Origin of the sequence: Nocardia higoensis (assembly GCF_015477835.1) — a bacterium.
Lineage (GTDB): Bacteria > Actinomycetota > Actinomycetes > Mycobacteriales > Mycobacteriaceae > Nocardia > Nocardia higoensis_A.
Genome location: NZ_JADLQN010000007.1, coordinates 1 through 54,854, shown reverse-complemented (window position 1 = coordinate 54,854; position 54,854 = coordinate 1). Strand labels below are relative to the sequence as shown.

The 54,854-nt window shown below is 69.2% G+C and carries 57 protein-coding genes and 1 pseudogene; 32 read left to right on the top strand and 26 right to left on the bottom strand.

The features are described 5' to 3' along the window. The first annotated feature begins 32 nt into the window (after positions 1 to 32). Together IU449_RS25475 and IU449_RS25470 are read left to right on the top strand one after the other, a co-directional pair. Entirely contained in the window at positions 33 to 566 is a 534-nt protein-coding gene (locus tag IU449_RS25475) for a hypothetical protein (protein WP_195004699.1), read from the top strand. Between the two features lie 43 nt (positions 567 to 609). Next, complete coding sequence (locus tag IU449_RS25470; protein WP_195004698.1) at positions 610 to 1,638, top strand: hypothetical protein; 1,029 nt, start codon at positions 610 to 612, stop codon at positions 1,636 to 1,638. A gap of 21 nt (positions 1,639 to 1,659) precedes the next feature. Here the strand turns inward: IU449_RS25470 and IU449_RS25465 are convergent, their stop codons facing one another. Continuing rightward, entirely contained in the window at positions 1,660 to 2,148 is a 489-nt protein-coding gene (locus tag IU449_RS25465) for a nitroreductase/quinone reductase family protein (RefSeq protein WP_195004697.1), read from the bottom strand. A 139-nt stretch (positions 2,149 to 2,287) separates the two neighbouring features. Between IU449_RS25465 and ppc the strand changes: the two genes are divergently transcribed. Together ppc and IU449_RS25455 are read left to right on the top strand one after the other, a co-directional pair. Continuing rightward, on the top strand, positions 2,288 to 5,155 hold the full coding sequence (gene ppc, locus IU449_RS25460; RefSeq protein ID WP_195004696.1) for a phosphoenolpyruvate carboxylase: 2,868 nt from the start codon (positions 2,288 to 2,290) through the stop codon (positions 5,153 to 5,155). Positions 5,156 to 5,158: 3 nt separating this feature from the next. Next, positions 5,159 to 6,430, top strand: a complete 1,272-nt coding sequence (locus tag IU449_RS25455; RefSeq protein WP_195004695.1) for an amino acid deaminase — start codon at positions 5,159 to 5,161, stop codon at positions 6,428 to 6,430. A gap of 246 nt (positions 6,431 to 6,676) precedes the next feature. Here the strand turns inward: IU449_RS25455 and IU449_RS25450 are convergent, their stop codons facing one another. Next, on the bottom strand, positions 6,677 to 7,222 hold the full coding sequence (locus IU449_RS25450; RefSeq protein WP_195004694.1) for a TetR/AcrR family transcriptional regulator: 546 nt from the start codon (positions 7,220 to 7,222) through the stop codon (positions 6,677 to 6,679). 111 nt (positions 7,223 to 7,333) lie between these two features. Here IU449_RS25450 and IU449_RS25445 point away from each other — a divergent pair, with 111 nt between their 5' ends. From IU449_RS25445 to IU449_RS25435, 3 genes are all read left to right on the top strand, one after another. After that, positions 7,334 to 8,434 carry an FAD-dependent monooxygenase gene (locus IU449_RS25445; protein ID WP_195004693.1) on the top strand — a complete coding sequence of 367 codons (1,101 nt, stop codon included), beginning with the start codon at positions 7,334 to 7,336 and terminating at the stop codon, positions 8,432 to 8,434. Positions 8,435 to 8,516: 82 nt separating this feature from the next. Beyond that, complete coding sequence (locus tag IU449_RS25440; protein WP_195004692.1) at positions 8,517 to 8,660, top strand: hypothetical protein; 144 nt, start codon at positions 8,517 to 8,519, stop codon at positions 8,658 to 8,660. Positions 8,661 to 8,684: 24 nt separating this feature from the next. Further along, complete coding sequence (locus IU449_RS25435) at positions 8,685 to 8,858, top strand: hypothetical protein (protein WP_195004691.1); 174 nt, start codon at positions 8,685 to 8,687, stop codon at positions 8,856 to 8,858. A gap of 148 nt (positions 8,859 to 9,006) precedes the next feature. Here the strand turns inward: IU449_RS25435 and IU449_RS25430 are convergent, their stop codons facing one another. Continuing rightward, positions 9,007 to 9,648, bottom strand: coding sequence for a dihydrofolate reductase family protein (locus IU449_RS25430; RefSeq protein WP_195004749.1), 642 nt, complete (start codon positions 9,646 to 9,648; stop codon positions 9,007 to 9,009). 140 nt (positions 9,649 to 9,788) lie between these two features. Here IU449_RS25430 and IU449_RS25425 point away from each other — a divergent pair, with 140 nt between their 5' ends. Further along, positions 9,789 to 10,442 carry a HEAT repeat domain-containing protein gene (locus IU449_RS25425; RefSeq protein ID WP_195004690.1) on the top strand — a complete coding sequence of 218 codons (654 nt, stop codon included), beginning with the start codon at positions 9,789 to 9,791 and terminating at the stop codon, positions 10,440 to 10,442. Positions 10,443 to 10,454: 12 nt separating this feature from the next. After that, complete coding sequence (locus IU449_RS25420; protein ID WP_195004689.1) at positions 10,455 to 11,513, top strand: MerR family transcriptional regulator; 1,059 nt, start codon at positions 10,455 to 10,457, stop codon at positions 11,511 to 11,513. Between the two features lie 23 nt (positions 11,514 to 11,536). Here the strand turns inward: IU449_RS25420 and IU449_RS25415 are convergent, their stop codons facing one another. Together IU449_RS25415 and IU449_RS25410 are read right to left on the bottom strand one after the other, a co-directional pair. Then, positions 11,537 to 12,508 (bottom strand): helix-turn-helix transcriptional regulator, encoded by a 972-nt coding sequence (locus IU449_RS25415; RefSeq protein WP_195004688.1) that lies wholly within the window; start codon positions 12,506 to 12,508, stop codon positions 11,537 to 11,539. A gap of 300 nt (positions 12,509 to 12,808) precedes the next feature. Then, positions 12,809 to 13,135 (bottom strand): annotated as a pseudogene (locus IU449_RS25410) (transglycosylase family protein); the annotation flags it as partial. A 999-nt stretch (positions 13,136 to 14,134) separates the two neighbouring features. Between IU449_RS25410 and argC the strand changes: the two are divergent. From argC to IU449_RS25365, 9 genes are all read left to right on the top strand, one after another. Next, positions 14,135 to 15,187 (top strand): N-acetyl-gamma-glutamyl-phosphate reductase, encoded by a 1,053-nt coding sequence (argC, locus tag IU449_RS25405; protein ID WP_195004686.1) that lies wholly within the window; start codon positions 14,135 to 14,137, stop codon positions 15,185 to 15,187. Next, positions 15,184 to 16,401, top strand: coding sequence for a bifunctional glutamate N-acetyltransferase/amino-acid acetyltransferase ArgJ (argJ, locus tag IU449_RS25400; RefSeq protein WP_195004685.1), 1,218 nt, complete (start codon positions 15,184 to 15,186; stop codon positions 16,399 to 16,401). The genes argC and argJ overlap by 4 nt, the downstream gene beginning before the upstream one ends. Further along, positions 16,398 to 17,303 (top strand): acetylglutamate kinase, encoded by a 906-nt coding sequence (argB, locus tag IU449_RS25395; protein WP_195004684.1) that lies wholly within the window; start codon positions 16,398 to 16,400, stop codon positions 17,301 to 17,303. Before argJ ends, argB begins: the two co-directional genes overlap by 4 nt. Continuing rightward, positions 17,300 to 18,523, top strand: a complete 1,224-nt coding sequence (locus tag IU449_RS25390) for an acetylornithine transaminase (protein WP_195004683.1) — start codon at positions 17,300 to 17,302, stop codon at positions 18,521 to 18,523. Before argB ends, IU449_RS25390 begins: the two co-directional genes overlap by 4 nt. Next, positions 18,523 to 19,524 carry an ornithine carbamoyltransferase gene (gene argF / locus IU449_RS25385; RefSeq protein ID WP_228805717.1) on the top strand — a complete coding sequence of 334 codons (1,002 nt, stop codon included), beginning with the start codon at positions 18,523 to 18,525 and terminating at the stop codon, positions 19,522 to 19,524. Before IU449_RS25390 ends, argF begins: the two co-directional genes overlap by 1 nt. Then, the gene (locus tag IU449_RS25380; RefSeq protein WP_195004682.1) at positions 19,521 to 20,057 is read left to right on the top strand and encodes an arginine repressor; all 537 of its coding nucleotides are present in this window, start codon (positions 19,521 to 19,523) and stop codon (positions 20,055 to 20,057) included. Before argF ends, IU449_RS25380 begins: the two co-directional genes overlap by 4 nt. 194 nt (positions 20,058 to 20,251) lie before the next feature. Beyond that, positions 20,252 to 20,740 carry a hypothetical protein gene (locus IU449_RS25375; RefSeq protein WP_195004681.1) on the top strand — a complete coding sequence of 163 codons (489 nt, stop codon included), beginning with the start codon at positions 20,252 to 20,254 and terminating at the stop codon, positions 20,738 to 20,740. Between the two features lie 87 nt (positions 20,741 to 20,827). Then, a complete protein-coding gene (locus tag IU449_RS25370) occupies positions 20,828 to 21,484 on the top strand; it encodes a DUF305 domain-containing protein (RefSeq protein ID WP_195004680.1) in 657 nt (218 codons plus the stop codon). A 187-nt stretch (positions 21,485 to 21,671) separates the two neighbouring features. Then, positions 21,672 to 22,484, top strand: coding sequence for a GntR family transcriptional regulator (locus IU449_RS25365; protein WP_195004679.1), 813 nt, complete (start codon positions 21,672 to 21,674; stop codon positions 22,482 to 22,484). 120 nt (positions 22,485 to 22,604) lie between these two features. Here IU449_RS25365 and IU449_RS25360 read toward each other — a convergent pair whose 3' ends face one another. Genes IU449_RS25360 through IU449_RS25315 form a run of 10 tightly spaced genes read right to left on the bottom strand, consistent with a single transcriptional unit; the run spans position 22,605 to position 28,169 of the window. Next, on the bottom strand, positions 22,605 to 22,913 hold the full coding sequence (locus IU449_RS25360; RefSeq protein WP_195004678.1) for a gas vesicle protein K: 309 nt from the start codon (positions 22,911 to 22,913) through the stop codon (positions 22,605 to 22,607). Continuing rightward, entirely contained in the window at positions 22,906 to 23,145 is a 240-nt protein-coding gene (locus tag IU449_RS25355) for a gas vesicle protein (protein WP_195004677.1), read from the bottom strand. Before IU449_RS25355 ends, IU449_RS25360 begins: the two co-directional genes overlap by 8 nt. Further along, positions 23,142 to 23,927 (bottom strand): GvpL/GvpF family gas vesicle protein, encoded by a 786-nt coding sequence (locus tag IU449_RS25350; protein WP_195004676.1) that lies wholly within the window; start codon positions 23,925 to 23,927, stop codon positions 23,142 to 23,144. Before IU449_RS25350 ends, IU449_RS25355 begins: the two co-directional genes overlap by 4 nt. Continuing rightward, positions 23,924 to 24,313: a gas vesicle protein gene (locus tag IU449_RS25345; RefSeq protein ID WP_195004675.1), complete on the bottom strand. Its 390-nt coding sequence runs from the start codon at positions 24,311 to 24,313 to the stop codon at positions 23,924 to 23,926. Before IU449_RS25345 ends, IU449_RS25350 begins: the two co-directional genes overlap by 4 nt. Continuing rightward, entirely contained in the window at positions 24,310 to 24,642 is a 333-nt protein-coding gene (gene gvpO, locus IU449_RS25340) for a gas vesicle protein GvpO (RefSeq protein WP_195004674.1), read from the bottom strand. Before gvpO ends, IU449_RS25345 begins: the two co-directional genes overlap by 4 nt. A 5-nt stretch (positions 24,643 to 24,647) precedes the next feature. Then, a complete protein-coding gene (locus tag IU449_RS25335) occupies positions 24,648 to 24,905 on the bottom strand; it encodes a gas vesicle protein GvpG (protein ID WP_195004673.1) in 258 nt (85 codons plus the stop codon). Positions 24,906 to 24,908: 3 nt separating this feature from the next. Beyond that, on the bottom strand, positions 24,909 to 25,679 hold the full coding sequence (locus IU449_RS25330; protein WP_195004672.1) for a GvpL/GvpF family gas vesicle protein: 771 nt from the start codon (positions 25,677 to 25,679) through the stop codon (positions 24,909 to 24,911). After that, positions 25,679 to 26,077, bottom strand: coding sequence for a gas vesicle protein GvpJ (gene gvpJ, locus IU449_RS25325; protein ID WP_195004671.1), 399 nt, complete (start codon positions 26,075 to 26,077; stop codon positions 25,679 to 25,681). The genes IU449_RS25330 and gvpJ overlap by 1 nt, the downstream gene beginning before the upstream one ends. Further along, positions 26,074 to 27,375 (bottom strand): SRPBCC family protein, encoded by a 1,302-nt coding sequence (locus IU449_RS25320; RefSeq protein ID WP_195004670.1) that lies wholly within the window; start codon positions 27,373 to 27,375, stop codon positions 26,074 to 26,076. Before IU449_RS25320 ends, gvpJ begins: the two co-directional genes overlap by 4 nt. Positions 27,376 to 27,380: 5 nt before the next feature. Beyond that, a complete protein-coding gene (locus IU449_RS25315; protein WP_324188435.1) occupies positions 27,381 to 28,169 on the bottom strand; it encodes a hypothetical protein in 789 nt (262 codons plus the stop codon). Between the two features lie 529 nt (positions 28,170 to 28,698). On the opposite strand from IU449_RS25315, the gene IU449_RS25310 reads away from it, so the two are divergent. The 3 genes from IU449_RS25310 to IU449_RS25300 all read left to right on the top strand — a co-directional run bounded on the left by IU449_RS25310 (position 28,699) and on the right by IU449_RS25300 (position 31,532). Next, positions 28,699 to 30,192 (top strand): phytoene desaturase family protein, encoded by a 1,494-nt coding sequence (locus IU449_RS25310; protein WP_195004669.1) that lies wholly within the window; start codon positions 28,699 to 28,701, stop codon positions 30,190 to 30,192. A 237-nt stretch (positions 30,193 to 30,429) separates the two neighbouring features. After that, positions 30,430 to 31,047: a disulfide bond formation protein DsbA gene (locus IU449_RS25305; protein ID WP_195004668.1), complete on the top strand. Its 618-nt coding sequence runs from the start codon at positions 30,430 to 30,432 to the stop codon at positions 31,045 to 31,047. 311 nt (positions 31,048 to 31,358) lie between these two features. Continuing rightward, on the top strand, positions 31,359 to 31,532 hold the full coding sequence (locus tag IU449_RS25300) for a hypothetical protein (RefSeq protein ID WP_195004667.1): 174 nt from the start codon (positions 31,359 to 31,361) through the stop codon (positions 31,530 to 31,532). Between the two features lie 236 nt (positions 31,533 to 31,768). On the opposite strand, the gene IU449_RS25295 is transcribed toward IU449_RS25300, so the two are convergent. After that, positions 31,769 to 31,924, bottom strand: a complete 156-nt coding sequence (locus IU449_RS25295; protein ID WP_195004666.1) for a hypothetical protein — start codon at positions 31,922 to 31,924, stop codon at positions 31,769 to 31,771. Positions 31,925 to 31,966: 42 nt separating this feature from the next. Next, on the bottom strand, positions 31,967 to 32,125 hold the full coding sequence (locus tag IU449_RS25290; RefSeq protein WP_195004665.1) for a hypothetical protein: 159 nt from the start codon (positions 32,123 to 32,125) through the stop codon (positions 31,967 to 31,969). A gap of 323 nt (positions 32,126 to 32,448) precedes the next feature. Between IU449_RS25290 and IU449_RS25285 the strand changes: the two genes are divergently transcribed. From IU449_RS25285 to IU449_RS25270, 4 genes are all read left to right on the top strand, one after another. After that, the gene (locus IU449_RS25285) at positions 32,449 to 33,651 is read left to right on the top strand and encodes an argininosuccinate synthase (RefSeq protein WP_195004664.1); all 1,203 of its coding nucleotides are present in this window, start codon (positions 32,449 to 32,451) and stop codon (positions 33,649 to 33,651) included. 397 nt (positions 33,652 to 34,048) lie between these two features. Further along, positions 34,049 to 35,470 (top strand): argininosuccinate lyase, encoded by a 1,422-nt coding sequence (gene argH, locus IU449_RS25280; protein ID WP_195004663.1) that lies wholly within the window; start codon positions 34,049 to 34,051, stop codon positions 35,468 to 35,470. A gap of 861 nt (positions 35,471 to 36,331) precedes the next feature. Beyond that, on the top strand, positions 36,332 to 36,703 hold the full coding sequence (locus tag IU449_RS25275) for a hypothetical protein (protein ID WP_195004662.1): 372 nt from the start codon (positions 36,332 to 36,334) through the stop codon (positions 36,701 to 36,703). Between the two features lie 213 nt (positions 36,704 to 36,916). After that, positions 36,917 to 37,291: a VOC family protein gene (locus IU449_RS25270; RefSeq protein ID WP_195004661.1), complete on the top strand. Its 375-nt coding sequence runs from the start codon at positions 36,917 to 36,919 to the stop codon at positions 37,289 to 37,291. 84 nt (positions 37,292 to 37,375) lie between these two features. On the opposite strand, the gene IU449_RS25265 is transcribed toward IU449_RS25270, so the two are convergent. After that, complete coding sequence (locus tag IU449_RS25265) at positions 37,376 to 38,032, bottom strand: hypothetical protein (protein WP_195004660.1); 657 nt, start codon at positions 38,030 to 38,032, stop codon at positions 37,376 to 37,378. A 97-nt stretch (positions 38,033 to 38,129) separates the two neighbouring features. On the opposite strand from IU449_RS25265, the gene IU449_RS25260 reads away from it, so the two are divergent. After that, the gene (locus IU449_RS25260; protein ID WP_195004659.1) at positions 38,130 to 38,453 is read left to right on the top strand and encodes a DMT family transporter; all 324 of its coding nucleotides are present in this window, start codon (positions 38,130 to 38,132) and stop codon (positions 38,451 to 38,453) included. A 10-nt stretch (positions 38,454 to 38,463) separates the two neighbouring features. Here the strand turns inward: IU449_RS25260 and IU449_RS25255 are convergent, their stop codons facing one another. From IU449_RS25255 to idi, 3 genes are all read right to left on the bottom strand, one after another. Then, positions 38,464 to 39,675: a serine hydrolase domain-containing protein gene (locus IU449_RS25255; protein ID WP_195004747.1), complete on the bottom strand. Its 1,212-nt coding sequence runs from the start codon at positions 39,673 to 39,675 to the stop codon at positions 38,464 to 38,466. 131 nt (positions 39,676 to 39,806) lie between these two features. Beyond that, positions 39,807 to 40,157 (bottom strand): hypothetical protein, encoded by a 351-nt coding sequence (locus tag IU449_RS25250; RefSeq protein ID WP_195004658.1) that lies wholly within the window; start codon positions 40,155 to 40,157, stop codon positions 39,807 to 39,809. 253 nt (positions 40,158 to 40,410) lie between these two features. Continuing rightward, positions 40,411 to 40,989 carry an isopentenyl-diphosphate Delta-isomerase gene (gene idi, locus IU449_RS25245; RefSeq protein ID WP_195004657.1) on the bottom strand — a complete coding sequence of 193 codons (579 nt, stop codon included), beginning with the start codon at positions 40,987 to 40,989 and terminating at the stop codon, positions 40,411 to 40,413. A 191-nt stretch (positions 40,990 to 41,180) separates the two neighbouring features. Between idi and IU449_RS25240 the strand changes: the two genes are divergently transcribed. Next, positions 41,181 to 44,102 carry an AMP-binding protein gene (locus IU449_RS25240; protein ID WP_228805727.1) on the top strand — a complete coding sequence of 974 codons (2,922 nt, stop codon included), beginning with the start codon at positions 41,181 to 41,183 and terminating at the stop codon, positions 44,100 to 44,102. 6 nt (positions 44,103 to 44,108) lie between these two features. On the opposite strand, the gene rffA is transcribed toward IU449_RS25240, so the two are convergent. Together rffA and IU449_RS25230 are read right to left on the bottom strand one after the other, a co-directional pair. Next, positions 44,109 to 45,248: a dTDP-4-amino-4,6-dideoxygalactose transaminase gene (rffA, locus tag IU449_RS25235; protein WP_195004655.1), complete on the bottom strand. Its 1,140-nt coding sequence runs from the start codon at positions 45,246 to 45,248 to the stop codon at positions 44,109 to 44,111. After that, positions 45,238 to 46,389, bottom strand: coding sequence for a glycosyltransferase family 2 protein (locus tag IU449_RS25230; protein ID WP_195004654.1), 1,152 nt, complete (start codon positions 46,387 to 46,389; stop codon positions 45,238 to 45,240). The genes rffA and IU449_RS25230 overlap by 11 nt, the downstream gene beginning before the upstream one ends. A 390-nt stretch (positions 46,390 to 46,779) precedes the next feature. Here IU449_RS25230 and IU449_RS25225 point away from each other — a divergent pair, with 390 nt between their 5' ends. The 3 genes from IU449_RS25225 to IU449_RS25215 all read left to right on the top strand — a co-directional run bounded on the left by IU449_RS25225 (position 46,780) and on the right by IU449_RS25215 (position 49,908). Beyond that, positions 46,780 to 49,017: a hypothetical protein gene (locus tag IU449_RS25225; protein WP_228805725.1), complete on the top strand. Its 2,238-nt coding sequence runs from the start codon at positions 46,780 to 46,782 to the stop codon at positions 49,015 to 49,017. A 137-nt stretch (positions 49,018 to 49,154) separates the two neighbouring features. Beyond that, positions 49,155 to 49,667, top strand: coding sequence for a GtrA family protein (locus IU449_RS25220; protein WP_195004653.1), 513 nt, complete (start codon positions 49,155 to 49,157; stop codon positions 49,665 to 49,667). A 10-nt stretch (positions 49,668 to 49,677) separates the two neighbouring features. Continuing rightward, positions 49,678 to 49,908 carry a Trm112 family protein gene (locus IU449_RS25215; protein WP_195004652.1) on the top strand — a complete coding sequence of 77 codons (231 nt, stop codon included), beginning with the start codon at positions 49,678 to 49,680 and terminating at the stop codon, positions 49,906 to 49,908. A gap of 13 nt (positions 49,909 to 49,921) precedes the next feature. Here IU449_RS25215 and IU449_RS25210 read toward each other — a convergent pair whose 3' ends face one another. The 3 genes from IU449_RS25210 to IU449_RS25200 are packed head-to-tail and all read right to left on the bottom strand — an operon-like array spanning position 49,922 to position 52,061. After that, the gene (locus tag IU449_RS25210; protein ID WP_195004651.1) at positions 49,922 to 50,551 is read right to left on the bottom strand and encodes a TetR family transcriptional regulator; all 630 of its coding nucleotides are present in this window, start codon (positions 50,549 to 50,551) and stop codon (positions 49,922 to 49,924) included. After that, on the bottom strand, positions 50,548 to 51,306 hold the full coding sequence (locus IU449_RS25205) for an ABC transporter permease (RefSeq protein ID WP_195004650.1): 759 nt from the start codon (positions 51,304 to 51,306) through the stop codon (positions 50,548 to 50,550). The genes IU449_RS25210 and IU449_RS25205 overlap by 4 nt, the downstream gene beginning before the upstream one ends. Then, on the bottom strand, positions 51,303 to 52,061 hold the full coding sequence (locus IU449_RS25200) for an ABC transporter ATP-binding protein (protein WP_324188432.1): 759 nt from the start codon (positions 52,059 to 52,061) through the stop codon (positions 51,303 to 51,305). The genes IU449_RS25205 and IU449_RS25200 overlap by 4 nt, the downstream gene beginning before the upstream one ends. Positions 52,062 to 52,314: 253 nt before the next feature. Between IU449_RS25200 and IU449_RS25195 the strand changes: the two genes are divergently transcribed. After that, positions 52,315 to 52,935: a DNA-3-methyladenine glycosylase gene (locus IU449_RS25195; RefSeq protein WP_324188431.1), complete on the top strand. Its 621-nt coding sequence runs from the start codon at positions 52,315 to 52,317 to the stop codon at positions 52,933 to 52,935. A gap of 168 nt (positions 52,936 to 53,103) precedes the next feature. Further along, positions 53,104 to 54,393, top strand: coding sequence for a tyrosine--tRNA ligase (tyrS, locus tag IU449_RS25190; protein WP_195004649.1), 1,290 nt, complete (start codon positions 53,104 to 53,106; stop codon positions 54,391 to 54,393). Positions 54,394 to 54,854 lie beyond the last annotated feature (461 nt).

The following is a 54,854-nucleotide window of genomic DNA, read 5'->3' as shown; positions in this document are numbered from 1 at the left end:
TCGCGTGTCCTGTCGGTGCGTAGCCTGGCTTCATGAGCGAAAAGGACCAGATCCTCGCCGGGTTGGCCGCCCTGTCCGATGACGAGCTGGCTGCCGTCCTGCGCGCGGCTCTCGCCGACCGTCCCGCCTTCCATGCCGTGCTGGCCGCGCTCGCCGGGGTGACGGATAGCCCCGGTCGGGAAGAGCGGGAAGGGCACGAAGGGCTCGCCGAACACGAGACCATCCCCTGCGGCGATGGCCCCGGCGATGTGACCAGCACCACTTACCGTCCGGTGGGCGACCCGCCCAGCTCGGTATCCGACCAGGTCGGCGGCCCGCACTTCCCGAACTCGCCGGGTTTCCCGGCGTCCGAGGCGAGCGGGTACACGACCTCGGGAGTGCCCACCTTCGACACGGTTCGCGATAAGGTCGAGCGACGTTTCGGCACCGCGCAGGGCATGAGCGAACTCGATCGCCAGACCCTGGCGGGCCGTAGCGCAGACGAGCAATTCGCCGCGCGCGAGGAGGCCGCGCGTGCGCGCCTCGACCGCATTCGCAGGTCACTGCACGGCGAGGGCACCGACTGAAGTCCGTCATCCCGGCGGGCGCCCGACGACAGGGGTGGATGTCATGACCGAACCGCGCGCGATCGCCAAACGACTACTCGAGGCGCAGGTGGACTTCCTGCTCGCCGAGGTCGCCGGTGAGCGGTTCGCGGAGGTGGTCGCCCGCGATGTCGCCGACGTGCTCGCCGTCGCGGAGACCATCGGCTTCGGCGAGGTGGTCGCCCTCGAAGACGGTAAGCAGACCGTCGCCACCGTGGTGGATCTGATGGGCGGCAGCCCGGTGCTGGCCGACATGGTGGGCGTGTTCGCCGATGCCGTGTACGAGCACATCGCCGAGAACACCACCGACACCCTCGGCGAGGTCGTCGAGCGTGAACCGGTCGAGGCGCTGCTGGAGAAGGTGCTCGGCATGCACCAGGCCCAGGAGCGCATCCTGGACCGGCTCACCGAATCCCCGCTGGTGGCCACGGTCGCCGCGAAGTTCGTCGACAAGCTGATCAACGACTTCGTGCAGGCCAATCGCGAACGCGCCGAGAAGATCCCCGGCGTCGGCTCGCTGATGTCGCTGGGCCAGTCGGCGGCCAACCGCGCCAAGAAGGCCGCCGACAACACCTTCGTCGGCGACCTCGCGGGCAAGGGCGCGCTGTTCGCTCTCAAGCGCACGAACAACGCCATCCGCGAGATGCTGCGCGAGGCTCCCGTGCACTCGGCGGCCATGGAGTTCTGGGATCTGCACGCCGGCGAACCGGTCAGCGGCCTGCACGACTACCTGACGAAGAAGGACCTCAACGAACTCGTCGTGCTCTGCTACGAGGTCGCGGTCACCACCCGCGAGAAGGAGTACTTCGGCGAGCTCGTCGCCCAGTGCGTCGAGGTGTTCTACGACAAGTACCGCGACTACACCCTCGCCGCCATGCTGCCCGAACTCGGCCTCACCGCCGAAGATGTCACCGCCGAGATCCTGCGCTACGGCCCCGCCGTCGTCGAGGCAGCCAAGCGCGACGGTGTGCTGGCCCGTCTCATCCGCGAACGCCTCGAGCCGTTCTACAACTGCGACGCCGTCCTGAGCATCCTGGCCGACGCGGGCAAGTGAGCCCTACCCGCCCGGTGACGGCTACGCGCGGGACAGGACCGCGACGGGCAGCGTGCGGGTGGTCAGCGCCTGGTAGGTGGCGAAGTCCGGGTAGTGCCGGATCAGCACCTGCCAGCGCGCGTCGTATTCGGCGGGGTCGGTGACCACGCGGGCGTCGACAGTCCAGGATTCGGAGCCGACCTGCACCTCGGCGTGCCCGGCGGCGACGAGATTGTGCCACCAGTTCGGCGGCTCGGGATTGCCGCCGTTGGAGCCGCAGACGAGCAGGTCGTCGCCGTCGGGCACGTACATCAGCACCACCGGGCGCGGCTGTCCGGACTTCCTGCCGACGACGGTGAGCTTGAAGATGGGGCGACCCAGGAACTTGCCGAACCGGGTGCCGCCGAAGCGGGTGTAGAGGCGAGCATGCAGGCGGCTCTGCAGTTTGGCGAGGCCGGTCAGACGGGTACTGCCGAAGTGCGCCAGACGGCCGGTGCCGCTGAGTTTCGCCGGGGTGGCGTCGTCTGCCATGCGGATTCCTCGCAGAGTTCGGGTGTGGTGGATGTGCACAGTACCGGGTTGTCCCCAGGCGGAATACGGCCCGTGCGCCTGTGTGATTCTCTCGCGTCAGGGCCCCGTGACCGAAGGGCCCGGCAGTAGGGTCGAGCGCATGACCGAACCGCGGATCGAGACCGAACAGGACGCCACCCGGCCGCTGCGCGACGACATCCGTTTTCTCGGCGGCGTGCTCGGCGACACCATCCGCGATCACGAGGGTCCCGAAGTGTTCGACCTGATCGAACGGGTGCGCGTGGAGGCGTTCCGGGTCCGGCGGGAGGAAGTCGGTCGCAGCGCGGTCGCGCAGATGCTGCGTGATGTCGACATCGAGGTGGCGCTGCCGCTGATCCGGGCCTTCACGTATTTCGTGCTGCTGGCGAACCTGGCCGAGGATATCCAGCGCGATCGCCGCCGCGCCGTGCACGTCGCCGCGGGTGAGGCTCCACAGGACTCCTCGCTGGCCGCCACGTACCGGAAACTGGACGCTGCTGCGCTGGATGCGACCACGGTGGCCGATCTGCTCTCCGACGCCTTGGTGTCACCGGTCATCACCGCCCACCCCACCGAGACGCGCCGCCGCACCGTGTTCGACGCGCAGACCAGGATCACCGAACTGATGCGCAGACGGCAGTGGGTGAGCGACCCGCGCGAACGCGACGAGGTGGAACTCGGCATCCGCAGGCAGATCCTGTCGCTGTGGCGAACCGCGCTGATCCGGCTGGCGCGCTTGCGGATCCAGGACGAGATCGCCGTCGGCCTGCGCTACTACGACCTGACACTGTTCGACGTCATCCCGGCCATCAATGCCGAGGTGCGGGCCGCCCTGCGCTCGCGCTGGCCGGAGGCAGGTCTGCTCGAGCGGCCCATTCTGCGTCCGGGGTCGTGGATCGGCGGCGACCGTGATGGCAACCCGTTCGTCACCGCCGACGTGGTACGTCACGCCGCGAGCCAGGCCGCGGGGGTCGCGTTCGGCCGGTATCTGCGCGACCTGGTGGAACTGGAGAAGACGCTGTCCCAGTCGGCCCGGCTGGTCTCGGTGTCGCCCGAGGTCGAAGCCCTGTCGGCGGCGGGTCACGCGGACCCGGCCGCCTACAGCGACGAGCCGTATCGCCGCGCGTTGCACCGCATCAGGGTTCGCCTGTCGGCCACCGCCGAACGCGCCCTCGGCGCCACACTGCCGGACTCGGCGACCGGCCCGGACCCCGAGCCCTATCCCGGGCCGCGGGCATTCCTCGCCGACCTCGAGGCGATCGACGCCTCGCTGCGTGCCTCCCGCGACGACCTGCTCGCCGACGACCGTCTCGCGGCGCTCCGGCACGCCGTGGAGACATTCGGCTTCCACCTGCAGGGCCTGGACATGCGGCAGAACTCCGAGGTCCATGAGCAGGTCGTTGCCGAACTGCTGGCCTGGGCCGGTGTGCACCCCGCCTACGCCGATCTCGACGAGGACGCCAGGGTGGAGTTGCTCTCCGCCGAATTGCGCACCCGCAGGCCACTTCTCGGCCCGCACGCCCGGCTGAGCGAGCTGGCCACCAAGGAGATCGGCATCCTCCGCGCAGCCCAGACGGTGGTGGACACCTTCGGCACCGACGCTGTCCCGAACTACATCATCAGCATGTGCACCTCGGTCAGCGACATGCTCGAAGCGGCGCTGCTGTTGAAGGAGGGCGGACTGCTCGATCCCGGCGCAGGCGATGCGGCCACGCATCGAGCAGGAGGGAGCGACACGATCACGCCCGGCGCGGGCGCGGGCGATGCGGGTGCGCGGCCGGTCGGCGCGGACGGAAACACGACCGGTTCGCGCTGTTCGGTGAACATCGTGCCGTTGTTCGAGACCATCGAGGATCTCGCGGCGGGCGCGGCCACGCTCTCCGCCGCGCTGGACGTGCCCGTCTACCGGGAGCTGGTGGCGGCGGCGGGCATGCGCCAGGAGGTCATGCTCGGGTATTCCGACTCCAACAAGGACGGCGGCTACCTGGCCGCGAACTGGGCGCTGTACCGCGCCGAACTCGATCTGGTCGAGGTGGCGCGCACGACCGGGATCAAGCTGCGGCTGTTCCACGGTCGCGGCGGTACGGTCGGTCGCGGTGGCGGTCGCAGCTACGACGCCATCCTGGCCCAGCCCGCGGGCGCGGTGCGCGGTGCGCTGCGGCTCACCGAACAAGGCGAGGTGATCGCCGCGAAGTACGCTGAAGCCGGTACCGCCCACCGCAATCTGGAATCGCTGATCGCGGGAACTCTGGAATCGACCCTGCTCGATGTCGAGGGGCTCGGCGCCGACGCCGAACCCGCCTACGCGCTGATGGACGATCTCGCCGCGCGGGCGCGGGCGGCATACTCGCGCCTGGTGCACGAAACGCCCGGCTTCGTCGAGTACTTCCGCCAGTCCACCCCCATCGCCGAAGTCGGCGACCTCAACATCGGCAGCCGACCCGCCTCCCGCAAACCCACCAACTCGGTGGCCGACCTACGGGCGATCCCCTGGGTGATGTCGTGGAGCCAAGCCCGCGTCATGCTGCCCGGCTGGTACGGCACGGGCGCCGCCCTGGAGGAGTGGGTCGGCGGCGACCCGCGACGGCTCGCCCGCCTCACCGACCTCTACAACCGCTGGCCGTTCTTCAAGACCGTGCTGTCGAACCTGGCGCAGGTGATGGCCAAGAGCGATCTCGACATCGCCGCCCACTACGCCGAACTCGTCGAGGACGAGCAGTTGCGCGAGCGGATCTTCGGCATGATCACCGAGGAACACGCCCGCACCTTGCGCATGCACGCCGCCATCACCGGCCACGACCAACTCCTCGCCGACAACCGCTCACTGGCCGAGTCGATCCACAACCGCTTCCCCTATCTCGAACCCCTCAACCAGATGCAGGTGGAACTGCTGCGCAGGCTCCGCTCGGGGGAGGACGACGAACTGGTCAAACGCGGGATCCTGCTCACCATGAACGGGCTGGCGACCGCCCTGCGCAACTCGGGGTAAGCGATGATCGACACCGCCGCGGTCGCCGCTCTCGCCGATCGCGTGCTCGGCCCCGAACACAAAAGCCTCCCACCGGCGGCCTGGGGGCGCACCGTACGGCAATTCCTCGCGACGGCACCGGGTCTCGCCGCTTTCCAGACGCCACTGATGACTCTGGACCGCTCCGCACTGACGCACAACACAGCGGTCATGGGGGAGTGGGCGGCCGAGGCGGGCGTACGCCTGGCGCCGCACGGCAAGACGACGATGGCTCCGCAACTGTGGGCCGATCAGCTGGCGGCAGGGTGCTGGGCGATCACCCTCGCGACGGGCTGGCAGGTCCAGGTGGCCCGCGCGTTCGGTGTGCGCCGAATCGTGCTGGCCGACACCCTGCTCGAGCCGATCGCGCTGCACTGGCTGGCCGGGGAACTGGCACGCGACCGGGACTTCGAATTCTATTGCTGGGTGGATGATCCGGTCGGTGTGCAGATCATGGACCGCTGTCTGGCGGATGCGCCCGAGCGGGTCGAGGTGAACGTCGTCGTCGAACTCGGGGCTCCCGGTGGACGTACCGGAGTGCGTTCGGTGGCCGCCGCCCATCGTGTCGCCGAAGCGGTGCTGCGCTCCCGGCACCTGCGCCTGGCCGGCGTGGGTGGTTACGAAGCCGCGCTCGCCGGCAACCGCGAGCCGTCGAGTCTTGCCGCGGTCGCCCACTACCTTTCCGAGCTGGCCCGACTGCACAGCGAGATCGCCGATTCGGGCGGATATCCCGGTCCCACCATCGTCACGGCGGGCGGCAGCGCGTACCAGGATCTCGTCATCGACCACCTCGCGGGACTGGCCGACGAAACCGGCGCACGCGGCGTGCCCACCACCGTCGTCCTGCGCTCCGGCGCCTACCTCGTCCACGACGACGGTTTCTACGCGGCCATCTCACCGCTCACTCCCGATCGCGCCCGGCGTCCCCTGCGCGCGGCCATGCACGGCTGGGCCCGCGTGATCTCGGCTCCGGAACCGGGACTCGCTCTGCTGGACGGCGGCAAACGCGACTTCCCCTACGACCTGGGACTGCCTGTCCCGCATTCGATCCCGGGTTCGCGGATCAGCGCGTTCAACGACCAGCACGCCTTCCTGCGCTTACCCGCCGAGGCCACAGGTCCCCCGCTCGGCTCGATCGTGCGGCTCGGTCTGTCGCACCCTTGCACCGCTTTCGACAAGTGGCGCCTCATCCCCGTCATCGACGACGCCACCGTTGTCGAGCCCACCGTCGTCGACCTGGTTCATACGTTCTTCTGAGACGAGGATCCGCACGGTCGACCGCGGCAGGTCGGTGCGGCGATCGACAGGTGGTCACTGCTCTTCGCTGCGCAGACAACGGGGCGATGGCTGCCGCGTTCGCGATGGTCATCGGTCGCGCGGCTCGCGGCCGGCCCGGCCGGTGCGCAGGACGCGGCCTGCGCACCGGCATCGCGGCGGAGGCGGCGCCGACCCCGCTGTGCGTGGTCGCGGGCCTGGAAGGCTCGCGTGAGTGCCGCGGTGTCGTCAGTCGAGCAGGGCTCGCACGATCCGCTCCAGATCCGGCTTCGGATCGAAGCCCTCGGCGGGACACACGACCGCGCGCAGCGTCACCCCGTCGAGATAGTCGACCAGCAGTGCGGCCGCGGATTCGTCGCGGCCCACCCCGCGCACCAGTTCAGCCGCCCAGGCCGTCAGCCGCTCCCGGCCACGCAGCACCGACGCGCGTGGGCCCTCGGCGTGGGCGTCCAGAAAGAGGGTGTAACGGGCCAGGGTGCGGACGCGGTCGGTGGTGACGGCGTGGCGGACGAAGGCGGCCACGGTCTCGGTGAGCTGTTCGACCGTGGTGGGTACCGGGACGCGGCCCAGGGTGGCCCAGTCGAGGTGATCGCGCTCTTCCAAGCGTTCGGCGATCCCGCTCAACAGGGCGTCGCGGGTGCGGAAATAGTTGGAGCAGGACCCCGACGGCAGCCCCGCCTCCTCGTCGACCGCTCGGTGCGTCAGGGCCCGCGAGCCGCGCGAGCCCAGGAGATCGATGGCGGCGTCCAGGAGTCGTTCGCGGGTCGTCGGCACGCGCCGATACTACGCCGGTAGTGATAGTTACTACAATTGTTGTAGAAACACTACAGAAGTAGTAGCTTCGGGAGTGGCCGTACAGTGGCCCTCACGGACGGGAGAAACGACATGCCCCAGGTGACCGTCGTCGGCGCCGGAATCGGCGGATTGGCGACCGCGATCGCGTTCACCCGCATCGGCTGGCAGGTACAGGTGCTCGAACGCGCGCCCGCGCTCACCGCCCCCGGCGCCGGACTGTCGTTGTGGCCGAACGCGTTACGCGCTCTCGATGCCCTGGGGATCGGCGACCGGGTGCGCGCCCGTGCCCGCGAAGACGGCTCGGCCGGTATTCGCGACAGCCGCGGCGCCTGGCTGTCGAAGTTCGACGTGGCTGCCATGAAGGCCCGCTACGGCCTGCCGATCATGGTGCATCGCGCGGATCTGCTCGACATCCTCCGCAACGCGATCCCGGCCGGTTCGATCCGCACCGGCGTCACCGTGGGCGAGGCTCGCCGTGATGGCACCGTCACGCATTCGGCGGGGGAATCCCGCGCCGACCTCGTCGTCGGCGCCGACGGCATCAACAGCGTCGTGCGTCGCGCCGTCGTGGGTGCGGTCCGCCCGGTCTACGTCGGCTATACCGCCTGGCGTGTGATCGTCACCCCGACGCACCCGACCGCCGATCTCGGCGAAACATGGGGTCGGGGGCTGCGCTTCGGTTACGCCGCCCTCGCCGACGACCGGGTCTACTGCTTCGGCGTCGCGAACAGACCCGAAGGCGCGCCGAGCGCCGGTCTGGCCGAACTGCGCGAACTCTTCGCCGGCTGGCACGACCCCATTCCCGCCCTGCTCGCCGCCGCCGACCCCGCCGCCGTCCTGCACCACGACATCTACCGCCTGCCCGACCTGAGTACCTTCGTCGCCGGTCGTATCGCCCTGCTCGGCGACGCCGCCCACGCCATGAGCCCCAACCTCGGTCAAGGCGCTTGCCAGGCACTCGAGGACGCCGTGGTGCTGGCTCGCATCGCGGACGACAGCGGCGACCTCACCCGTTACGACCGTGTCCGCCGCCCGCGTACCAGGATGATCGCGGCCAGAGCCGACCGCCTCGGCACCGTCGGCCAGCTGTCCGCCCGGCCCGTGGTGGCCGCCCGTGACGCGGTCATGCGCCTGACCCCGCCTTCGGCCCCCTTCCGCGCCCTGGCGCCGATCGTGGACTGGAAGCCCTGAATGCCGGAATTGCGGCCGGGAATCGGCCGCAATAGTTCCCAGCACGATTCTCTCCGCCGGACTGCTCGCCTGGATCGCCGACATGTACCACCGCTGGACGAACCCCGCCATCACCCTGCCCGAGGACGCCGTCGGCCGCGACGCCCTGCTCACCGACGTCAGCCTGTACTGGTTCACCGGCTGCTTCGCCTCATCGATCCGTCTCTACGGCGAGGGCGAGGCATGAGGCGCGGCAGGCGAACCCTCCGAGGTGCCCACCGCGGCGGCCGTCTTCCCCGGCGACATGTCCATCCGCGCGATCGCCGAACGTCAGCACAGGATCGTGCGCTGGACCGAGTACGAGCGCGGCGGCCATTTCGCGGCTCTGGAGGCGCCGGATCTGCTGGTCGACGACGTCCGCGCGTTCTTCCGCACTCTGCGCTGAGTCCCGCTCACCCGATCGGCGACAACTGCGTCGACACCGTCCGTGTGTGTGAAACCGTGCCGCGCTCGCCTCCCGGTGGGCTGGGAGACGAGCGCGGCCCGGCAGTACGGCGGTGCCGTCGCAGCCGAATCACGCCGCATGCCTCACCTCACTTCCGCCAGAACAGGTGATGCGTGACCCCACTCGGGCTCGGCACCTTCTCCAGGTGGAATCGATCGGTCAGTTCCTCGGGCGATTCCCAGAGCTTCACACCGGAGCCGAACCGCACCGGCGAGACCGCCACGTGCAGGGCGTCGACGAGGTCGGCGTCGAGAAACTCCCGGATGGTGGTGACGCCGCCACCGAGGCGCACGTCCTTGCCCTGTGCGGCTTCCTTCGCCTGGGCGAGGACGGTGGCCGGCTCGCCTCCGACGAAGTGGAAGGTGGTGTCGGAGAGGGTGATCGACGGCCGGGGATGGTTGGTGAGGACGAATACCGGCGTGTGGAACGGGGGTTCCGCACCCCACCAGCCCTGCCATTCGTGGTCTTCCCAGGGGCCGCGCTGGAATCCGAACTTGTTGCGGCCCATGATCTCCGCGCCGATATTGTTCGTGAAGTCCCGGGTGAAGTAGTCGTCGAGGCCGCGGCTGCCGCCGGGATCGGTGCGGTTGGGCCAACTGGCGGTGGCGCCCGCCCAGGCGAACATGTCGCCGGGGTCGAGGCCGAACGGGCTGTCGAAGCTCTGGTTCTCCCCGGCGGCGATCCCGTCGCTCGAGACAGTGAAATTCTGGACTCGCAGTTGTTGTGGCACTCGTTTCTCCTGAACGACGCGATGGTTGACGAAGAAGAGACGCCGCAGGGGAGCAGAATTCATCGCCGGATCCGGTGATCCGCCCGACATCGGACTTGACCTTGACACGATGTCAGGGTCTCGAATGGTCGGCGAAGGAGGTGGTTGTCGTGAACACAACCCCACACGCTCAGCTCGCCGAGGCGCTGGCCGCGGCCGACGAGTCGGTCCGGCTGCGGGCCGCCTTGGCCGCGGGTACCGATCCCGATCCGGGTCTGACGGAATCGTTGATCGCCCGGTGCGCCCTCGAACCGGACTTCTTCGTCCGCGACATGCTGACCTGGGCGTTGTGCAGGATCCCTGCCGACGTCACCGTGCCGAGACTGATCGAAGAGCTCGGCTCCGGCTCGGCACAGGCCCGCAGCCAGGCGCTGCACACACTGTCCAAGATCGGGGACCCGCGCGCCTGGCCGTCGGTCTCGGCACAACTGCACGACAAGGACGACGAGGTGGTGCGCAGCGCGTGGCGGGCCGCGGTGGCCCTCGTGCCGGTCGGGCAGGAAGCGGTTCTCGCGGCCGAACTCGTGCCCGAACTCGGCAAGGGCGACCGGGACAGGCAACTCAGCCTGAGCCGGGCGTTCGCCGGACTCGGTGAGGAAGTGTTGCCTGCACTCGAGCGGGCGGCCTCACATCCCGATCCGCTGGTCCGCGCGCATATGGAGGCCACGAAACAGCTCGTGCACGATCCCGAGAGCAGTTTCACCTTGTCGGTCGAGCTGGCCAAGCGCGTGGCGATCACGGGTTCGCAGAGCTAGGAGAATGAGGCGATGTTGATCGGCGAGGTCTCGCGGCGTTCCGGCGTCAGCACCCGGATGCTGCGTCACTACGACGCGGTGGGCCTGGTGCAGCCCACCGGCCGCACGTCCGGCGGCTATCGCGAGTACTCCGCCGCCGACATCCGTCGCTTGCTGCACGTCGAGAGCCTGCGTACCCTCGGGCTCTCGCTGCAGGAGGTCAAACGCGCACTCGACGAGCCGGGCTTCGCGCCGACGGAACTGGTGGGCGACCTCATCCGGCACACCCGCCTGCGCATCGCCGCCGAGGAGGAACTGCTGGCGAAACTCGAGCGGGTCGACGCCGCCGCACCGTCGGAGTGGGAGGACGTCCTGCGCGTGGTCGCGCTGCTGCGCGCCCTCGAATCGGGATACGCCCCTCGCCGTCAGCAAGCGATCCTGTCCGCCGACGCGCCGACCACACTGCCTGTCGAGGCACTGGTCGATGCCGTCCTGTCGGAGGACAACGCCGATGTGGCCGGGGCCCTGCGGTGGTCGCTGGCCCGGGCGCAGGGGCAGGGGCTGGCCGGGCTCGCCGCCGGTCTCGGCTCGGCGTCGGTCGAGGTCCGGCGGCGAGCCGTCACCGCCATCGCCGAAGTGCCCACGGCCGAAGCGACCGAGCTCCTGCGCGAGGCGCTCGACGACGCTGATGCCACAGTTCGCGGCCGCGCGGCCCTGGCGCTCGGTTCCCGAGAGGTGATCGGCGCGCTGTCCGCGCTTGTCGAGATGGTGGTCGAGGGAAGAAGCGATGTCGAGGCCGCCGAAACGCTCGGCCTGCTGACGGAGGTCGCGTCCGACGCCGACATCGTCGCCCGCGTCTCGGGTGAACTCGCCGGCACCGACGACCCATCCACCCGGTTGCGCCTCACCCAAGCCCTCGCGGAAATCCCCGGCCCGGCCGCACGGCAGGCTCTCGACGACCTGACCCGCGACGGCGACCGGACGATCGCGGCCACCGCCGCGGCGATCCTGACCCTGCGCGACCGCGGACCACGACGGGAACGGCGTCAGGGGCTACGCGGTGATTCTCCGGCGAGGACCGGCGACCGCTGAACCGGTGCTCGGCCGACGGCAGGTCAGCCGAGGGCATACCGTGCCGCCATCGCCCGGGCCGTGGCCGCCATGCGTTCGCGCAGTTCGGGCGGTTCGAGCACCTCGAGGTGTTCGCCCAACGGCAGCAGCCCGTGGAGCAGAACCGGGTAGGACTCCGCACCCACGGTGACCTCGACCCATCCCCGCTCATCGGGTTCGCCGCGGGAAGCGAGCGCTTCGGTCGCCGCGGCGGGATCGAGGAACAGCCGCAGCAGGCTCAGCTGGTCGGCGGCGACGCGGCAGCGGGCATGCACCCGCAGCATGGAGCGGGCGAACTCGTCCTGGGCGGCGGCCCAGTGCTCGGCGAGCTGGAAGCCGGGTGGGCGGGTGAAAGTCCGATCGGTCGGGGTGGCGGCGAGGATGCGCCCGACGCGATAGGAACGGATGTCCCGGCCGTTGCGGGCCACGAGATACCAGGTACCGGCCTTGAGGACGAGCCCGAGCGGATCGAGGTGACGCAGCACCACGCGGTCGGCACGGCCGTAGCGGACCTCCAGGGTGCGATCGTGCCAGAGCGCGTCGGTGATCGCGGCCAGCGCCGGAGTCTCGTCGGGGCGGTGGAACCAGCCGGGCGCGTCGACGTGCACTCGTTCGGCGATGCGGGTGGCTCGCCCGCGCATCTCCGGCGGCAGCGCGGCCAGCACCTTGAGTTGAGCGGTGGCCAGGACGGTGCCCAGGCCGAGGTCGGTGGCGGCCGAGGGCAGGCCGGTCAGCAGGACCGCGTCGGCTTCTTCGGAGGTGAACCCGGTCAGCCGGGTGCGGAAACCGTCGAGCAACCGGACCCCGCCGCCCCGGCCCTGCCGACTGTAGACGGGCACGCCCGCCGCCGACAGCGCCTCCACGTCGCGGTACACGGTGCGCACCGACACCTCGAGCTCGGCGGCGAGCTCCGGTGCGCTGAGGTGACCGCGGGTCTGCAACAACAGCAGCAATCTCAACAGTCGGCTCGCGCGCACCCGAAGGAGAATAGCCGCGGAACCTGACAGGATCCGGCAGGTTTGCGGCGTAGCCTCGCCGCCCATTACCACATGGAAACGGTTCGTCGAGGAAGCGCCGAAGATCTCCTCGGTGTTCACCCGCAGACATCACTGGAAGCCCGGTGCCGGGGAGCGGGTCGTGCGCCGACAATGACCGGTCCGGACGGCAACAGCCCCTGTCACCACCGAAGGTGACAGGGGCTGTGTTGCTCGTTCAGCGTTGCTCGTTCAGCGAGGAACCCGCTCAGGCAGCGCGCTCGATCGTGGCGTGCTCGATCAGAGGTAGGCGCCGCAGACCGGCCACGCGCCGGGGCCCTGGCTGGCGAGAACGTTCTCGGCGACGCGGATCTGCTCGGCCTTGCTGGCGTTGTTCGCCTGGCCGGAGCCACCGTGGGCCTGCCAGGTGCTCTGCGAGAACTGCAGGCCGCCGTAGTAGCCGTTACCGGTGTTGATGGCCCAGTTGCCGCCGCTCTCGCACTGGGCGACAGCGTCCCAGTTGTTGGCGGAGGCGGTGGCCGTGGAGAGACCGAACGGGATGGCGGCGAAGGCGCCGACCGCTGCGATGAAACCGGCGGCGCGAGTGCTGATCTTTCGGTTCTTCGACATGAGAATTTCCCTGCTGCGCCCACCGACTCGGCTCGAGGCCGGAGTCCCTGTCCCCAGTTGATGTCGGGGTTTCTCGAACCGTGGGACAGGGTCTGTCGGTGTTCGGCGGTTCGAGCGATGTGCCCGTCTCGGTCGATCGGGCCGTGTCCCAACCATAACGAACTAATCTCGAACAATCACGTGTAGGTAACGTCACCAATGTCTTGATCGCTTGTCGAGGGATAACTGTATTACTCCCGGTGAATGTACGGAAATGAGTGTGGCGTTCGACAGTATGTTCTAGCGATGATGTGCTGCAGGTCACGGTTATTGCGCCGATATATGTGAGACAGGCAACGCCTCGGGTGTCGATCGGGCCGGTGGCCGGGATTGGTGTTCGTGCATTTGTGCAGGTAGAGGCTGTTTTGCGTGCTCGATCGCTTGCGCCTCGGGGGGGTGGGGGAGAGGTTGGCGCAGGTAGGGCGGTGTTTTCCAACGGGCTCATGCGGGCTCCCGTGCGGCGATTTGGAATTCTTCGAACAGATATGTTCGGAGAATTGCGCGGCCTGCTGGGCGGCCCGGATGGTGCGAGAGGGGGCGAAGTCGGGTCGTTACCGAAGGCTGTCCGGAGGGGGGTGAATTTCGCGCGGTCGCGCGGCGATTCGCGTCTTGTGGCGAAGGTCGGAATAATCCTGATCTTGAAAGCGGGGCGGGCATCGGAGATCGCGGGCGTCGACGCCCGGTCGATTGTTTCCTCGAATTCGATTGGCGTGCAGCGGTCCTTGTCGGCGCGTCTGTGGGCGGGGGCGCCTGGTGGCTATCCGTCGGGGAGGTGGGGTTCGACGCCGCGGCGAGCCGACGGCGAGTCGCGTCACCGTTGTGTCACGGTGATCCGATGGGCCTGTGGCTGCCGAGCCGCGGTGCCGCCCGCTTCACCCGAGGCCGCGTGGATCGGACCGGGAAACCTGACATGAGCACCCACCTCATGAATGAGCTTGCACTGTCGTGCATAATCATTTCATGGCTGATTCGGATGCCCCTTTGCGGATTGCTGTCGCCGGAGCGAGCGGATACGCGGGCGGCGAGGTCTTGCGCCTGCTGCTCGCCCACCCACGTTACCGATCCGGGCGCCTCGAGATCGGGGCGCTGACCGCGGGCTCCAACGCGGGTTCCCCGCTGATCGCCCACCAGCCGCATCTGCTGCCGCTGGCCGACCGTGTCCTCGCGCCGACCACCGCCGAGGAACTGTCCGGCCACGACGTCGTCTTCCTCGGTCTGCCGCACGGCCAGTCCGCCGCCATCGCCGAACAACTGCCCGAATCCACCGTCGTCATCGACTGCGGCGCCGACTTCCGGCTGCGTGATGCGGCCGCCTGGACCAAGTACTACGGCACCGAACACGCGGGCACCTGGCCCTACGGCCTGCCCGAACTGCCCGGGGGGCGCGAGGCCTTGCGCGGAGCCACGCGAATCGCGGTGCCCGGCTGCTATCCGACGGTGTCGAGTCTGGCGCTGGCACCGGCTGTCGCCGCGGGCATCGTGGAGCCGTCGGTGAACGTCGTCGCGGTCAGCGGCACCTCCGGCGCGGGCCGCAAGCTCGATGTCGGCCTGCTCGGCTCCGAGGTGATGGGCTCGGTGCGCGCCTACAACATCGCGGGCGCGCATCGCCACACCCCGGAGATCGTGCAGAACCTGTCACCGCTGGCCGACGGCCCGGTGAAGGTGTCGTTCACCCCGGTGCTGGCTCCGATGCCGCGCGGCATCCTCGCCACCTGCACCGCGCCCACCACGGTCGACGCCGCCCAGGCTCGCGCGGTCTACGAGAAGGCCTACGCCGACGAACCGTTCGTGCGCCTGCTGCCGGAGGGCATCCTGCCGCAGACCGGTGCGGTGCTCGGCTCCAACGCGATGACCCTGCAGGTCACCGTGGACGCCGACGCCGGGCTGCTCGTGGTGATCGGCGCGATCGACAACCTGACCAAAGGCACCGCCGGTGGCGCGGTGCAATCGATGAATCTGGCCGTCGGCTTCGACGAGACCGAAGGACTTCCCACCGTAGGAGTGGCACCGTGACGACAACCGAGAGCGGCACCGGCAAGCTGGTGCGGACCCAGGGCGTGACCGCCCCGCTCGGCTTCCGGGCGGCGGGCATCGCCGCGGGCATCAAGGTCAGCGGCAAACCGGACCTGGCGCTGGTCTTCAACGAAGGCCCCGAATGCGCGGCCGCGGGCGTGTTCACCAGTAACAAGGTCAAGGCCGCGCCCGTGCTGTGGTCGCAACAGGTGCTCACCGCCAAGCGGTTGCGCGCGGTGATCCTCAATTCCGGCGGCGCCAATGCCTGCACCGGCCCGGGCGGTTTCCAGGACACCCACCGCACCGCGGAGGAACTGGCGACGGCCTTGAGCAATTGGGGCACCGAGACCGGCGCGGGCGAGATCGCGGTCTGCTCCACCGGCCTGATCGGCGACCGGCTGCCGATGGACAAGCTGATCCCGGCGGTCACCGAGATCGTGCACGAGATGGCGGGCGGCCTGTCCGGTGGCACCGAGGCCGCCCACGCCATCATGACCACCGACACCGTGCCCAAGGAAGCGGCCTTCCACCACCGCGACAAGTGGAACGTCGGCGGCATGGCCAAGGGCGCGGGCATGCTCGCGCCCTCGCTGGCGACCATGCTCGTCGTGCTCACCACCGACGCGGCGGTCACCGCCGATCAGCTCGACAGCGCGCTGCGCAAGGCGACCCGGCTCACCTTCGACCGGCTCGACGTGGACGGCTCCTGCTCCACCAACGACACCGTGCTGCTGATGGCCAACGGCGCCAGCGAAGTCACCCCCGCGCAGGAGGAGCTCGACGCCGCCGTCCTCGCGGTCTGCGACGACCTCGCCGCCCAGCTCATGGCCGACGCCGAGGGCGTCACCAAGCGGGTACGGATCACCGTCACCGGCGCGGCGAGCGAGGACGAGGCGCTGATCGCCGCACGCGCCATCGCCCGCGACAGCCTGGTCAAGTGCGCGCTGTTCGGCTCGGACCCGAACTGGGGCCGGGTGCTCGCCGCGGTCGGCATCGCACCGATCACCCTGGACCCGGACCGGATCTCGGTCTCCTTCAACGGCAATCCGGTGTGCATCGACAGCGTCGGCGCGCCCGGGGCGCGTGAGGTCGACCTGTCCGGCGAGGACATCGACGTCCGCGTCGAACTCCATGTGGGCGAGGGCGAGGCGATGGTGCGCACCACCGACCTGTCCTACGCCTATGTCGAAGAGAACTCGGCGTACAGCTCATGAGCGCCCTCGACCCGCTGTCCACCCTGTCGGCACTGGACAAGGCGCATGTGCTGGCCGACGCGCTGCCCTGGCTGCAGAAGTTCCGCGACAAGATCGTCGTCGTCAAATACGGCGGCAACGCCATGATCGACGACGATCTCAAGCGCGCCTTCGCCGCCGACATGGCGTTCCTGCGCACCGTCGGTGTGCACCCGGTGGTGGTGCACGGCGGCGGCCCGCAGATCAGTGCCATGCTGAAGAAACTCGGTTTGCAGGGCGAGTTCCGCGGCGGATTTCGGGTCACCACCCCGGAAGTCATGGACGTGGTGCGGATGGTGCTGTTCGGTCAGGTCGGGCGCGAACTCGTCGGCCTGATCAACGCCCACGGCCCCTACGCGGTCGGCATCTCCGGCGAGGACGCGCGGCTGTTCACCGCGACCAGGCGCACCGTCCTCGTCGAGGGTGAACACACCGACATCGGGTTGGTCGGGGATGTGACCGAGGTGAACCCGGCCGCCGTGCTCGACCTCATCGACGCGGGCCGGATCCCGGTGGTGTCCACCATCGCTCCCGACGCCGACGGCGTGGTGCACAACATCAATGCCGACACCGCCGCCGCCGCGCTCGCCGAGGGCATCGGCGCGGAGAAGCTGGTCGTGCTCACCGATGTCGAGGGCCTGTACACGAACTGGCCGGATCGCTCCTCACTGACCAGCAGCATCGAGGCCGACGCGCTGGCGAACTTGCTGCCGAGCCTGGACGAGGGCATGGTGCCGAAGATGGAAGCCTGCCTGCGCGCGGTGCGCGGTGGGGTACCGAGCGCGCATGTGATCGACGGTCGCGTCGCGCACTCGGTGTTGCTGGAACTGTTCACCGGAGAGGGGATCGGCACGATGGTGACGCCGGGAGGAGAGACGGAATGAACGCAACAGCACAGACCGGGCACGAGGGCACCGACCAACTGCGGCAGCGCTGGTCCACGGCGCTGATGAACAACTACGGCACCCCGAAGGTCGCGCTGGTGCGCGGCTCCGGTGCGGTGGTCTACGACGCCGAGGGCAAGCGCTACCTGGATTTCCTCGGTGGCATCGCGGTCAACAGCCTCGGGCACGGTCACCCGGCGATCCTGGCCGCGGTCACCCAGCAGCTGGGCACCCTCGGCCACGTCTCGAACCTGTACGTCAGCGAGCCGGTCGTCGAACTCGCCGAACGGCTGCTCGCGCACTTCGGCGACGGTGAAGGCAAGGCGTTCTTCTGCAACTCCGGCACCGAGGCCAACGAAGCGGCGTTCAAGCTGTCCCGGCTCACCGGCCGGACCAAGATCGTCGCCTGTGAGGAGGCCTTCCACGGGCGCACCATGGGCGCGCTCGCGCTGACCGGCCAGCCCGCCAAGCGCGCGCCGTTCGAGCCGATGCCCCCCGGCGTCGTGCACGTGCCCTACGGTGACGCCGCCGCGCTGGCCGCCGCCGTCGACGACCACACCGCCGCGGTGTTCCTCGAACCGATCCTGGGCGAGTCCGGCGTGGTCGTCCCGCCGCTGGACTACCTGGCCAAGGCACGCGAGATCACCTCCCGCCACGGCGCCCTGCTGATCCTGGACGAGGTACAGACCGGTATCGGCCGCACCGGCCCCTTCTACGCCCACCAGGCCGCGGGCATCGTCCCCGACGTGATCACCCTGGCCAAGGGCCTCGGCGGCGGCCTGCCCATCGGCGCGGTGCTGGCGACCGGCCGCGCCGCCGAGCTGTTCACCCCGGGCATGCACGGCACCACCTTCGGCGGCAATCCGGTCTGCGCCGCCGCCGCGCTCGCGGTGCTGCGCACCATCGACGAAGAGGGGCTGCTGGCCCACGTCGAATCGGTCGGCAAGCGGCTCAGCGACGGCATCGCCGTGCTCGAGCATCCGCTCATCGATCACGTGCGCGGCGCGGGCCTGTTGATCGGTGTCGCCTTGACCGACAACGTCTCCGCCGAGGTGGAGGCGCGCGCCCGGGAGGCGGGTTACCTGATCAACGCGCCCAAGCCGAACGTCCTGCGGCTCGCGCCGCCGCTGGTGCTCACCGAGACCCAGGCCGAGAATTTCGTCGCCGACCTGCCGGGGATCCTCGACGCGGCGGCCGCCGATGCGAAGGGAGCCCGGTGATGACCGGCGAACTGCGTCACTTCCTGCGCGACGACGACGTCTCGCCCGCGGAACAGGCCGAAATCCTCGACCTGGCACTGGAACTCGCGAAAGCGCCGTTCTCCCGACGCCCACTGGAAGGGCCGCGCGGGGTCGGGGTGATCTTCGAGAAGAATTCCACCCGCACCCGCTTCTCCTTCGAGATGGGCATCGCCCAGCTCGGCGGGCACGCGGTGGTCGTGGACGGGCGCGACACCCAGCTGGGCCGCGAGGAAACCCTCGCCGACACCGGCCGGGTGCTCTCCCGCTATGTCGAAGCCGTCGTCTGGCGCACCTTCGAACAGGACCGCCTCGACCAGATGGCCTCGGCGGCGACGGTTCCGGTGGTCAACGCGCTGTCCAACGAGTTCCACCCCTGTCAGGTGCTGGCCGATCTGATGACACTGCGCCAGCGTCTGGGCTCGTTGTCCGGCCGCAAACTCGCCTATTTCGGCGACGGCGCGAACAATATGGCGCACTCGCTGCTGCTCGGCGGCGCCACCGCGGGACTCGATGTCACCATCGCCGCCCCCGCCGGCTTCGAGCCGCTGCCGTGGGTGCTCGAGGCCGCCCGCAAGCGGGCCGCCGAGACCGGCGCGAGCATCACCGTCACCGGCGATCCCGTCGCCGCCGCGACCGGGGCGCACGCGCTGGTCACCGACACCTGGACCTCGATGGGCCAGGAGAACGACGGCCTGGACCGGGTCGGCCCCTTCGTCCCGTTCCGCATCGACGCCGCCCTGCTCGCGCACGCCGAGCCCGAGGTGGTGGTGCTGCACTGCCTGCCCGCGCACCGCGGCGACGAGATCACCGACGAGGTCATCGACGGCCCACACAGCGCGGTGTGGGACGAGGCGGAGAACCGCCTGCACGCCCAGAAGGCGCTGCTGGTGTGGCTGCTGGCCAAGCGAGAGCCGGCCGATCGAGAGCCGGCCGATCGAGAGCCGGCCGATCGAGAGCCGGCCGATCGAGAACGACGATGAGCGTCTCCACCCCCGAGCGCGGCGGGTCCGGGCGATCGGCCGACGGCAAGACGCCGGCGATCGCGCGGACCCGCGCGGGCCGCCAGTCCCGCATCGTCGAACTGCTCTCCGCCCACGCCGTGCGCAGCCAGACCGAACTGGCCGCGCTGCTCGCCGCCGAGGGCATCGAGGCCACCCAGGCCACCCTCTCCCGTGATCTCGACGAACTCGGCGCGGTCAAGCTGCGCGCGGCCGACGGCGGCGCGGGCGTCTACATCGTCCCCGAGGACGGCAGCCCGGTCCGAGGCGTCACCGGCGGTACCGACCGCCTGTCCAAACTCCTCGGCGATCTGCTGGTCTCCACCGACGCCAGCGGCAATATCGCCGTCCTGCGCACACCGCCGGGCGCCGCCGGTTATCTCGCCTCCGCCCTGGACCGCGCGGCCCTGCCCTACATCGTCGGCACCATCGCCGGCGATGACACCATCGCGGTCATCGCCCGCGAACCCGTCACCGGCGCCGAATTGGCCGCGAAGATCGAGGCGCTCGCCTGATCCCGCCGGGCGGCCGTCGTCGCCCGACGCCTGTCGTGCAGCTCCGGGCGCGCCGCTGATCGCGTGCCCACACGGCCGCTGACCGGTGAATACCGGTCCCCTGGGGGATCTTTCCTCGGAGTCTGTGTCTGCACGTCTGCCCTCCGTCGCGTCGGCGAAAACAGGGGGAGATCGCCGCTGATAGGGTGGGCTCCATGCTGGCCGGCCGTGCGGGGACGCTACTGCGTTCGTTGCTGTGGGTCACCGTGGCGGTGGCCGTGCTCGGCATGCACCACGCTCCTCTGACCGGTTCGTCGACCGGGCACGAGCACAGCGGCGCCACGCATGTGAGCGCCGCCGAGGTGATCCCGGCCGCGACGGCGACAACGTTCGCCTCGCCTGCCGAGGCCGGACTGTGGGAAAGCTGCTGCGCGTCGGTGCCCGACGCGGCCCCGATGGGGGAACGCGGGCACGACGAGATGCCCGGCGGTGGTCACGACGACGCCCACACCGGTCTGATGCATCTGTGCCTGGCGATCATGGCCGCGATGGCCGGGCTGGTGCTCGTCTTGTTCGCCGTGGCATGGCCGCCGTCGGCCGATGAGCGCCTGGTGAACCGGACCCGATGCCGCGACGGGTTCGGTCGTGCCCCGCCGCTGTCTACTTCGCGGCGCCTGGCTGTTCTGTGTGTGTTGCGGCAGTGATCGGCGACCGCCGGATCCGGTGACTGTTCGTCCGGATCGCGGTGTATCCGAACACTTTCCGAAACCTCGACACTCCAGGAGTGACTCATGTCCGGCAAGACTCTTCCCTCAGCCGTGCTGGCGATGCTGGCCGCGGCTGTCGTACTGACCGGCTGTGGCGACGACGACTCGGCCGACGGGGGCGACACCGGTGCCGCCGCCACCAGTGTCTCGGCGTCGGCAGCGCCGACGACCAGCGGCACGAACGCCCCAGCCGACGTGCACAACGACGCCGATATCACCTTCGCGCAGGAGATGATCCCGCACCATCGTCAGGCCGTGATGATGGCCGACATGGCGATCTCGCGTTCGACCGATCCGCAGCTCCAGGACCTGGCGAAGCGGATCCAGGCCGCCCAGGAACCGGAGATCGCGACGATGACCGGGTGGTTGCAGGCCTGGGGCGCGCCCGTCACCGGCGGCGGGCACGGTGGTCCGCACGGCGGTGGCTCGCCGATGATGTCCTCGCCGATGATGCCCGGGATGATGAGCGACGAGCAGATGTCGCACATGGGGGCCGCCACCGGGGCCGAGTTCGACCAGATGTGGCTGAACGGAATGATCGCTCACCACGAGGGCGCGATCGAGATGTCGCGCACCGAGCTCGCCGAAGGCGCCAACCCGGACGCCAAGGCGCTGGCCCAGCAGATCATCGACTCCCAGCAGGCCGAGATCGACGAGATGCGGAAGATGCTGCAGGGCTGATTCCGCTGGTTCACCACGCAGGCCCCGCGCCGCGCCCGTCGCGGCCGGGCACGGGGTTCTGCGCCCTCGCCTGCCGGTCGGACCCTGCGGCCGTTCGGATTTCGGTGTCATGGGCTACTGCACGTACATTTTCCTGCCCGTCACATCCGTGACCGAGTTCGCAACACGCGCCGCCTACCGTGGGGCCATGCCGCCACGCCGACGATCCGCGTTGCTCGCACTGTTGGTGGCCGACGAACCAGGCAGGCCCCAGATCATTCTGGGAGAACTGCGCCGGGTGATCCTGGACGGGGCGGTGCCACCGCGCACCGCCATTCCGCTGCGCGAAGTCGCGGAACTGTTCGGCGTCGGCCACACACCGGTCCGGGCGGCGCTCGAGACGCTCATGGGGGAGGGCCTGGTCACCCACCAGCCCCGCTCCGGATACCTCGTCGCCCAGCTCACCGCCGCCGAGCTGCGCGAAATGTACATCCTTCGAGAGACATTGGAGACCGCGTCGCTGGCCGCCGCCGCCCGGCACGCCACCGAGGCCGACATCGAGGCTGCGCTCGCCGCGCATGCCGACCTGGAAGCGGCCATCCGCGACGACGACCTCGTCGCCTACCACCGCTCATCCCGTCGTTTCCACATCGCGCTGACTCGGCCCTCGCGCATGCACCGATTGGTGCGCATGCTCGACACCGCCCTACACGCCACCGAACCCGTGCGGACCGTGGTGCACGCCGCCGATCGACCGGACCGGCTCGCCCTGCACAACGACCACGCGCACATGCTCGATGCCTTCCTGGCCCGGGACGTGGACCGTCTGCTCACGACGGCCCGAGCGCATCACCGCAGGCTGGAAAGCGTCGACACGGCTCTCGAGGAAACTCGGTCGGGTGCCGACCCCCTCGGTTCCGCTCGGACTCCCCGCGCCACGTCTCCTCGGGGGCTGTCGCCGACGGCATTCTTGCGTGCCGTCCAGCCGAAGCAGCGGGTAGCCGATACGCAGCCGCGGTAGCGCCCGATCGCCGCGCGCCTGCCGAGCACGGCACGACGGTGGTGACCCGGAATGTGCAGGATTTCGCGACGACGGGTGTGCCGCTGATCGACCCGTGGAGCGACTGGAACTCGAGCGGGTTCACCAGCCGTCGAAGCGCCGCTCCGGCAGCAACGTCCCCAGCGGGCCCAGGTCGATGTTCAGGTCCTCCGGTTCCAGACCGAAGTGCTCGCGCAACTCGGCCATGCGCCGCTCGAGCAGCATCAGGGTGGTGCCGATGCGTTCGATCTGGTCGTCGGTCAGGTCACCGACGTCGACCCTGCGCAGCGCCTGCCGTTCCATCAGTTGCCGCAACAGTTCCACCAGAGTCAGCACCAGCGTGACGAGTCCGCGCTCGACGGACTCGGGATCGGCGTCGATTCTCGGTGGCACACCGCTGGATTCAGCCATCGCGGGACGGCTCCAGTTCGTGCGTCTCATCGACGGCGGGTTCGAGGGCGGTGGCGAGCGGCGTCGCGGTCAAGGCGCTGATCGAGGAGATCAGCGCGCGCAGCGAAATCTGCACCATGTCGACATCGGCGATGGAGAGTTTGATGTCGCCGGAGATGACGACCCCGCCGGCGAGTACCCGATCGAGCAGATCGATCAGCGCGACCCGGCGTTCCGCCTCGGTGGCTCTCACGCCGGATCCCTGCCCACGCCCGCGAACGAGTACGGCGGCCACGGCCCGGTGAGCTCGAGCCGGATGCCGGGAAAATTCTCGTCGAGCGCCGCGACGGCAGCGGCGAAGGATTCGCTGCGCTCGTCGTCGACCAGATAGCTGCCGTTGAGCACCATCCACTCCTTGGTGCGGCTCAGGGCGGGATCGGTCGCCGGTTGCCGCCTGCCCGCCGCGGCCTCCCGAACCAGCGCCTCGTGGATATTCTCGACGCGCTCGGCCATCTCCTGCTCGACGGTGTCCTGCGCGCTCAGCTGAGCACGCCGGCGGATCAGATACGCCGTGCCCGACCCGCCGCCCGCACGATCGGCGTCGCCCGCCGCCACCGCCGCGATCAACGCCTCCCGGTCGCCGTACCCTTTGACCCCCCACTCCGTGCGGCCCGCCACGAGCATGATGGCCGACTCGAAATCCGCTGCTCGCTCCTCGAGCAGCGCGCGCACCCGGTCGTCGTCGAGGAACACGGTCGCCAGCCGCATCGGCACGGTCGGCGCGCGCCGCGACAGCGCCGACACCACCGCGTCGTGCGTGCGTGCCACGCCGTCCAGCCAGTCCAGGTCTTCCAGATTCCGGCGCAGCGGCTCCGCACCGAAGACCGCCAGCGGTACCGAACCGACCACAGCGGTCAGCGCGCCGACTCGGACCTGGCGCAGTGGTTCGCCCGCGACCCCGGTCATCGCACCGAGATCGTCGGAAACCGGCGCGGCGTCCGCGACGGCATAGAGCCAGACCCCCTCGCCGTTCATCGCCGCCTCTCGTCTTCCGCCTCGACCGGCAGCTCTGCGGGTGCCGCCACGCCGCGTGCGCTCTCCAGCTGCGCGATCCGCTCGCGCAGCTCCCGGTTCTCCTGTTCGAGTTCCCGATCGCGGCGCTCGTTCGTGTGTGCCTTGCTGTTCAACCAGGGGTCGGTCTCCCACCAGTCGATGCCCACCGCTTTCGCGGTTTCCAGCGAGGCCACGACCAAGCGCAGCTTGATCGTCAAAAGCTCGATATCCAGAAGGTTCACCTGGATGTCGCCGGCGATCACCAGTCCCTTGTCCAGCACCCGTTCGAGAATGTCGCCGAGGTTCGTCGACTGATGGCCGCCCCCGTAGGGCTGCGGCGCGGACGACGAGCCTCCGACCACCGTCACGACCGATCCCTTCCGCCGATGTCGGCGCTGCCCCTGCTGTAGCGGCGTGTCCGGCGATAGGCCAGCAGGTTCCCGTCCAGATCGATCTCCACCTCGTAGAGGGCGAGCATGTCCGCGGACGAGGGAATGCGGCGGTCTTCGAGCACCTCGATCTCCACCATCCAACCGTCCTCGGTCGGCTCCAGCGAAGTGGTGCCCTCCGGCTGTTTGGCGATCAGCGAGCGCAGTTGCTCGCTCGCCGCGGCAGCGGCCTCGACAGGGGAGGCCGCAGCCCGGCCGGCAGGCGAGTCGGCGCGGCCGGAATCGGTTTCCGCGGGTTCGCGGGTCACGTCGCTCACTCCTCTCCAGCAGGCGGGCTCGTCGACTCGCGCGGCCGGATCAACCGATCGAGAACCTGCTGCTGCGCCTGCCGCCGCTCCTCGTCGGACAGCTCGCCGGCGGCCGCCGCTTCGTCGATCGCCTCCATCTCACGCCGCACCTTCGCCGGATCGTGCAGTTCGTGCTCGACACGCTCCTGAATCACCTCGGCGAGCCAGACCACTCCGCGCACCGGCGCGAGCGGAAGCATCAGCAGCGACGACACCAGCCCCATGGCTCAGCCCTCCGGCTCCCGCGCCGGCTGTGGCGCGGCGACGAAGTCGTAGGCGGCCATCGGGCCGAGCAGACTCAGGTCCACGCGGCCGTCCCACTCCTCGCCCAGTTCCGTCAGCGTCTGTTCGAGTTCGCCTTGGCGCGCGAGTTCGATCAGGACGGCGATGTGCACCGCCTCCTCTTCGTGGGTGGGCTGCCGCCGGTTGACCAGCGGGTCGAGGTCATCGATCTCTCCGATCACCCGGTCGGTGTCCGTGGCGCGCCGCTCCTCGATCGCCTTGGCGATCATCTCGCCGAGGGCGATTCGTTCGTTGCGCGTCGCGTCCTCGGGCTTGTCGCGAATCTCCGTGCGCAATCGCTCCGCCTCGGCGTTGCCCTCGAGCAGTTCGCGCAGGATCGCCTTCTCGACATAGCGCCCTCGGATCACGAACTGCGCGCGGCCCTCCAACTCGGTCAACGCGGATCGCAAGGTGTCCTCGTTGTCCTCGAGCAACTCCTTCTGCACCGCGTCGGCATCGGTCATGACCGCGCCGAACCGCAACGGCAGCACCGGCGCCACCGCGGCCGAACCGTCGAGCAGGCGCGCGTGCGCGGTCAGATCGTCCGGGGTGCCCAGTGGCCGATCGACCGGAATCCTGCTGACCAGCGCGGCGAGATCGCCGTGCCGCACGACACTCACCTCGCTCGGCGGATCGCCCACGCCGGACGCGTGATCCTCCGGCTCCACGTCGCCGGGCACGATGCCGTACACATACACCGCCGTCTGCTCGGACATCAGCGCCCCCTGTCCCGCGGCTGCCGTTCTCGTTGGCGCTTGTCCTCCACCTCGTCGAGCAGGCCCATCACCTTCTCGCCCGCGGCTTCGATCGCGCCCTTGGTCTTGTGCTTGGCGCCGCCGGAGACGGCATCGCCGACCAGATCGGGCAACCCCTTCGCGTCGCTCTCGGAGATGTCGAGGCGATTCACCGCCTCCGCGAAACGCAGATAGGTGTCGACACTGGCCACCACGACACGCGCATCGATGGTGATCAATTCGATCCCCACCAGCGACACCCGCACGAACGCGTCGATGACCAGTCCCTTGTCGAGGATCGTGTCGACCACGTCGGCGAGGCTCGACGAGTTCGGCCGGGCCATCGTTCCTGCCCCACCACCCGCGGGTTCGATCGTCATTCTCGTTCGCCTCCTCGGCCGGTGGCTCGGCGTTGCGATGTGCTCCGCCGCCGGACCGGCGTGCGCTGCGCTGCGGACCGTCGCTCACCGTCGGAGGAGTCGGCCTTCTCGTCGTCGGAGGCTCTGGTCCGGCGAGCAGGACGCCTGCGAGCGGTCCTCGCACCGGCGGTCTCCTCGTCGCGCGCCTTCCCGTCGGAGGTCAGCTCGTCGGGCGACTCTTCCTCGGCCGACCCTTCATCGGGCGGTTCCTCGTCGACGGCATTCTGGGAGACCACCTTCTTGTCGCGGATCTCCCCGTGCCAGCCCTCGATGTCGTCCGGATGCAGGATGGACTCGGTCATGACATGGCGTTGGAAGTGCTTGAGCTCCAACCGCGCCCGCCTGCCTGCGGCCCGCCACAGGTTCGCGGTCTTCTCGAACAGACCGCGCGGGTGGTATTCGAGGACCAGGATGATGCGGGTCAGATCGGGAGCGAGCTCGTGGAAGGTCACCGCCCCGTCGATGTATCCCTTGTCCCCTTTGGAGCGCCAGACGATCCGATCGAACGGAATCTGCTCGATGATGGTCGAATCCCAGCTCCGCCGTGACCAGAACACCTTGCCCGTCCAGGTCAGCTTCTCGTCGGACACCTGCTCGACCTGTTCGACCTTCTTCATGAACTTCGGGAAGTCCGCGAACTGCGTCCACTGGTCGTAGGCCAGCTGGATCGGGACGCCGACATCGATCTGCTCCACGATGTTCGTCAGCTTCAGTTTCTTGCCGCCGCCGCCCTTGCCTTTGCCGCCGAGCAGCGACTCCTTCGCGCCCTGCAACGTGTCCCCGACGGTGTGGCTGAGCTGGGACATGCCCGCGCTCATCGCCGCCTTCATCGGTGACGCGCCGCCGGCGAGCTTCTCCACGCCGGTCACCGCCGCCAGCAGGTTGCCGCTGCCGCCCTCGGCGTAGTCGTGCAACCGGTCGGCGGTCCCGGTGACCTTGTCGGCGACACCGCTGAGCGCTCGCTCGGCCACCGTGCCCGCCAGGGTCTGCAGTGACTGCTGCAACTGCGCGGACGGTGTGAGCTCCTGCACCTTTCCCGCCGTGGATGTCGCGGCGCGGCGCGCTTGTCCGGTGGCCGACGACGCCGAGCGGCGTGCTTGCCCTGTGCTGGACGAGGCGGCGCGTCGCGCCTGGCCGCCGGCCGAGGACGCGGCCCGGCTCGCCTGACGGGTGCCCGTGGAAGCGGCCCGGCGCGCGGATGCGACGGGCTTGCGCACGGCGTCCGCACCGGGCAGATCACCTACCGATTTCTTCGCCATCGTTCTCACCGCCCTGTTCTACGTACCGGCGCACGGTCGGCGACATCGGCGTCGGCCCGCACCCGGCGGGACCGGGACGAGGTCGACCGGCCGCCGGAACCCGCGCTCTCGCTCCTGCGTGGCCTGCTCGTCCGCGTCCGTGACGGCGCACCGGATCGGCCTCGGGTCCCGGGCCGTGATCGCTGCTCTTCCCGGGTCTCCTCGGCCGCAGTGTCCTCGTCCGCATTGTCTTCGTCCTCGGACTCGTCTTCGAACTCGGCCTCGAGAGGTTCGTCCTCGTCCTCCTCGGCGTAGCCCTCGTCGTCCTCGTCGGTGTACCCCTCGTCGGTGTACCCCTCGTCGGTGTACCCCTCGTCGTCCTCGTCCTCGTCCTCGTCCTTGAAGTCGCTGTCGTAGTCGTCCTCATCCTGATCGAGTTCGCCCTCGTACTCCTCGTCGGGGCGCGACTCGTCCCGTGTGCCCGCGGGCTGCCGCAACCGCGCGTTGAGCGCGTCCACCCGGTTCGCCGCCGCATTGACCGCCGCGGCCCGCACGGCCCCGCCCAGCTCACCCCGGACCGTCTCGGTGATCTTCAGCAGTTCCGGCGACGAGTCCAACAGGGACGTCCCCCGTTTCAGCAACTCCTGCGCCCCGGACTGTCTGCTCAGTCCCGCGCCGGCCAGTGCCAGCGCGAATCGCATCTTGCGCGTGCGGCCGAGGACATAGCCCACGCCCACACCGATCGCCAATCTCGCGCCACCCTTCATCACCACTCCTTGCTTGCCGTCGACGGCGATGCACCGTGTCGAGCGCACGGCCGGCAGCGTTTCGATGTGCCTTACCTGTGGGTTAGACCACATTCTCGTCGGCAAACCGGCTGGGTGGTCGGAATTTCTCCCGGTGCCCTCCGACCTCGTCCGGGCGGACATCACCACGTCTCCGCTCCGCGTCCCTGTGCCCGGGTCGAGACCACCGCGAGGTCGAATATCTCGATTCCGCCCCGGTCTGACTTCTCGCCTATTCGCCACGGCCGCCCAGCGGCGGCCGTCGGTGGCGATCGTTCGGCAAACGCCCGCGGTCACGCCTGACCTGCCCTGGGCGGAGGCGGACCCTGCTGCTACCACTGTCGTCCGGCACGCCGGGCGTTTCCGGCCACGAGAGGCGATCTCGGCGTGGCAGAGTGCGCAGAGCGAGCCGGTGCGAGTTGCGGCTGCTGTCATGAACGGCGCGGTGCCGAGAAGAGGCGACCCGGAAGCTGAACGATCGGCGCCGCCGTCCTACGGGAAGGATGCGGTGGATGGCTTCACATGACCAGCGCGCGGACGACCATGCCGAGGTCCTCGCGTGAGCCGGGTGCTCGTCGTCGGCGCGGGGGTCGGCGGATTGGCCGCGGCGATGCGGCTGCAAGCCATGGGCCACCAGGTCACCGTGCTGGAGCAGTCGCGAGAGATCGGCGGCAAGCTCGGTGTGGTGGAACGCGACGGATTCCGTTTCGACACCGGCCCCTCGCTGTTGACGATGCCGCACGTGCTGGAGGAATTGTTCGACTCCGCCGGTACGTCGGTACACGATGTGCTCTCGCTGCAGAGGCTGCCGCTGGCGGCCCGGTACCGGTTCCCGGACGGCACCGAACTGGACATGCCGGGCATGCTCACCGACATCCCCGCCGCCCTGGATCGAGTTCTCGGTCCGGGCCGCGGCGCTCAGTGGTCGGCGCTGTCGGATCGGGCCCGGACCATCTGGGAGGTGACGCACGGCCCGTTCCTGGAATCCCCGATGCGGTTGCGCACCATGATCGGCGGTGTGAGCAGGCCGTCGGACGTCCGCGCTGTCGCCCCATGGCACACCCTGCGCGGACTCGGGCGCCGTTACCTGCGCGATCCCCGTCTGGCGATGCTGCTCGACCGCTACGCCACCTACACCGGCTCCGATCCCCGGCGCGCGCCCGCGGCACTCGCCTCGATCCCGTGGACCGAACAGGCGTGGGGCTCCTGGTACGTCCACGGCGGACTGGGTCGCATCGCGGAGGCGTTACGGGACCGGCTGCTCGAACTCGGCGGTGCGATCGAGACGAACACCGAGGTCGTCGAGCTGACCACGAATGCACGCGGGCACATCGCAGGCGCCGTGCTCGCGGACGGCAGCGTCGCGACCGCCGACCTCGTCGTCGCCAACGCCGACGCACGTCAGGTGTACGAGCGTCTGATCCGTACTCCGGCGACCCGGCGGGCCGCGGCGCGGCTGCGTCGCGCCACCCCGTCCCTGTCGGGTTTCGTGATCCTGCTGGCGCTCGACGATCCTCCGGCCGATACGCCACACCACCGCGTGCTCTTCGCCGAGGACTACGACGCGGAGTTCGACGCGGTCTTCGGTCGCGGTGGCCCGATGCGTCCGGTGGCCCGGCCGACGGTGTACATCTCGGCCCCCGATGACCCGCAGATCGTGCCCGGCCCGGGCACCGGTGCCTGGTTCGTCCTGGTGAACGCGCCTCGCCATGACCCCGGCCGGGGAACGGATTGGGACGCAACGGGACTGGCGGACGACTACGCCGATCTGGTCCTGCGGGTGATGGCCGAACGCGGCCTCGAGGTGCGCCCTCGGGTGCGGTACAGAGCGATCATCACACCTGCCGACCTCGAGCGGCGCACCTTCACCCCGGGCGGCTGCATCTACGGCTCGTCGTCGAACGGTCCGCGTGCGGCCTTCCTGAGACCGGCCAACACCTCACCGGTACCGGGCCTGTTCCTGGTCGGCGGCTCGTCCCACCCGGGCGGCGGGCTGCCGCTGGTCATGCTGTCGGCCCGCATCGTCGCCGGGCTCATCGGCCCGGCGGCGTGACCGGGCCGGCCGGCGTGCGGTTCGTACCGGGTTCGGCTCTCGGCGCCGCCCCCGCAGGTCGATCGCTGTCGGGGGAACCGAAACCCGCCGAGGTCGATGTGTCCGGACGCTTTAGGTGTTCGAGCAGGTCAGGCGGTACCTCATGGGTATGTTGGTCCGTGGATCGGACCCGGCCCCACAGTTCGGCGGACCCGCCGGATCGGCAGGGCGAACGCGCGTGACCAGGAAGGACCGACGATGGCCGAGATCGACCTGTACGTGGACCCGGTATGCCCGTTCGCGTTCGTGAGCGCGCGATGGCTGCTCGACAGCGCCGGCGATGCGCACACGGTGACCCTGAGACAGATGAGCCTGGCGACGCTCCACGACGATGACGCCGACGAGGCCGGCCAGGACCCGATGATCGTCCGCTCACGCCGGTTCGGCCGCATGTTCGCCGCCGTCGACCGGCACCACGGCCACGAGGCGTTCGCGCCGCTGTTCCTGGCGCTGGGCACCCGACTGCACCCACGCGGACCGCAGACAGTCGACGAAGCGGCCGCGGCGGCCGCGCTCGCCGAAACCGGCATCGATCTCACCATGCTCGCCGCACTCGAGGACGCCGCTTTCGACGCGGAGGTCGCCGCCGCCCATCGACAGAGCCAGACAGCGCTCGGCGGCCGAGGCGGCAGCCCCATCATCGCCGTCGACGGTCACGGCTTCTCCGGCCCGGTGCTCACCGCACCCCCGCCCCGGCACCGCGCGGCCGATCTGCTCGACGCCCTGATCACCGCCGCGACCACCCCCGGATTCGCCGCGCTGACCCGCCCGTACCAGGGCCCACCGGCTTTCTCCGCTGTCGAGGAGCCCCGCTGATGTGCCCGGTCCCTGTGGCATTTCCCGGTCGGGGACACCACCGCTCGGTCCACCCCATCCTCGGTCGAGACCTCCGCCGACCCGGCGAAGATGACTGCGCCGCTGGGGAAGTCACGGCATGTGGGCACGGTCCGGTCCGCCGACCGAATCGGGCCTGAACAAAACGTTCAGCTGACCGCCGCCGCCGCAGCGCCGGCAGTAGGCGCGGATGTCACCGACAGAGGGTTTGCTCGCTACTTACTGTGCCGACCACTGCGCGACTCACCGGGAGTCCGCGACGGTGGGCGCCTACCGACTCGAGAGGAAAGACCATGGCGTTGCCGAAGCGGACCCCGAACACCAAGCCGGTCTGGCGGTTGCCGAGCGCCCGACCAGAAGTACTGCAGCGTGTGGCGGCAGCCCTGCAGCAGTTGGAGCCGGAGTCGGAGGGTGTCGACCTTCCGGCTCACCGGACGGTTGCCACCGAATCCCGCGTGTCGGCCTGAGCCGCAGACGTGTGGCGCCGGTCAGGAGATCCGGCGTCTCACCGGGCGCCGGGGAAGACCATTGCGACGGCCTGCCGCTTCTCCTGGCCGCGTCCGGAACAACGACCGGAACTGTGGGAGGCCGCCGCCATCGATCGGATGCGGCGCGACGACCTGGCTGCCCGGCTGACGGCCCTGCTCGCCAGTACGTGGGCGCACCGCGTACCGCCGATACGACGGCGAGTGACTCCGATCCGTCAGTGCGGGTACTCGGAGAAGAACTGCTGCAACAGCGGGGACACCGCTTCGAACAGCACTCGGGCGACCGTGACGGCGGCGTTGCCGCCGTGCATGACGACGAAGCCGAGCCAGTCGCGGTTGTCGATGGCGAACTGCAGAATGTCGTGGTCCACGGTTACTCCCTTGATCCAGGGCGGGCTGAACAGGGCCGATGGTTACCGCGCGAAGTATGGCTGGAGCAGCGGCGGGAGAACCTCGACTCCCCACCGGACTGCCGACAGAATGCCGTTGCCGAGGTTGATGACGACGAAACCGATCACGTCGCGGTTCTGTTCGGCCAGGTCCTGCAGCGGTTCGATGATGTTGTGGAACATGGGCGGGTCCTTCACACCCGGGGCGGATTCAGGGACGAAGTCCAGGCTTCCACAGCACCGGGGGTACGGCCAAGGCTCCTGAATATCGCGACCTGCCAACAGTGGTGACGAAGATGTCACGGATCGCCGCGTAGCCCTCGATCGTCCGCGGCGGTACCGTTGCCAGGCCGAAGACCACCCCGGTTATGTATGGGCTTGCATAGTCGTGCATAATCATTTGCACAAGGGTGCAGGGTTCCCGACCTGCGCGCCGGCGCGACCGGCAGACCGTCCTCGAGACGGTCGAGACCACCACTCATACAAAACTTAGGAGCACTGAAGACATGTCCGAGCGCGTCGTACTCGCCTACTCCGGTGGGCTGGACACCTCCGTCGCCATCAGCTGGATCGGCAAGGAGACCGGCGCCGAGGTCGTGGCCGTCGCCATCGATCTGGGCCAGGGCGGCGAGGACATGGACGTGGTGCGTCAGCGCGCGCTGGACTGCGGCGCGGTCGAGTCGATCGTGGTCGACGCCCGCGACGAGTTCGCCGACGAATACTGCCTGCCCACCATCCAGGCCAACGCCCTCTACATGGGCGAGTACCCGCTGGTCTCGGCCATCAGCCGGCCGCTGATCGTCAAGCACCTGGTGGAGGCCGCCAAGTTCCACGGCGCCACCACCGTCGCGCACGGCTGCACCGGCAAGGGCAACGACCAGGTCCGCTTCGAGGTCGGCATCGGCGCGCTCGCGCCCGACCTGAACGTGATCGCCCCGGTCCGCGACTACGCGTGGACCCGGGAGAAGGCCATCGCCTTCGCCGAGGAGAACAAGCTCCCGATCAACGTCACCAAGAAGTCGCCGTTCTCCATCGACCAGAACGTGTGGGGCCGCGCCGTGGAGACCGGGTTCCTCGAGGACCTGTGGAACGCGCCGACCAAGGACGTCTACGACTACACCGCCGATCCGACGGTCAACTTCGAGGCCCCCGACGAGCTGATCATCACCTTCGACAAGGGCGTGCCGGTCGCCATCGACGGCCGTCAGGTCAGCGTGCTCGAGGCCATCGTCGAGCTGAACCACCGCGCGGGACGCCAGGGTGTGGGCCGGCTGGACATGGTCGAGGACCGGCTCGTGGGCATCAAGAGCCGCGAGATCTACGAGGCGCCCGGCGCGATCGCACTGATCACCGCCCACCAGGCGCTCGAGCACGTGACCATCGAGCGCGAGCTGGGCCGCTACAAGCGTCAGGTGGAGCAGCGCTGGGGCGAGCTGGCCTACGACGGCCTGTGGTTCTCCCCGCTCAAGCGGGCGCTGGACGCCTTCGTGCGCGATACCCAGCAGGCCGTCTCCGGCGACATCCGGATGGTGCTGCACGGCGGCTCCGCCGTGGTCAACGGCCGCCGTTCCGAGCAGTCGCTCTACGACTTCAATCTCGCCACCTACGACGAGGGCGACACCTTCGACCAGTCGCTGGCCAAGGGCTTCGTGCAGATCCACGGTCTGTCGTCGAAGGTCGCCGCGCGCCGCGATCTGAACCAGAAGTAATTTCGGCTCGTCGCGGGGCAGCCCGGATCACCCCGACGATCCGGCCGCCGCGGCGAGGGACGAACATACCGACGAGGGCCGATGCCGTGCGCACCGGCCCTCGTCGGCGCGCGGGGCGTTCGCGGACACCACGGCCTGCCCGGCTACCGTGGGACCTCGATCGAGCTCGCGCTGCCATCCGCACGGCCGGTGCCCGCCGCCGAGCGACCGGTGTCCGTCGCGACAACCGGGCGACCGGTGACCGCCACGGCATCGGATGCCGAGGTGACAGCGACCGCGGAGTTCGATCGCCGACCGCCCCGGCCCGTCCGATCCAGCCGCTGCCGAGCGGCGATCGGCCACGCACATCCGCGACGGACCGACGACCCGACACCGATCGACGAGGAGACAGCAGACGATGACGCAGAGCGGCAGCACGAACACAGGTGCGCTGTGGGGCGGGCGGTTCGCATCGGGCCCGGCCGAGGCGATGGCCGCGCTGAGCAAATCCACCCACTTCGACTGGGCGCTGGCTCCCTACGACGTGCGGGCGTCCAAGGCCCACGCGCGGGTGCTGCACAAGGCCGGTCTGCTCACCGACGCCGATCTCACCGCCATGCTGTCCGGGCTGGACCGGCTCGCCGCCGACGTCGAGTCCGGCGCGTTCGGCCCGGCCGAGACCGACGAGGATGTGCACGGCGCGCTCGAACGCGGACTCATCGAACGGGTCGGCGCGGAGCTGGGCGGCAGGCTGCGCGCGGGCCGGTCCCGCAACGACCAGGTCGCCACCCTGTTCCGGATGTGGTTGCGCGATGCCGCGCGCCGCGTCGCCGCTGGTGTCCTGGACGTGGTGGACGCGCTCATCGCGCAGGCCGCCGCCCATCCGGATGCGGTCATGCCGGGCAAGACCCATCTGCAGGCGGCCCAACCCGTGCTGCTGGCCCATCACCTGCTCGCGCACGCCCATCCGCTGCTGCGCGACCTCGACCGCCTGCGTGATTTCGACTCCCGCGCCGCGGTCTCGCCCTACGGCTCGGGCGCGCTTGCCGGTTCCTCGCTCGGCCTGGATCCCGAGGCCATCGCCGCCGACCTGGATTTCGATGCGGCCGCGGCGAACTCGATCGATGCCACCTCCTCGCGTGATTTCGCCGCCGAGGCCGCGTTCGTGTTCGCCATGATCGCCGTCGACCTGAGTCGCATGGCCGAAGAGGTGATCATCTGGAGCACGCCGGAATTCGGCTACGTCACCCTCGCCGACGCCTGGTCCACCGGCTCCTCGATCATGCCGCAGAAGAAGAACCCCGACGTCTCGGAACTGACCCGCGGCAAGGCGGGCCGTCTGATCGGCAATCTGACCGGTCTGCTGGCCACGTTGAAAGCCCAGCCGCTGGCCTACAACCGCGATCTGCAGGAGGACAAGGAGCCGGTCTTCGATTCGGTCGCCCAGCTGGAACTGCTCCTGCCCGCCATCGCCGGTCTGGTCGCCACGCTGACCTTCCACACCGATCGGATGGCCGAGCTCGCGCCCGCGGGCTTCACCCTGGCCACCGACATCGCCGAATGGCTTGTGCGCGAGGGTGTCCCGTTCCGGGTGGCACACGAGGCGGCGGGTGCGTGTGTCCGCGCCGCCGAGGCGCGTGGCGTCGGACTCGACGAGCTCACCGACGACGAGTTCGCCGCCATCGATCCGGCGCTGACCTCGCGGGTGCGGGAGGTGCTGACCGTGCAGGGATCGATCGCGTCGCGCAACGCGCGCGGCGGTACCGCGGGTACGCGCGTGGCCGAGCAGTTGGACGAGGTGCGTGCGGCAGCCGCCGAGGCGCGGTCACGCCTGGCCTGACGAAAGGTGCTCGGCCCGGAAACAGGCCGGGCCGAAACGAAAACTCGCCCCCCGCCGCGTGTGTCAGCAGACACGTGCGACGGGGGGCGAGTTCGCTTCTCAGGTCAGAGACCGACCAGGGCGAGCACCGCAGCGACCAGAGCAGAGACGAAAGCGAGCACCATGTCAGCTATCTCCTTCATGCGTAGTTGCTATTGCCGCGTGAAGATTAGCGACAGTCTCGTGCGAAACGCAAACTCCGCCGAGATCGCCTTTTTGGTCGGAAGTCCGTTTCATTACTCGAGATTCGTCGCTGCCCGCGGCGCCGACTCGCCCGCGGATGGGCGCGCCGGCACCGCGCCGTCGGGTGGGGTGGGCGGCGAATGCTGTTCCGACGCAGGACACTCGCCTCCAGCAGTCCGAGCTACGGCCGAAAGGTTCGGTATGATCGCGAAGTCACGCCGAGACGCCGGATTCCGTACCGGCCAGATGTCGAAGTTCGGCGAAAGGGCAGTGGAAACTGTCGATCGGCACTTCCGCTGCGGGCCGCGAACGCCGATGCTGGTATCGGGGCGTCACGGCGTTCGGCAGGATCGGTCGTCGCAGTGACTGTGTCGGAGGCGGTTTCCGAGTTTCGAGCAATCGGTCAGCTACTCGGTCTGGCGATGATGTCCGGAGCGTTCGGTGGCCGACACGTCCGGGTAACCGGGTGTTCGGGCACGAGGTGTGGACTGGGCGGGTAAGGCTCGCCCGGCCGATTGATCACTGTGTATTTCGTTGACGCCGAGCGACTTTCGGGCCCGGGACCGAAGAGGAGGAGTACCGGATGATCTCGGGACGACAGTCGTACTCGTATCGGCGACCGAGGGAGGTGGACACGCCGTGAGCTTCCACCGCGCCGAACCGGCCCTGGGATACCTGCGCGCCGATCTGTCCGGCATCCGGCAGCCCTGGGAAGAGATCCGGATGCGTCACCTCGCTCCGCGCATGGGGTACAACCTGAGCAAGACCATCGTCTTCACCGCCGCGACCGACAACCGGATCGAACGGCTGCTCGCGCAGATCGAACGTCACGGCGCCCGCGCGTTGTTCGTGCCCGACCCGGCCCATCTCGAAGGGAAGCTCGAGGTGATCCGGGCCCGGGTCGGTGTCGTCGTCGATCTCGAGCAGGAACCCGCTCCCACCGCGATCGAACGGGTGCTCCCGCACTACGAGGCCGGCTGGCTCGGCATGTGGCGGTGGCTCAGCGGGTGATTCCGCGCGCCGCCGAGCCGCACGATCGAGCACTGCCGCACCCTCGAATACGGCGTTGCGAGGGACAATTCGATTGTCTATGCTCATCGGCGATGATGACCGGGACGGCCTCGAGCCACACACGGACAGGTGACCCGGCGCTCACCTGAGCGCCCGAGCGCCTCCTGTTTCGATCGAACCCAGCACCACTTTCGATCACGACAGGAGACTTTCATGACCGCACGTTTCAATCACACGATCATCGCCGCGATCGATCGTGAGGAATCCGCCGCCTTCTTCCGCGACATCTTCGAGTTGGCCGATGCCCCGTCCTGGGGTGTGTTCACCAACCTGCTGTGCGAGGACGGCGTCCTGTTGCAGTTCGCCGAGCCGCCGGTCGACATCCAGCGTCAGCACTACGCCTTCCTGGTCGACGACGAACTGTTCGACCGCGCCTTCCGGCGACTGTGCGAGCGCGAGATCGCGCACTGGGCCGATCCGCATTTCCAGCGGCTGGGCGAGATCAACGACGGGCACGGCGGCCGCGGGGTCTACTTTCTCGACCCCGCCGGGCACGGTATCGAGATGATCACTCGCCCGTATCTGTGAGCGGGAACGGGCGTTGCGTGGCTTCCGTCCCCGGGACGCCCGCATACGCGGCCGGGATCACCCGCGTGCTCGGCGGCGCGAAGATCACTCCCGCACCGCCGGCTCGCCGAACGCGCGTTCCTCGAGCAGATCGGCGAGGTGCAGCACCGGGCGAGCGAGATCGGGAATCACCGCCGGATTGCCCGGCCTGCCGAGTGTGTAGGTGAGCAGGTCGCGCCCGGCGAGACTCCACCGTTCGACGGGGCCGTCCAGTTGCGCCCGTACCACCACGGGATCGAGCATGAGCCGCGCGTAGCGCTGATCGACGGCGCTCACCCGGAACCGCCGGTCGAAGGCGGCGTCGCCGGTGTGGATCGGGATGGAACCGGCGAACGCGTCGCCGATCTCGCGGCTCAGGTCGCGGTCGAGTACCGCCAGCGGGGGATAGGGGCGGTCGAGGTGCACCACGAGGACGGTGAAGCGGTGCGACTCCACACGGTACTCGGCCGCGGTGACCGGACGATTGTCGACCACACCGGTGAGGGTGAACACGACGGTGCCGATCTGGTGGCCGGGCAGTCGCGCGGTCCAGGCCGGGTGCGCCCGGTCGTCGTAGTGCCAGCCGTGCGCAGCCGCCCACCGGGCGAAGGTCTCCCCGACCCTGTGGTCCGAGCGGCGCAGCAGCGGCAGGAACACGAACAGACCCGCCACCGCGAGGACGCCGACGAAGACAACCAGGGCGATCAGGACGGCTTCCCACACGGCTACCACCTCCCGGCTCGGTTCCCATTGTGAAGCAGGCCGGTACCGTGAGTCGACGAGTCGGGAGAACACGCCGTCGGCTCGTTAGGCTGCCGCCATGACCTTGCTGTTCCTCGCCCTTGCCATCGCGTTCGAAGTGACGGCGACGGTATCTCTGAAGTTCTCCGAGGGATTCAGCAGGATCGGGCCTTCGATCGTGGTGGCCATCGGCTACTGCGGCGCGTTCTACTTCCTGTCCCAGGCGTTGAAGCGCGGGATGCCGATCGGTGTCGCCTACGGCATCTGGTCGGCGGTCGGCGTCGCCGCCATCGCGATCATCGGAGTGCTGCTGCTCGGCGAGAAACTGACTCCGATACAGATCGGCGGCATCGCCGCAGTGATCCTCGGGGTGATGGCGCTCGAGCTCGGCGGCGCGGACTGACTCTGCACGGTCAGTCGGCTTCCCGGGCGATCTGTTTGGCGATGTTGTGGGCCATGGTGCCCAAGCGGGTCAGCCGGGCATCGCCGAGCGGGGTGAGCTTCCCGCCGAGCCGGTTGGTGACGAAGCCGAGCGACATCCCGGTCTCCGGGTCGGCGAACGCGCCCGAGCCGCCGAGCCCGAAATGGCCGAACGCCGACACCGGCTCCGAGCGCGAGGGTTTCATCGGCACGCCGTGATAACCCAGTGCCCAGGGGATGCGGAAGGCCAGCACGTAGTCGGGCGTGAACACCTGGCGGGTGCGGATCATGTCGACGGTGCCCGGCCGCAACAGCCTGCGATCGCCGAGGGCGCCATCGCAGGCGAGCGCCCCGTACACCGCGGCCAGCGAGCGGGCCGAGAACACGCCGTTGACGCCGGGCATGACCGAATCGTGCAGGCGCGGGTCGGCCATGATCTCGGCGAATCCGCGCGGGGTGGTCTCGGCCGCCGCGGACAGCTTCGTGCGGCCCATCAGCCGCACAGTGCTCTCCCAGCTCATCCCGGCGACAGTGAGGATCGGGAAGTTGACCGCGATCCGGGACCGCTGCTCCCTCGGCACCCGGAACCACAGATCGGTGATGCCGAGCGGCTCGGCGATCTCGGTGCGCAGGGCGTCGGTGAAGCTCGTCCCGGTGACCCTGCGCACCAGCTCGGCGACCAGATGCCCGAAGCTGATGGCGTGATAGCCGCTGGTGGTCAGGCGCCGGGAGTCCGGGGTGGCGGCGGCGAGCGCGGCGGTGACCGCCGCGTCGTCGAAGAACCGGTCGATCGGGCCGGGCACGAGATCGCGCATCCGGTGCAGGCCGGCGCGGTGGGTGAGCAACTGACGCACGGTGATCGCGCCCTTGTCCGCTGCCGCGAACTCCGGCCAGTATTCGGCGACCGGATGTTCGTAGTCGAGCAGGCCGCGTTCGGCGAGGCGGTGCAACAGCGTGGAGGCCACACCCTTGCCGGTGGAGTAGGTGACGGCCAGGGTTTCATGGGTCCATCGCTGCCCGGGCCGGGCGTATCCGGCCCACACGTCGACGACCGGCTCGCCGTGCAGGTAGACGCAGAGCGCCCCGCCGCCGTCGCCGGGTTTGCCGAACAGTCGATCGAACTCGGTCACCAGCCGGACGAAGCGCCGGTCGACGTGCTGGGCCGCGTGCTCGGCGGTCCGCGCTGCCGCGACCTCGTCGTCGATCGTCTCCTGGTCGGCCCCGTGTGCGGTGGAATCGGTGGTCACCCGGTCGCGTTCCTTTCGTCGTCCCCCGTCCACAGTAGGAGGAGCGGGGATCGCGCGTGGGGGAGCGGGCGGTGGGGGGTGTCCCGATATCAGGCCGCGGCCGCCCGGCACAGTTCGAGCAGAGCCGAACCCGGGTCGTCCACGTCGACCACCAGCCGAGTGAATTCGCCGTGTTCGAGGTCGATCTGCAGGCCGCTGCCGTCGAATCGGGTGTCCCAGAATTCCTTGCGCCCTTTGCCGCGGAAGGTGCCCGCGGCGATCACGCCGGGGAAGAAGGCGCCGGGCGCGCGGACCCACGGCGGACGCATGTCGACCGACGCGGGGGCGACGGCCGCGATGTCGTGAAAATCGAAGGTGATGCTGTCACGCATGGAGAGCAGCCGGTGGCCGCCGACCACATGAATCGTCACTGTCGTACCGCGGACTTCGATCTCGACCATTGGTGCGCACCTCGCTCTCACCCGGGCAACATCTACGCCTTCCAGGATGCGCCGTCGCCCTGGCGTCATGCTGTGCCATTCCTGTGAATTAACCAAGGATCCTTTCACATTCCGATACTTCGATATGCGCATCAAAACATGCGTCCTCGCGAAGTCGGCCGAGGAGCACAGGAACTCACGTTCGAAAACCGCACAGAGTGGTCGGGGGCATCGCGAAGAGCGGTGAGGCCCCCGCCGGGAACCGGTGAGGCGGTCAGGGCTCGCGACGGGTGTCCGCGCGGAAGGCGGCGTCGCCGATCTCGAGCACCGGGGCCAACCACGGGGTGAAAGCCCGGGGGTCGGCGCTCAGCAGGGTGCGGATCTCGGCCGGCTCGAGCCAGCGCAATTCGGCGACCTCGGCCGGGTCGGGCCGCATGGCCTCGGCGGTGGTGGCGCCGATGAACACGTGATCCCATTCGTGCTCCACCCGGCCGGTCGTCGCGTCGCTCGCGCGATAGCGGAAGACGCCCGCCTCGGTGAGTTCGGCGTCGAGCCCGAGTTCCTCTCGCAGCCGGGCGCGCGCGGCGTCCGCGAGGCCCTGCCCCGGTGCGGGATGGCCGCAGCAGGTGTTGGCCCACTGCAAGGGGAAGCGGGTTTTCACCGCTGCGCGCCGCTGCAGCAGCACCCGGCCCTCGTCGTCGAACAGCAGCACCGAGAAGGCTCGATGCAACTGGCCGGGCGCGCGGTGCGCTTCGGCGACCGGGCACTCGCCGACCGCGCGTCCTCGCTCGTCGACGAGCTCGACCAGCAGTGATTCGCGATCGGGGGTCGGCAGCACAGCGGTGTCGGTCATTGCCCCAGCGTATCGAGAACCGCGGTCGTCGCCCTCGCGGTGTGACCATCCTCAGGTCTCGAAACGGTCGTGGCTGACCTCCGATGCCCTCGCGATGTGGAAAGCTCGTCGTACGCGTCGGGATCGTAGGGGTGCGTGGCACAAGTGCAGGAGCGATCGTGAAGTTCAGTGCGAGTGGTGTGGTGGGACCGATGCGGCGTTTGATGGCGACCGCGCAGAACGGTCTGGAGGTGATCCGCTTCGGCGGATTGGCGCACGGTGTGGAGGCCTCTCCGTTCGAGGTGGTCGAGCGACGCCGCATGTACCGGTTGCGGCACTATTTCCCCGACGACGCGCCCCCCGGACGCCCGGTGGCGCTGCTGGTGCCGCCGCTGATGGTCAACGCCGACATCTGGGACGTCAATGCCGAGGGCGGCGCGGTCGGCATTCTGCATCGCGGTGGCATCGACTGCTGGGTGATCGACTTCGGGTCGCCGGCGGTGGAGGAGGGGGGCTGGCAGCGCGACCTGGCCGACCACGTACTGGCGGTGAGCAGCGCCATCGACACGGTACGCGCGGCCACCGGCGCCGAGGTCCATCTCATGGGCTACTCGCAGGGCGGCATGTTCGCCTACCAGACTGCCGCCTACCGGCACGGCCGCGGCGTGGCCAGCATCGTCACCTTCGGCAGCCCGGTCGACATCGTCAACGGCGTGCCCTTCGGACTGCCGTACGGCCTGGTCTCCGATGTCGCGGACTTCCTCGCCGATCATGTGGTGACCCGCCTGCCGATCACCGACTCCATGGTGCGGGTCGGTTTCCAGATGCTCGACCCCGTCAAGACCGCCAAGGCGCGCATCGATTTTCTGCGTCAGCTGCACGATCGGGAGGCGCTGCTGCCCAAGGAACGCCAGCGCCGCTTCCTCAACCGCGAGGGTTGGGTGGGGTACGCGGGGCCCGCGGTGGCCGATCTGCTCAAGCAGTTCGTGGCGCACAACCGGATGATGCTGGGCGGCTTCGTGATCCGTGATCAGCCGATCTCCCTGGCCGAACTGACTTGCCCCATCCTCGCCTTCGTCGGTGAGGTGGACGACATCGGCCAGCCGGCTGCCGTGCGGGGCATCGTGCGCGCCGCGCCGAACGCCGATGTCTACGAATCGTGTCTGTACGCCGGTCATTTCGGACTCGTGGCGGGCACTGTCGCGACCGAGCGGACCTGGCCGCTGGTACGGCGGTGGATCGAATGGGCGGGCGGAGATCAGCCCTTGCCCGAGGAGATCCACCCGATGTCGGAGAGCACCACCACCAACACTCGGCATTCGGCCGCCGACCGGATCGTCAGTTCCGCCTCGACCCTGGCGGAGGTGGGTGCGGGCGTGGGCAAGGTGTTCGAGGGACTGGCGGGCAGCGCCGTGCGCGGCTCGGTCGAGTTGGTGGGCGAAGCCGCCCGCGCGCTGCCCAGGCTGACCCGCTTGGGCATGATCCAGCCCGGTACCCGGATCTCGCTGGGCAGTCTGCTCGCCGAGCAGGCCAGGCGCGCGCCGCTGCGCGACTGCTTCCTGTTCGACGATCGCGTGCACACCAATGCCGCCGTCGACGTCCGGATCGACAACGTGGTGCGCGGCCTGATCGCGACCGGTGTGCGGCCCGCGACCCGGGTCGGCGTGGTCATGGAGACCAGGCCGAGCGCGCTGGCCGCCGTCGCGGCGCTCTCCCGGCTCGGCGCGGTGGCGGTGCTGCTCGCGCCCGGCAGCGAACTCGGTCGTGCGCTGGAGCTCACCGGAGCCCGGACTGTGCTGGCCGACCCGGAGAACCTGCGCCAGGTAGCCGCCACCGGCGCGCGGGTGCTCGTGCTCGGCGGCGGCGGCGACCGCGAGATCGACTTCCCGCCCGGGGCCGATGTCGTCGATCTGGAACAGATCGACCCGGCCGCCGTACGTGTGCCCGGCTGGTACCAGCCGAATCCGGGATTGGCGCGTGAGCTGGCTTTCGTGCTGGTCAGCGGTACCGGAGACCGGTTGGAGACCAAGTACATCACCAACTACCGTTGGGCGCTGTCGGCCTTCGGTACCGCCACCGCGGCGGACCTGGACCGTCGCGACACGGTGTACTGCCTTGCGCCACTGCATCATTCGTCGGGACTGCTGGTCAGCCTGGGCGGCGCGGTCGCCGGTGGCAGCCGGATCGCGCTGGCCCGCTCGCTGGATCCGCGCAGGTTCGCCGAAGAGGTGCATCGCTACGGCGTCACAGTGGTCACCTACACCTGGACGATGCTGCGCGACATCCTCGACGCCGAGGTGTTCCCCGCCGGGCATCCTCACCCGATCCGGTTGTTCATCGGTTCCGGCATGCCCGCGGGTCTGTGGCGGCGCACCGTCGAACAGTTCGCCCCCGCGCGGGTGCTCGAGTTCTACGCCTCCATCGAGGGCGATGTGGTGCTGGCCAACGTGCACGGCGTCAAGGTCGGCAGCAAGGGCCGTCCGGTGCCCGGCACCGCGCGCGTGGAACTGGTGTCCTACGATCCGGTCACCGCGACGATCCGCACCGACGACAACGGTTACGCCGCGCGCTGCGCCGACAACGAGGTCGGGTTGCTGATCAGCAAGGCCTCCGACGGCATCGACCTGTCCGCGGGCGGGCTGCGCGGGGTGTTCGCGCCGGGCGATGCCTGGGTGCCGACCGAGAACCTCTTCCGCCGCGACGGCGACGGCGACTACTGGTTGATCGACCGCGCCGACACTGTGGTGCTCACCGACCGAGGTCCGGTCTACGGTCAGCCGATCATCGACGTGCTCAACGACATCGGCGCGATCGACATGGAGGTCGCCTACGGCCTCGACGCGGGCGAGAAGACCTTGGCGGTCGCCGCGGTGTGCGTGCGCGAGGGCTGGCATCTCGAACCCAAGGACGTCTCCGAGGCGATGCGCGCGCTCGAACCGGCCAAGCGCCCCGACCTGGTGTACGTGGTCGACACGATCGCGCGCACGGCCTCCTATCGGCCCTGCGCGAGCGCGGTGCGGGCGGCGGGCCTGCCGCAGCCCGGGCCCGACACCTGGCGGTACCACCCCGACACCGAGTCCTACGAAGTGCTCACCGAGGCCGAGGCGGCGGAGTTGTTCGGCACCGAAGCGTGATCCGACTCATACCCTGAACTCGGTGACGGCGGCCAGCACCCGCTCGATCTGCTCGTCACCGAGACCGGGCCACAGCGGCAACCGCAGCAGTGTCGAGGAGAACTCCGCGCTGCGTACACACGCCCGCGGTGTGCGTCCGAGCTTCAATCCGGCCGGACTCGAATCCAACGGCACGTAGTGGAACGGCGCGCTCACCCCGCGCGCGGCCAAGTGCGTGATCAAATCGTCGCGATGCCGTTCGGTCGGCGTCCGCAGATAGAACAGGTGCGCGGTGTGCTCGCGATCCGGCGGCACCTGCATCAGCCGGATGTCGTTGCGCGCCGCCCATTCCGGCAGGCCCGAGGCGTAGGCGTCCCACACCCGGTGCCTGCCCGCCTGGATCAGCTCGAACTCGTCGAGTTGGGCGTCGAGCACGGCGGCATTGAGCTCGCTGGGCAGATAGCTGGAACCGATGTCCTGCCAGGAGTACTTGTCGACCGCGCCGCGCAGGAACCGGGCGCGGTCGGTGCCCTTCTCCCGGATGATCTCCGCGCGCGCCATCAGTATCTCGTCGGTGAGCAGCAGCGCCCCGCCCTCGCCGCAGTGCACGTTCTTGGTGTCGTGGAAACTCAGCGTGCCCATGGCGCCGAGGGTGCCCAGTGCTCGGCCCCGCCAGCGTCCGCCCAGCCCGTGTGCGTTGTCCTCCACGATCGCGATGCCGTGCGCCGCGGCCGATTCCGCCAATCCGGCCATGTCGGCGGCCACCCCGCCGTAGTGGATGACCACGATGGCTTTGGTCCGCGCGGTGATCGCGGCGGCCACCGATTCCGGATCGAGATTGCCGGTGGCGAGGTCGATGTCGGCGAAGACGCAGGTCGATCCGCGCAGCGCCATCGAGGTGGCCGTGGAGGTGAAGGCGAAGCTGGGCACGATCACCTCGTCGTCGGGCCCGAGTTCCAGCAGCAGTCCGGCCATTTCGAGCGCCGAGGTGCACGAGGTGGTCAGCAGGACGTGCGGCGCCTCGGTGATCGCGGCGAGCTTGGCGGTCGCGGACGCGGTGAACGGACCATCGCCGTGACTGTGGTCGGAGGCGAGCACAGCCGCGAGATTGTCCAGCTCCCGGCGCGCGCGATGGGGACGGCTGAAGATGATGCGCTCAGTGCTCACCCTGCTCGATTCCCCCGGTCGGTTCGCCCGTGGCGGCGGGGCGGGGCGTCGGTGTGCGCACGGTGAGGAACAGCGGCTTGCCGACGAGGATGTGCAGTGCCACGCCGAGATATTCGGCGATCATGCCCAAGGAGAACAGGATCGCGCCCGAGCACAACAGCAGGACGACGATGATCGACGCCCAGCCCTCCGGCGCCCAGTGCGCGGTGGTCAGCACCTTGAAAACGACATAAGCCGCCATGACGCCGCCTGCCAGCGCCAATGTCACCCCGAGCATGCTCACCACGCGCAGTCCGCGGGTACCGCTGCACAGCACCATCTTCCAGAACAGCGAGAAGAGCCGCCGGTAGTTGTAACCGGACTCCTCCCGGCCCTCCGCGCGCAAGGTGACCGGCTGCTGCGCGACCCGCCCGACCACCCAGGTCAGCGCGACGTCGAGGTAGGCGCCGTTGGAGGCGACTTCGGCCAGTTGCCTGCCGATGTCGCCGCGGATCAGGCGATAGCTCTCGAACCTCGTCGAGGCCGGGAAGGCGAACAGCGCCGCGAGCACGAGTTTCGCGCCCCGCGAGGTGACATTGCGCAGAAACCCGTGCGGCCGGGTGTTGACCGGCTTGGAGTAGACCAGGTCCGCGCGCTCGGTGAGTGCGGCGTCGAGGAAGCCGCCGATGCTGCCGGGATCGTGCTGGCCGTCCTCGTCCATCGTGACGATCCAGTCGCCGATCGCCACCGACATGCCCGCGATAGTGGCCGCGTCCTGTCCGAAATTGCGGCTCAACCAGATGGCGCGGACCTCCGGGTGGGTCTGCTGGAGTTGCTGTATCACCACGTCGGAGCGGTCCGGCCCGTTGTCGTGGACCAGGACGATCTCCTCGACCACGTAGGGGACACCGTCGGGAGTGAGGTGGGTGGTCGTGAGCCGGTGCAGTTCCTCGACCAACGCCGCGATGGTCTGCTCGCCGCGATAGACCGGCACCACCACCGAGATCGCATGTGGGCGATCGGCTCCGGGGCGGTCGGGTCGGTGCGTGCTCTCGGCATCGGAGTCCAGGCGTTCGACGAAGACCGGGCGCTCGACGGAATAGGAGCGTCCGGTGGCGGAGGGGCGCCCGGCGGGGCGGGGGCGCGTGGTGGGAATCGGCATCGACGGAATCGGCTTTCGATGATGGTGTGTGCCGTCTCTGTCGCCGTATACGGAACCGGTATACGGCGCAGAGGTGCGCGTCACTGTAACAGGGAAGGTCGCTCGTCAGCACGACGCGCGGGGCGCTTCCGGCCGAAATGATTCATTCGGAAGTTTCTGGTGGAGGACCGAATTCGGCATTTCGGATAAATCGGTCATGCTGACGGATGGGGCACCCATCTGTAATGTGTGGCAATCGTGACGGACAGTGCGGTGCGTGAGAGAACGGGGGAGCAGACTCCCCCGCCGGAGCCCGAATCCCCGGCTTCCGGAGCGGGAACTGCCGAGGTTCGCGTGGCCTCGGCGGATGAGCGGGAGCGCCGGGAAATCCGGCGGTGGGGCCTGGTCACCATGGCAGGCGTGATCGCCGGATACCTCGCGGTCCTGGCGGCCAACGCCAGGCACTATTTCACCGACGACACCGAATCCCAGTACTCCGCCCTGTGGATCGGGCTCGGGCGCTCGCTGCGTGAGGGCACGTTCCCGGTAATGGTTCCCGAACAGTGGATGGCCGGGAACAATACGATGGACGACGCGGGCCTGTTCAACCCGCCGCAATTGCTCATCGACCTCATCGCGCCCTCCATCGACAACATCGCGCTCTACGCGACCGTCGTGAAACTGATCTTCTCGATCATCGCCGGGTTGGGCGTCTACCGGATCTGTCTCGTCTACGGATCCCGGCCGGCGTGGGCGGCGGTGGCGGGCGTGGCCTTCCCGCTGTCGGGCTTCTTCCTGTTCTTCGATCAGGCCAGTTGGATGACCGCGCTCACCGGCACCGCCTGGATGCTGCACGCATGGGCGTCGGCGGTGCGCTACACCCGCGGCCTGTCCGGCCCGATTCCGGTCTTCGTCTTCCTCTACCTCACCATCACCGTCCAATACATCTTTCCCTCGGTCGAGGCGGTGCTGATGCTGGCGGCCGTCGCCGTCGGCGAACTGCTGTACCGCACGCCGTGGCAGGCGGTGCTGCGGCTGACGCTGGTCTCGGCCTTCGCCGGCCTCGCCGGGCTGCTGACCTTCCTGCCCAGCCTCCTGTCCGCGAAAGTGACCTGGCGCGGTGTCTCCGAAATCGTCAACGACCAATTCCTGACCGTGCCGTGGTCGGAATCGCTGAACGCCAGCCTGCCCAGCACCATGCCGGCCTATGTGTCCTGGTGGGGCTATGTGCAGCCGCTGCCTTCGACCTACATCGCCTGGTTCCTCGTTCCCGCCCTCGCTTTCGTCGACTGGCGCAGGGCCGAGCAGGCGTGGCGCGAACTGAGCGCGGTCGCGATCTTCACCGTGACCATGCTCATGTGGATCGCGGGCCCCGGCACGATCGGCCCACTGCGCTGGCCCGCACGGGTGCTGCCCATGCTGGCCATCGGCCTGCTGGTGCTGGTGTGCGTGCTGCTCAGCCGCTACGGCGCCTTCCGCGATCCGAAGAACCGCGCGATCGCGGGCGGTGTGCTGGTGCTGCTGCTGTTGGTGCGATCGGCCTCCGCCGATCCGGACGGCGCGCTCTGGCACCTGATCTCGGCCGTGGCGATCCTGGCGCTGGGCGCCGCCGTGGTCCGCCTGGCCGGAACGCGCGGCATCGCGGCCGCCTGCGCACTCACCATCGCGGCCATGTTCCCGATCGCCTACCTGCAGGTCCGCGCCGCCCAGCCCACACCGATGGCCTGGAACCTGCCCGCCGACCGCTCCGACGCCAAAGCAGCATTTCCCGAATTCCCCGGCACCACGATCCAACTGGGCGAACGCGGACTGCTCCAGGACCGGGACCGCCACCCCGACGCCGCCTACCGCTCGCTGGTGTTCGGCAACTACGCCCGCACCCTGGACCGGACCTACGTCAACGGCTACACCCCCACCGGCCACTTCTACTTCGGCGAACTGCTGTGCATGCGCTGGGACAGCAGTGTCTGCCCCGACGCCTACCGCCGCCTGTTCGCCCCCGAACAGGTCACCGGCCGCGCGCCGGTCGACCTGATGAACCTCGATCGCGTCGTCCTGCAGCGCGCGCTGTTCCCCGACGCGAGGAACCAGCCTGTGCCGGACGGCTGGCACTGGGTGGACCTGCCCGGCCACGAGGACTACATCGCCGTGCTCGAACGCGACGGCGGACCGATCTCGACGGTCAACGGCCGCATCTCGCACACCGAGGACGTCACGGCCGAGTCGATCTCGGAAACCGACACCACCAGCAGGCTGCGTGTCGACTCGCCCGACGGCGGCCTGGTGGTGTTCGCCCGGCTGGGCTGGCCCGGCTACCGGGCGACGCTGGATGGCGAGTCGATCCCGATCACCACGGTCGCCAAGAGTTTCGTCGCCGTCGAGGTCCCGCCGGGAACCGACGCCGCCGAACTCGTACTGACCTGGCGACCGCCCGGCTGGAAGATCGGCATCGCCACGATGATCGCCGGTCTCGCCGGTCTCGGAGTGCTCCAATGGTGGTATGTCCGGTCGCGCCGCCGCGTCGGCGACAGTACGGACTCTGCCGGTATCGACTCTGCCGGTGCTGCCGACTCCGTGGGCACCGTCGATCCTGCCGGGTCTGCCGGCTTCGTCGATACCGACGATCCGAGACCCGAAAGCCGACCGTGAACCGACGGGTGTCACCCCGTGAGTGGGGTCGCGTGAGCGCCGACGACGCACGTAGAGAGTGCGCGGTCAGTGGTCCGGTGGACGTCGGACCGGTGGATTCCGACGTCGCGCGGACCGGGCCCATCCGCTCTGACCTCATGAACGCCGACCGTGTGGACGCCGACCAGAGGGGCGCCGATCTCACGCACCCCGAGCCGACGCCGACCGTCCGGCGAGCCGACCTGATCCGGCGCACACTGCGCAGGCAGGAGGTCGTGTATGCCCTGGTCGGCGGCTTCAACACGGTGTTCGGCACGGCACTCACCGTGGCCTGGCTGACCCTCCTGCCCGACACCGCGTGGGCCCCGTCGGCGGCCGTCGCGCTCGCCTACGCGATCAGTGTCGTCGTCGCCTTCGGCCTGCACCGCACACTGGTCTTCCGGGTGCGCGGCCGGGTGCTGCGCGACTTCCTCGGCTTCGTCGCCGTGAATTCCGGGGGACTGGTGCTGAACATGGCACTGTTGTCGCTGGCGGTGACGGTGCTCGGGTTGCCGAAGGCGCCCTCGACGGTGGTGGTGATGGGACTGGTCGCGGTCGCCGGCTTCTTCGGCCACCGGCACATCTCGTTCCGCCGTCGGCCGGCCGTCGAGGCGAACAGCACGGTCCGGTAGGTTCAGCACCATGCCGGAGCGCACCGCCTTGGACCCCACCCTGCTCGAACTGCTGGCCTGCCCCCAGGACAAGGGCCCGCTGCTGCTCGTTGCCGACGATTCGGGCGCGGACATCCTCTACAACCCGCGTTTGCGGCGCGCCTACCCGATCGACAACGGCATCCCGGTGCTGCTCGTCGACGACGCCCGCGACGTGTCCGAGGCCGAGCACGAGAAGTTGGTCGCTCGGGCAGGGCAGTGACCGGCCGAGCCGCTCAGCTCGTTCCGGCGGCGATGTCGCCGGTGAGGTAGCGCTGCAGCGTCGGCCCGACCGCGGCGACCAGTTCGTCGAGCGGCATCGAGGCCAGCGGCTCCACGCCGACGATCTTGCGCGCCACCATGATTCCCGCCAGCTGCGAAGCGGCCAGGGCCACCCGGGCACGCCCGTCGTCGGCCTCGGTCGCGATTCGGGATCGCACCCGCTCCAGCACGACGTCCAGCACGAAACTGCGTGTGAGCCCAGGATCGGCGCCGGCCAGTAGGCTGCGCACCGCGGCGACGGCCGCGGGCCCGGCGGGGGAGTCCCAGATGGCGACGATGGTGCGCACGATCGCGGCGCCGAGCTCACCGACCGGCGCGGAGTCGATGACCGCGAGCACCGCCTGCGGGTCGACGGGCAGGTCGACCACGGCGGCGAACAGTTCCTGTTTGGCGCCGAAATAATGGTGTACCAGCGCCGGATCGACACCGGCGTCGCCGGCGATCGACCGGATCGAGGTCTTGTGGAAGCCGTTCTCGGCGAATCGTGCCCGGGCCGCGGCCAGGATCGCCTCCTTGGCCCCCGACCGCCCGCGTCGGCGACCGGACCTGCCCGGGCTCTCCGATTTCGCACCCGGCTCGTTCATGCGCTGCGCCGCCGTAGCGTCGCTGCGCCCATGACCAAGGCGATGACTGCGAAGGCCGCGACGATCAGCAGATCCCGCCACATCCGTCCGGTCGGCTCGGCATGAAGCGATACCTGCTCGAGGGCGTCGACGGCATAACTCAGGGGTAAGACGTCGCTGATGATCTCGAGCCAGCGCGGCAGCTGATCACGCGGCACCAGCAGTCCGCACAGAAAGATCTGTGGCGTGACCACCAACGGCATGAACTGCACCGCCTGGAACTCGGTGCGCGCGAACGCACTCGCCAGCAGGCCCAGCGCCACCCCGCAGATCGCGTCGACCACGGCGATCAGCACCACCCATCCGGCACTGCCCGCCGCCTCCAACCCGAGCAGCCCGAACGACACCAGACACGCCACGCTTGCCTGAGCGGCCGCGGCCAGCGAGAACGCGCTCCCGTAGCCGCCCAGCAGGTCCAGCTTCGACAGCGGCGTGGACAGCAGTCGCTCGAGCGTCCCCGAGGTGCGTTCGCGCTGCATGGCGATCGCGGTGACCAGGAACATCACGATGAACGGCAGGATGCCGAGCATGCTGATGCCGACCCGATCGAACAGCGCGCGTCCCTGGGACTGCGCCGGGGTCTCGGCATAGACGAAATACAGCAGCGTCATCATCACGGCGGGGACCACCAGGATCAGCACGACAGTGCGGTGGTCGTTGCGCAGTTGACGCAGGATCCGGCCGGTGGTGGCGGTGTAGGGGCGCAGAGTCGTCATGCGATCGGTCCCGTCGTGATCAGGGCGAGGAAGGCTTGTTCCAAGTTGCTCTCGCCGGTCTCGGCGCGCAGTTCGTCCGGGCTGAGGTGGGCCAGCAGCCGGCCATCGCGCATCAGCAGCAGTTGATCGCAGTAGTCGGCCTCGTCCATCACGTGACTCGAGACCAGCAATGTTGTGCCCCCGGCGGCGAGTTCGCGGAACTTCTTCCACAGTTCGACGCGCAGCACCGGGTCCAGACCGACGGTCGGTTCGTCGAGGATCAGCAGATCGGGCCGCGCGACCAGCGCGCACGCCAGGGAGGTCCTGGTCTGCTGCCCGCCGGAGAGTTCGTCGACGCGATCACGCATGTGATCACGCAGTCCGACGGATTCGATCGCCTCCTCGACATCGTCGCGATCACGCCCCGACAACGCGGCGAAATACGCGACGTTCTCCCGCACGCTGATATCGGGATAGACGCTGGGCGCCTGCGTGACGTAGCCGATCCGTCGGCGCAGTTCCCGTGCGCCCGCGGGGAGGCCCAGCGCGGTGACCCGACCCGAACGCACCAGCTGGGCGCCGACGACGCACCGCATCAAGGTCGTCTTGCCGCAGCCGGAGGGTCCGAGCAGGCCGGTGATCGAGCCGGTCGGGATCGTCAGCGAAACACCGTGCAGAACTTCGCGTTTCCCCCGTCGGACGATCAGACCCTCGATGTCGACCGCGGTCGCTCCGGGCTCGGAGCCGGTCGGCCGGGGGATGGGCTGCCCGGTCACGACGCCCTCAATTCATCGAGTGGTGAATTCATCATATGGCGAATTATGTGCCTCCGGTAGCGGCGACCGCAACCGGGCACCGTCCCGGCGTACCCGGCTGCGGCGTCAGGGATCAGCGGTGTCAGGGATCAGCGGCGTCGGGTATCAGCCCGGCATCTCCGCGACCACGAAGGACAGCTCGAGCGACCGCTGCGGTGTTCAGGCGCGGTCGCCGGCGGTCTCTCACGCGACGGGTATCGAGCACAATGGCCGCGTGTCCGCCGAAGAAATCGTCGCCGCCGAAGAACTGATCGTCGAACCCCCCGCCGCCGCTCGCCGCCTGCTCGGCGCCACTCTGCGCTCCGGCGCGACCGCGATCCGGCTGGTCGAGGTGGAGGCCTACGGCGGCGATCCGGCCGGCCCCTGGCCCGACCCCGCCTCGCACTCCGGCCGGGGACGCACCAGGCGTAATGCCGTGATGTTCGGTCCGGCCGGCCATCTCTACGTGTATCTGAGTTACGGCATGCACACCTGCATCAATGTCACGACCGGGCCCGACGAGACGGCGAGCGCCGTGCTGCTGCGCGCGGGCGAGGTGATCGAAGGCGTCGACCTCGTGCGTACCCGGCGACCCACCGCCCGAACCGACGCGGACCTCGCTCGCGGGCCCGGCAACCTCGGCACCGCCCTCGGCATCACCCTCACCGACTACGGGACGCCGCTGTTCGCCCCGGACTCGCCGATCCGTCTCGAACTCGCCGACCCTGTGCCCGACGAGGCGATCGCCAGCGGCCCACGTGTCGGCGTCAGTACCGCCGCCGACCGCCCCTGGCGCTTCTGGCTACCGTCCGCCCCCGCGATCTCCACCTACCGGCGCAGTCCCCGTGCCCGCTGAGACGCGCGCGCCGCACCGGTACTACCAGGTTCGACCCCGCCACGGGTTACGCTCCCGCAGTGGTCTGCGCTGCCGCCGGCGGCCTCGGCGCCGTGCCGCCGGAAGCCATCCGCTTCCGGCGGCACCTGCGCATCGGCGCAGGACAGTGGTGCGGAAAGATGGGACGGCGTGAGCGGCGACATCATCGATGAACTGACCTGGCGCGGACTGATCGCACAGTCCACCGACCTCGACGCCCTGCGTTCGGCACTGGCCGGTGGGCCGCTGACCCTCTATGCCGGGTTCGATCCCACCGCGGCCAGCCTGCACGCCGGGCACCTGGTGCCACTGCTGGCCCTGAAGCGCTTCCAGCGCGCCGGTCACCGGCCGATCGTGCTCGCCGGCGGGGCCACCGGACTCATCGGTGACCCCCGTGACGTCGGCGAGCGCACCATGAACTCCACCGACACCGTCGCCGAGTGGGCCGGCCGTATCCGTTCCCAGCTCGAGCGCTTCGTCGACATCGACGATTCGCCGACCGGCGCGATCATCGCGAACAACATGGACTGGACCGGCCCGCTGAGCGTCGTCGACTTCCTGCGCGACATCGGCAAGCACTTCTCCATCAACGTCATGCTGGCCCGCGACACCGTCAAGCGCAGGTTGGAGGGCGAGGGCATCTCCTACACCGAGTTCAGCTACATGCTGCTGCAGGCCAACGACTACCTGCAGTTGCGTCGCGCCTACGGTTGCCGGCTGCAGGTCGGCGGCTCCGATCAATGGGGCAACATCATCTCCGGTGTCGAGCTCAACCGCCGCGTCGACGGCGAGAGCGTGCACGCTTTGACCGTGCCCCTGGTGACTTCGGCCGACGGCAAGAAGTTCGGCAAGTCCACCGGTGGCGGCAGCCTCTGGCTCGACCCCGAGATGACCAGTCCGTACGCCTGGTACCAGTACTTCGTGAACACCGCGGACGCCGACGTCGTCAAGTACCTGCGTTGGTTCACCTTCCTCGGCCGGGAGGAGCTGGCCGATCTCGAGCAGGCCACCGCCGAGCGTCCGCACGCGCGGGAGGCCCAGCGCAGGCTCGCGGCCGAGATGACCACGCTGGTACACGGCGAGGAGAACACCAAGGCCGTGCAGCTGGCGAGCCAGGCGCTGTTCGGGCGTGGCGAACTGCGCGACCTCGACGAGTCCACGCTCGCCGCGGCGCTGCGCGAGACCGCAGTCGACGGAGAGGTCGCCCGGATCGCGCCCGGTACCGCGAACACGATCGTCGATCTGCTGGTGGCCACCGGGCTGTCCGACAGCCGGGGAGCGGCCCGTCGCACCGTCAACGAAGGCGGAGCCTCGGTGAACAACCAGAAGATCGCCGACCCCGAGTGGACCCCCTCCGAAGCGGACTACCTGCACGGACGCTGGTTGGTCGTGCGCAGAGGCAAGCGAAATACGGCCGGCGCGATGCGCTCGGAGAATTGATCTCGGTGGCTTGGGTCACCATTTCGCGGCCCAAGCCCCTTATGTCCCCGATCCCGAGCCGCTGACCTGCGAAATTACATGGCTGTAGTGCGGATTTGACGGAGAGTTCTCCGCCGCGTAACTTATTCAACGTCAGAGCGACACGGACACCGACCCGGAGCCGAGACGTCCAGCCGAGAGGCTCGGCGGGCGCGGAAAACGAGGTAGGACGAAGGGCGCCTGACATGCAGCGTAGACGCGGTACCGACCGGACTTGACTTCGGGAGGGACTGTGGTTAGGCTGGAAAAGTTGCCTCACAGAACAACCGGATAGCCGGTCGGATATGTGTGCGCCTGTTCTTTGAGAACTCAATAGTGTGTCGATGAATGTCAGTGCCAATTATTTATTGGTTCCGGCTCTTCACCCCCGTGGGGGGTCGGACATTTTTAGTCAGCTAATTTTCCGGCTGGCGATTGTTTTG

What these genes read in the sequence shown, in the direction of transcription:
- IU449_RS25475 (WP_195004699.1), top strand. Translation starts at nt 33, where the DNA reads ATGAGCGAAAAGGACCAGATCCTCGCCGGGTTGGCCGCCCTGTCCGAT.
- IU449_RS25470 (WP_195004698.1), top strand. Translation starts at nt 610, where the DNA reads ATGACCGAACCGCGCGCGATCGCCAAACGACTACTCGAGGCGCAGGTG.
- IU449_RS25465 (WP_195004697.1), bottom strand. Translation starts at nt 2,148, where the DNA reads ATGGCAGACGACGCCACCCCGGCGAAACTCAGCGGCACCGGCCGTCTG.
- ppc (WP_195004696.1), top strand. Translation starts at nt 2,288, where the DNA reads ATGACCGAACCGCGGATCGAGACCGAACAGGACGCCACCCGGCCGCTG.
- IU449_RS25455 (WP_195004695.1), top strand. Translation starts at nt 5,159, where the DNA reads ATGATCGACACCGCCGCGGTCGCCGCTCTCGCCGATCGCGTGCTCGGC.
- IU449_RS25445 (WP_195004693.1), top strand. Translation starts at nt 7,334, where the DNA reads ATGCCCCAGGTGACCGTCGTCGGCGCCGGAATCGGCGGATTGGCGACC.
- IU449_RS25440 (WP_195004692.1), top strand. Translation starts at nt 8,517, where the DNA reads ATGTACCACCGCTGGACGAACCCCGCCATCACCCTGCCCGAGGACGCC.
- IU449_RS25420 (WP_195004689.1), top strand. Translation starts at nt 10,455, where the DNA reads ATGTTGATCGGCGAGGTCTCGCGGCGTTCCGGCGTCAGCACCCGGATG.
- argC (WP_195004686.1), top strand. Translation starts at nt 14,135, where the DNA reads ATGGCTGATTCGGATGCCCCTTTGCGGATTGCTGTCGCCGGAGCGAGC.
- argB (WP_195004684.1), top strand. Translation starts at nt 16,398, where the DNA reads ATGAGCGCCCTCGACCCGCTGTCCACCCTGTCGGCACTGGACAAGGCG.
- IU449_RS25390 (WP_195004683.1), top strand. Translation starts at nt 17,300, where the DNA reads ATGAACGCAACAGCACAGACCGGGCACGAGGGCACCGACCAACTGCGG.
- argF (WP_228805717.1), top strand. Translation starts at nt 18,523, where the DNA reads ATGACCGGCGAACTGCGTCACTTCCTGCGCGACGACGACGTCTCGCCC.
- IU449_RS25380 (WP_195004682.1), top strand. Translation starts at nt 19,521, where the DNA reads ATGAGCGTCTCCACCCCCGAGCGCGGCGGGTCCGGGCGATCGGCCGAC.
- IU449_RS25375 (WP_195004681.1), top strand. Translation starts at nt 20,252, where the DNA reads ATGCTGGCCGGCCGTGCGGGGACGCTACTGCGTTCGTTGCTGTGGGTC.
- IU449_RS25370 (WP_195004680.1), top strand. Translation starts at nt 20,828, where the DNA reads ATGTCCGGCAAGACTCTTCCCTCAGCCGTGCTGGCGATGCTGGCCGCG.
- IU449_RS25365 (WP_195004679.1), top strand. Translation starts at nt 21,672, where the DNA reads ATGCCGCCACGCCGACGATCCGCGTTGCTCGCACTGTTGGTGGCCGAC.
- IU449_RS25360 (WP_195004678.1), bottom strand. Translation starts at nt 22,913, where the DNA reads ATGGCTGAATCCAGCGGTGTGCCACCGAGAATCGACGCCGATCCCGAG.
- IU449_RS25350 (WP_195004676.1), bottom strand. Translation starts at nt 23,927, where the DNA reads ATGAACGGCGAGGGGGTCTGGCTCTATGCCGTCGCGGACGCCGCGCCG.
- IU449_RS25335 (WP_195004673.1), bottom strand. Translation starts at nt 24,905, where the DNA reads ATGGGGCTGGTGTCGTCGCTGCTGATGCTTCCGCTCGCGCCGGTGCGC.
- IU449_RS25330 (WP_195004672.1), bottom strand. Translation starts at nt 25,679, where the DNA reads ATGTCCGAGCAGACGGCGGTGTATGTGTACGGCATCGTGCCCGGCGAC.
- gvpJ (WP_195004671.1), bottom strand. Translation starts at nt 26,077, where the DNA reads ATGACGATCGAACCCGCGGGTGGTGGGGCAGGAACGATGGCCCGGCCG.
- IU449_RS25320 (WP_195004670.1), bottom strand. Translation starts at nt 27,375, where the DNA reads ATGGCGAAGAAATCGGTAGGTGATCTGCCCGGTGCGGACGCCGTGCGC.
- IU449_RS25305 (WP_195004668.1), top strand. Translation starts at nt 30,430, where the DNA reads ATGGCCGAGATCGACCTGTACGTGGACCCGGTATGCCCGTTCGCGTTC.
- IU449_RS25300 (WP_195004667.1), top strand. Translation starts at nt 31,359, where the DNA reads ATGGCGTTGCCGAAGCGGACCCCGAACACCAAGCCGGTCTGGCGGTTG.
- IU449_RS25290 (WP_195004665.1), bottom strand. Translation starts at nt 32,125, where the DNA reads ATGTTCCACAACATCATCGAACCGCTGCAGGACCTGGCCGAACAGAAC.
- IU449_RS25285 (WP_195004664.1), top strand. Translation starts at nt 32,449, where the DNA reads ATGTCCGAGCGCGTCGTACTCGCCTACTCCGGTGGGCTGGACACCTCC.
- argH (WP_195004663.1), top strand. Translation starts at nt 34,049, where the DNA reads ATGACGCAGAGCGGCAGCACGAACACAGGTGCGCTGTGGGGCGGGCGG.
- IU449_RS25270 (WP_195004661.1), top strand. Translation starts at nt 36,917, where the DNA reads ATGACCGCACGTTTCAATCACACGATCATCGCCGCGATCGATCGTGAG.
- IU449_RS25260 (WP_195004659.1), top strand. Translation starts at nt 38,130, where the DNA reads ATGACCTTGCTGTTCCTCGCCCTTGCCATCGCGTTCGAAGTGACGGCG.
- IU449_RS25250 (WP_195004658.1), bottom strand. Translation starts at nt 40,157, where the DNA reads ATGGTCGAGATCGAAGTCCGCGGTACGACAGTGACGATTCATGTGGTC.
- idi (WP_195004657.1), bottom strand. Translation starts at nt 40,989, where the DNA reads ATGACCGACACCGCTGTGCTGCCGACCCCCGATCGCGAATCACTGCTG.
- IU449_RS25240 (WP_228805727.1), top strand. Translation starts at nt 41,181, where the DNA reads ATGCGGCGTTTGATGGCGACCGCGCAGAACGGTCTGGAGGTGATCCGC.
- IU449_RS25230 (WP_195004654.1), bottom strand. Translation starts at nt 46,389, where the DNA reads ATGCCGATTCCCACCACGCGCCCCCGCCCCGCCGGGCGCCCCTCCGCC.
- IU449_RS25225 (WP_228805725.1), top strand. Translation starts at nt 46,780, where the DNA reads ATGGCAGGCGTGATCGCCGGATACCTCGCGGTCCTGGCGGCCAACGCC.
- IU449_RS25220 (WP_195004653.1), top strand. Translation starts at nt 49,155, where the DNA reads ATGAACGCCGACCGTGTGGACGCCGACCAGAGGGGCGCCGATCTCACG.
- IU449_RS25215 (WP_195004652.1), top strand. Translation starts at nt 49,678, where the DNA reads ATGCCGGAGCGCACCGCCTTGGACCCCACCCTGCTCGAACTGCTGGCC.
- IU449_RS25210 (WP_195004651.1), bottom strand. Translation starts at nt 50,551, where the DNA reads ATGAACGAGCCGGGTGCGAAATCGGAGAGCCCGGGCAGGTCCGGTCGC.
- IU449_RS25205 (WP_195004650.1), bottom strand. Translation starts at nt 51,306, where the DNA reads ATGACGACTCTGCGCCCCTACACCGCCACCACCGGCCGGATCCTGCGT.